This window comes from Actinoplanes awajinensis subsp. mycoplanecinus, from assembly GCF_001509495.1.
Taxonomy (GTDB): Bacteria; Actinomycetota; Actinomycetes; order Mycobacteriales; family Micromonosporaceae; genus Actinoplanes; species Actinoplanes palleronii.
This window is the reverse complement of record NZ_LLZH01000322.1, coordinates 1-52,992: the sequence shown is the minus strand read 5'-3', so window position 1 is coordinate 52,992 and position 52,992 is coordinate 1. Positions and strand designations below refer to the sequence as shown.

39 protein-coding genes are annotated in these 52,992 nt (G+C 72.3%); 17 read left to right on the top strand and 22 right to left on the bottom strand.

What is annotated here, in order from left to right; translation table 11 throughout:
- Window positions 1-158: 158 nt before the first annotated feature.
- Window positions 159-2,114 carry a chorismate-binding protein gene (locus tag ADL15_RS43960; protein WP_067705366.1) on the bottom strand — a complete coding sequence of 652 codons (1,956 nt, stop codon included), beginning with the start codon at window positions 2,112-2,114 and terminating at the stop codon, window positions 159-161.
- A 445-nt stretch (window positions 2,115-2,559) separates the two neighbouring features.
- Window positions 2,560-2,793: a hypothetical protein gene (locus tag ADL15_RS43955; RefSeq protein WP_067705364.1), complete on the bottom strand. Its 234-nt coding sequence runs from the start codon at window positions 2,791-2,793 to the stop codon at window positions 2,560-2,562.
- 199 nt (window positions 2,794-2,992) lie between these two features.
- Between ADL15_RS43955 and ADL15_RS43950 the strand changes: the two genes are divergently transcribed.
- Entirely contained in the window at window positions 2,993-3,367 is a 375-nt protein-coding gene (locus tag ADL15_RS43950; protein WP_067705362.1) for a response regulator transcription factor, read from the top strand.
- A 51-nt stretch (window positions 3,368-3,418) separates the two neighbouring features.
- Here the strand turns inward: ADL15_RS43950 and ADL15_RS43945 are convergent, their stop codons facing one another.
- The 3 genes from ADL15_RS43945 to ADL15_RS43935 all read right to left on the bottom strand — a co-directional run bounded on the left by ADL15_RS43945 (window position 3,419) and on the right by ADL15_RS43935 (window position 7,021).
- Window positions 3,419-4,381 (bottom strand): permease prefix domain 1-containing protein, encoded by a 963-nt coding sequence (locus ADL15_RS43945; protein WP_067705360.1) that lies wholly within the window; start codon window positions 4,379-4,381, stop codon window positions 3,419-3,421.
- A complete protein-coding gene (locus tag ADL15_RS43940) occupies window positions 4,378-4,731 on the bottom strand; it encodes a PadR family transcriptional regulator (protein ID WP_067705358.1) in 354 nt (117 codons plus the stop codon). The genes ADL15_RS43945 and ADL15_RS43940 overlap by 4 nt, the downstream gene beginning before the upstream one ends.
- Before the next feature lie 94 nt (window positions 4,732-4,825).
- Window positions 4,826-7,021 carry a glycoside hydrolase family 3 C-terminal domain-containing protein gene (locus ADL15_RS43935; RefSeq protein ID WP_067705356.1) on the bottom strand — a complete coding sequence of 732 codons (2,196 nt, stop codon included), beginning with the start codon at window positions 7,019-7,021 and terminating at the stop codon, window positions 4,826-4,828.
- 100 nt (window positions 7,022-7,121) lie between these two features.
- On the opposite strand from ADL15_RS43935, the gene ADL15_RS43930 reads away from it, so the two are divergent.
- The 4 genes from ADL15_RS43930 to ADL15_RS43915 all read left to right on the top strand — a co-directional run bounded on the left by ADL15_RS43930 (window position 7,122) and on the right by ADL15_RS43915 (window position 9,769).
- Window positions 7,122-7,712 (top strand): TetR/AcrR family transcriptional regulator, encoded by a 591-nt coding sequence (locus tag ADL15_RS43930; RefSeq protein WP_067705354.1) that lies wholly within the window; start codon window positions 7,122-7,124, stop codon window positions 7,710-7,712.
- Window positions 7,713-7,754: 42 nt separating this feature from the next.
- Window positions 7,755-8,144 (top strand): YccF domain-containing protein, encoded by a 390-nt coding sequence (locus tag ADL15_RS43925; RefSeq protein ID WP_198171271.1) that lies wholly within the window; start codon window positions 7,755-7,757, stop codon window positions 8,142-8,144.
- Between the two features lie 52 nt (window positions 8,145-8,196).
- Window positions 8,197-8,466 carry a GlsB/YeaQ/YmgE family stress response membrane protein gene (locus ADL15_RS43920; RefSeq protein WP_067705352.1) on the top strand — a complete coding sequence of 90 codons (270 nt, stop codon included), beginning with the start codon at window positions 8,197-8,199 and terminating at the stop codon, window positions 8,464-8,466.
- Window positions 8,467-8,545: 79 nt separating this feature from the next.
- Entirely contained in the window at window positions 8,546-9,769 is a 1,224-nt protein-coding gene (locus tag ADL15_RS43915) for an NYN domain-containing protein (protein WP_067705350.1), read from the top strand.
- A gap of 196 nt (window positions 9,770-9,965) precedes the next feature.
- Here the strand turns inward: ADL15_RS43915 and ADL15_RS43910 are convergent, their stop codons facing one another.
- A complete protein-coding gene (locus tag ADL15_RS43910; protein ID WP_067705348.1) occupies window positions 9,966-12,044 on the bottom strand; it encodes a sigma-70 family RNA polymerase sigma factor in 2,079 nt (692 codons plus the stop codon).
- A gap of 223 nt (window positions 12,045-12,267) precedes the next feature.
- Here ADL15_RS43910 and ADL15_RS43905 point away from each other — a divergent pair, with 223 nt between their 5' ends.
- Entirely contained in the window at window positions 12,268-13,668 is a 1,401-nt protein-coding gene (locus ADL15_RS43905) for a pectinesterase family protein (protein WP_067705345.1), read from the top strand.
- Window positions 13,669-13,686: 18 nt separating this feature from the next.
- On the opposite strand, the gene ADL15_RS43900 is transcribed toward ADL15_RS43905, so the two are convergent.
- Window positions 13,687-14,985, bottom strand: coding sequence for an alpha-hydroxy-acid oxidizing protein (locus ADL15_RS43900; protein WP_067705343.1), 1,299 nt, complete (start codon window positions 14,983-14,985; stop codon window positions 13,687-13,689).
- A 74-nt stretch (window positions 14,986-15,059) separates the two neighbouring features.
- Here ADL15_RS43900 and ADL15_RS43895 point away from each other — a divergent pair, with 74 nt between their 5' ends.
- From ADL15_RS43895 to ADL15_RS43880, 4 genes are all read left to right on the top strand, one after another.
- A complete protein-coding gene (locus ADL15_RS43895; protein WP_232344925.1) occupies window positions 15,060-16,430 on the top strand; it encodes a DNA polymerase IV in 1,371 nt (456 codons plus the stop codon).
- A gap of 175 nt (window positions 16,431-16,605) precedes the next feature.
- The gene (ctaD, locus tag ADL15_RS43890) at window positions 16,606-18,378 is read left to right on the top strand and encodes an aa3-type cytochrome oxidase subunit I (RefSeq protein WP_067705338.1); all 1,773 of its coding nucleotides are present in this window, start codon (window positions 16,606-16,608) and stop codon (window positions 18,376-18,378) included.
- 249 nt (window positions 18,379-18,627) lie between these two features.
- Complete coding sequence (locus ADL15_RS43885; protein WP_157441973.1) at window positions 18,628-20,214, top strand: ICP22 family protein; 1,587 nt, start codon at window positions 18,628-18,630, stop codon at window positions 20,212-20,214.
- Between the two features lie 276 nt (window positions 20,215-20,490).
- Window positions 20,491-21,057: a TetR/AcrR family transcriptional regulator gene (locus ADL15_RS43880; protein ID WP_067705333.1), complete on the top strand. Its 567-nt coding sequence runs from the start codon at window positions 20,491-20,493 to the stop codon at window positions 21,055-21,057.
- 40 nt (window positions 21,058-21,097) lie between these two features.
- Here ADL15_RS43880 and ADL15_RS43875 read toward each other — a convergent pair whose 3' ends face one another.
- The 9 genes from ADL15_RS43875 to ADL15_RS43835 all read right to left on the bottom strand — a co-directional run bounded on the left by ADL15_RS43875 (window position 21,098) and on the right by ADL15_RS43835 (window position 30,651).
- Window positions 21,098-22,135 (bottom strand): GtrA domain-containing protein, encoded by a 1,038-nt coding sequence (locus tag ADL15_RS43875; protein WP_157441972.1) that lies wholly within the window; start codon window positions 22,133-22,135, stop codon window positions 21,098-21,100.
- 272 nt (window positions 22,136-22,407) lie between these two features.
- The gene (locus tag ADL15_RS43870) at window positions 22,408-23,025 is read right to left on the bottom strand and encodes a TetR/AcrR family transcriptional regulator (protein ID WP_067705329.1); all 618 of its coding nucleotides are present in this window, start codon (window positions 23,023-23,025) and stop codon (window positions 22,408-22,410) included.
- Window positions 23,026-23,181: 156 nt separating this feature from the next.
- Window positions 23,182-24,057 carry an NAD-dependent epimerase/dehydratase family protein gene (locus ADL15_RS43865; protein ID WP_067705327.1) on the bottom strand — a complete coding sequence of 292 codons (876 nt, stop codon included), beginning with the start codon at window positions 24,055-24,057 and terminating at the stop codon, window positions 23,182-23,184.
- Entirely contained in the window at window positions 24,054-25,145 is a 1,092-nt protein-coding gene (locus ADL15_RS43860) for a cytochrome P450 (RefSeq protein WP_232344924.1), read from the bottom strand. The genes ADL15_RS43865 and ADL15_RS43860 overlap by 4 nt, the downstream gene beginning before the upstream one ends.
- Entirely contained in the window at window positions 25,142-25,972 is an 831-nt protein-coding gene (locus ADL15_RS43855; RefSeq protein WP_067705325.1) for a glycosyltransferase family 2 protein, read from the bottom strand. The genes ADL15_RS43860 and ADL15_RS43855 overlap by 4 nt, the downstream gene beginning before the upstream one ends.
- Complete coding sequence (locus ADL15_RS43850; protein WP_067705323.1) at window positions 25,969-27,420, bottom strand: class I adenylate-forming enzyme family protein; 1,452 nt, start codon at window positions 27,418-27,420, stop codon at window positions 25,969-25,971. Before ADL15_RS43850 ends, ADL15_RS43855 begins: the two co-directional genes overlap by 4 nt.
- A gap of 78 nt (window positions 27,421-27,498) precedes the next feature.
- Entirely contained in the window at window positions 27,499-28,242 is a 744-nt protein-coding gene (locus ADL15_RS43845) for a glycosyltransferase family 2 protein (protein ID WP_198171270.1), read from the bottom strand.
- Window positions 28,239-29,234: a 3-oxoacyl-ACP synthase III family protein gene (locus ADL15_RS43840; protein WP_067705321.1), complete on the bottom strand. Its 996-nt coding sequence runs from the start codon at window positions 29,232-29,234 to the stop codon at window positions 28,239-28,241. The genes ADL15_RS43845 and ADL15_RS43840 overlap by 4 nt, the downstream gene beginning before the upstream one ends.
- A 16-nt stretch (window positions 29,235-29,250) precedes the next feature.
- Entirely contained in the window at window positions 29,251-30,651 is a 1,401-nt protein-coding gene (locus ADL15_RS43835; protein WP_269748438.1) for a serine/threonine-protein kinase, read from the bottom strand.
- Between the two features lie 160 nt (window positions 30,652-30,811).
- Between ADL15_RS43835 and ADL15_RS43830 the strand changes: the two genes are divergently transcribed.
- The 3 genes from ADL15_RS43830 to ADL15_RS43820 all read left to right on the top strand — a co-directional run bounded on the left by ADL15_RS43830 (window position 30,812) and on the right by ADL15_RS43820 (window position 34,167).
- The gene (locus tag ADL15_RS43830; protein WP_157441970.1) at window positions 30,812-32,158 is read left to right on the top strand and encodes a hypothetical protein; all 1,347 of its coding nucleotides are present in this window, start codon (window positions 30,812-30,814) and stop codon (window positions 32,156-32,158) included.
- A 1-nt stretch (window position 32,159) separates the two neighbouring features.
- Window positions 32,160-32,780, top strand: coding sequence for a class F sortase (locus ADL15_RS43825; protein WP_232344923.1), 621 nt, complete (start codon window positions 32,160-32,162; stop codon window positions 32,778-32,780).
- A 148-nt stretch (window positions 32,781-32,928) separates the two neighbouring features.
- On the top strand, window positions 32,929-34,167 hold the full coding sequence (locus ADL15_RS43820) for a hypothetical protein (RefSeq protein WP_232344922.1): 1,239 nt from the start codon (window positions 32,929-32,931) through the stop codon (window positions 34,165-34,167).
- A 412-nt stretch (window positions 34,168-34,579) separates the two neighbouring features.
- Here ADL15_RS43820 and ADL15_RS43815 read toward each other — a convergent pair whose 3' ends face one another.
- From ADL15_RS43815 to ADL15_RS43795, 5 genes are all read right to left on the bottom strand, one after another.
- Entirely contained in the window at window positions 34,580-36,427 is a 1,848-nt protein-coding gene (locus ADL15_RS43815) for a hypothetical protein (RefSeq protein WP_067705315.1), read from the bottom strand.
- 73 nt (window positions 36,428-36,500) lie between these two features.
- The gene (locus tag ADL15_RS43810) at window positions 36,501-37,907 is read right to left on the bottom strand and encodes a glycosyltransferase (protein ID WP_067705313.1); all 1,407 of its coding nucleotides are present in this window, start codon (window positions 37,905-37,907) and stop codon (window positions 36,501-36,503) included.
- A complete protein-coding gene (locus ADL15_RS43805; RefSeq protein ID WP_067705311.1) occupies window positions 37,904-40,093 on the bottom strand; it encodes a glycosyltransferase in 2,190 nt (729 codons plus the stop codon). Before ADL15_RS43805 ends, ADL15_RS43810 begins: the two co-directional genes overlap by 4 nt.
- A 30-nt stretch (window positions 40,094-40,123) precedes the next feature.
- On the bottom strand, window positions 40,124-43,570 hold the full coding sequence (locus tag ADL15_RS43800; RefSeq protein ID WP_083972489.1) for a PA14 domain-containing protein: 3,447 nt from the start codon (window positions 43,568-43,570) through the stop codon (window positions 40,124-40,126).
- Between the two features lie 196 nt (window positions 43,571-43,766).
- On the bottom strand, window positions 43,767-45,296 hold the full coding sequence (locus tag ADL15_RS43795; RefSeq protein WP_232344921.1) for a CocE/NonD family hydrolase: 1,530 nt from the start codon (window positions 45,294-45,296) through the stop codon (window positions 43,767-43,769).
- A gap of 174 nt (window positions 45,297-45,470) precedes the next feature.
- Between ADL15_RS43795 and ADL15_RS43790 the strand changes: the two genes are divergently transcribed.
- From ADL15_RS43790 to ADL15_RS43775, 4 genes are all read left to right on the top strand, one after another.
- The gene (locus ADL15_RS43790) at window positions 45,471-46,043 is read left to right on the top strand and encodes a TetR/AcrR family transcriptional regulator (protein ID WP_067705300.1); all 573 of its coding nucleotides are present in this window, start codon (window positions 45,471-45,473) and stop codon (window positions 46,041-46,043) included.
- 43 nt (window positions 46,044-46,086) lie between these two features.
- A complete protein-coding gene (locus tag ADL15_RS43785; protein ID WP_067705298.1) occupies window positions 46,087-48,576 on the top strand; it encodes a PAS domain S-box protein in 2,490 nt (829 codons plus the stop codon).
- A gap of 452 nt (window positions 48,577-49,028) precedes the next feature.
- A complete protein-coding gene (locus ADL15_RS43780) occupies window positions 49,029-50,327 on the top strand; it encodes a hemolysin family protein (RefSeq protein ID WP_067705297.1) in 1,299 nt (432 codons plus the stop codon).
- A 42-nt stretch (window positions 50,328-50,369) separates the two neighbouring features.
- Window positions 50,370-51,605 (top strand): SLC13 family permease, encoded by a 1,236-nt coding sequence (locus ADL15_RS43775; RefSeq protein ID WP_067705294.1) that lies wholly within the window; start codon window positions 50,370-50,372, stop codon window positions 51,603-51,605.
- Between the two features lie 38 nt (window positions 51,606-51,643).
- Here the strand turns inward: ADL15_RS43775 and ADL15_RS43770 are convergent.
- Window positions 51,644-52,992: outer membrane protein assembly factor BamB family protein (locus ADL15_RS43770; RefSeq protein ID WP_067705292.1), on the bottom strand; the 1,349-nt coding region annotated here is incomplete at its 5' end.

The following is a 52,992-nucleotide window of genomic DNA, read 5'->3' as shown; positions in this document are numbered from 1 at the left end:
GGTGCGCCTCGGGGCAGCGGCGGGTGCGTCCATGGGGCGGCGCCCGTGGGAACGGCAGCCGCTCGGGGCCCGGCTGGTTGTTCACCCAGGGTGGCGGGGAGTGGGTCGGTGGCCCAAGGTGAGGCTCTCGATCGCCTTGGACCACCGACGTGTAATCGCTACCCGTTCGGGAGCGGGCTAATCACTTCGGCGAGGAGTGTGGGGAGAAGTTCACGAAGAACGTCGATGCCGTCGCGGCTCAGGACCGACTCGGGGTGGAACTGGACGCCGGCGAAGAACGGGCCGCGTAGTGCGTGGACGGTGCGGTCCGCGGGGTCGCAGGCGATCTCCACGGGACCGTAGGCGGAGTCGATCAAGGCGGCCGGAGAGAGAGCCGCGCCCGGGGAGAGAGCCGCGGTCGGGGAGAGAGCTGCGGCGGGGGAGAGGGCGGCGAAGCTGGAGTAGAAGCCGACCCGGCGGACCGTGCCGAACAGGTCGACGTCGCGGGCCAGCCCCTGGTAGGGGGAGTCCCGGCGGATCAGGGACAGCCCTAGGTGCTGGGCCAGCATCTGCTGTCCCAGGCAGACCGCGAAGAGCGGGCGCCCGGACGCGAGCCGGGCCGCGACCACACCGCGCATCGTGACCATCTTCGGGTCGTCCGGATCCGCCGGGTCCCCCGGCCCCGGCCCGACCACCAGCAGATCCGCCGCCAAGGCCGCGCCGGCCACATCGGCACCAGACGAGGCCGCGCCAGACGGGGTTGCACCAGACGAGGTTGCGCCGGGCGAGGGTGCGGCGGGTGAGGCCACACCGGTGAGGGTGGACCAGGGCTGGACGGAGACGGTGAGGCCGAGGGCTTTCAGCTGGTGGGCGAGCATGGCGGTGAACGTGTCCTCGCCGTCGACGATCACGGCGGTGCGGCCGGTCAGGGACGGGACCGCGAGGGCGCCCTCCTCCCGGGAATCCAGCCAGAAGCGGGCCAGGTCGACGTTGCGGGCGGCCAGCGAGGCCAGCTCTCGTTCACCCGCGGCCGGCGGGGCGGTCACCCGCGCCGGGATGGTGGACGCGCCCAGGGCGGCCAGGATGCCGGCCGCCTTCGTGTGGGTCTCGGCCACCTCGCCCGCCGCCGTGGAGTGCCGGACCAGGGTGGCGCCGACCGGGACCCGCAGCGTGCCGTCGGGGGTGATCTCCGCGGTGCGGATCAGGATCGGGGCGTCCAGGGACTGCTCCCCGGTGTCGGAGACCGAGAGCAGGGCCAGCACCCCGGCGTAGTACCGGCGGCCGCGCTTCTCGTGCCGGGCGATCACCCGGCAGGCGTTCTCGATCGGACTGCCGGTGACGGTCGGCGCGAACATGGTCTCCCGCAGCACCTCGCGGACGTCCAGCGACCCGCGCCCGGCCAGCAGGTACTCGGTGTGGGTGAGGTGCGCCATCTGCTTCAGGTACGGCCCGGCCACCTGGCCGCCGTGTTCCGCGACGGTGGCCATCATCTTCAGTTCCTCGTCGAGGACCATGTAGAGCTCCTCGACCTCCTTGGGGTCCTCCAAGAAGTCGATCAGCGGGCCGGAGCCGTGCCGGAACGTGCCGCTGATCGGGTTCATCATCACGATGCCGTCGTTGACGCTGACGTGCCGTTCCGGGGTGGCGCCGACGAGCGTCCGGGTGCCGGTGTGCACCAGGAACGTCCAGTAGGTGCCCTGCTCGTTCGCGAGCAGCCGGCCGAACGCCGCGCGGGCCGCCGCCACCGGGTCACCCTCGACGGACGCCTCGAACACCCGGTGGATGACGAAGTTGGCGCCCTCGCCGTGGCCGATCTCGTCGCGGAGCACGTCCTCGACGATCCGGCCGTACTCGTCGTCGCCGAGGTCGAAGCGGCCGCCGGAGACCCGCAGGTCACCGGCGGGGAAGTCGCTCAGCGGCTGGGTGGTGACCGACGAGACCAGCAGGCATTCCAGTGGCGCGCCGTCGTCGACGCAGTCGAAGCCGCGTTCGGTGATCTGCCGGTAGGGGATCGTGGCCAGCACCGGGCGGCCGGGTTCGAGCGGGATGTCGGCGAGCGTGTCCACGGTGATCACGTCGCCGGTGAGCACCTCGACATGGTCGGCGCCGTCGCGGTGCAGGAGGGCGAAGGGCATGGTTCCTCGTTCCGGTCGGGCGGACGCCCCTGCCGAAGCCGGACCATGCAGAACGGCCGCCTCGACAGAGGCGGCCGCGTGATGTTTACGCGCGGGGAGTGTGGCCGCCGGTCAGGCGGGCCACCACATGCTCAATCGCGCGGTCATGCCGGGAGCGTAACGGCGCGGGCCGGGGCGGGGCCAGCGCGGCGCGCGCCTTTCCCGCGATGAGAGACGACGGGTTTTCCTCCGTGCCCACCCACGGACGTCGCCCCGGAGGGCTTCGCGTTCTGGCCGCGCCAGCGGCCTGCGAAGCCCGCAGGGGTCCCGGCGGGAGCGACGATCTGTACCCCGGCGGACGCACGACATCATGATTTTGATCTTCCGGCCGAGCGGCGCCGAGACGGCCGAGCGGCGCCGAGACGGCCGAGCGGCGCAGAAACGGCCGAGCGGCGCCGAGAACGCCTCAGGCGGCGAACGCGGAGCGGACCGCGGTCCGGGCCCAGCGCATCCGGCCGGGCGCGCAGTCCGGGTGCTCGCCGAACTCCTGAGCCACCAGCTCCGCGCAGCCGTCCTCGCCGAGCCGGTCCACCGTCGCGGTGACGGCCGCGCGGATCAACTCGGGGGTCGGTCGCTGGGAACGCTGCAGGTCCGAGACGAAGAGCGCCTCGGTGCGGATGTCGTAGATCAGTGCAGTCATGCGATTCCTCTCGGTGCGGTCCGTGCGGTGTCCGGCAATCAGGAGACCGCTGCGGGGATGCAGACCGGTCGCACCACGGTTGCGGCTGGGTTGCGAGGTTCGCCGGGGCTGTCGGCTCGGCATTCCGGGACTGCCCGCCAAAGGGGTAAATAACCGGATATGGTCATTCAGGTAGTGATGCTGATCGAGGGGAGCTGCCGTGACCACGGTCCTGGTGGCCGACGACGACGCCGACATTCGTGACCTGGTGGCGTTCAAGCTGGAGCAGGCCGGACTCGAGGTGCTCACGGTCGGCGACGGGCAGGCCGCGGTGGAGATGGCCCGGTCGCACCATCCGACCCTCGCCGTGCTGGACGTCTCGATGCCGCTGCTGTCCGGCATCGAGGTGTGCCGGATGCTGCGGGCCGACCCGTCCACCGCCGGCATGCTGATCATCATGCTCACCGCCCGGGTGCAGGAGCAGGACGTCGAGGGCGGGTTCAGTGCCGGCGCGGACGACTACGTGACGAAGCCGTTCAGCCCGCGTGAGCTGGTGTCCCGGATTCAGGCACTGCTCACACGGGCTCGGGCCTAGCGGAACACGGGCTGGGGCTCAGCGGAACACGGGCTCGGGCTCAGCGGAACGCTAGAGGCCGGTTCCGGGCACCTGCGTGGGCAGGCCGCGGCGCTCCTGCACGGCCCGCTTCGTGGTCTCGAAGATGTCCCACAGCCCGCCGAGCACCACCACCGCGATCACCGTGGTGGTCAACCAGGTCTTCACGTCGCCACCCTCCAGCTCGAGGAAGCCGTGGAACGCCGGGTTGAAGAACCTGTCGGTGGCGAGCAGCCAGACCATCGGCGCGGTGGTGGCCACGGTCAGTGCCGCGTTGACCGCCGCGACCGTCATGGTCCACCTGCCGACCCGGTGCAGCCAGACGTGGTAGAGACCGCGGAGCACGAACAGCGCGATCAGCACCGGCCACCAGAACGCCCAGTTCGCCGGGTCGAGCACTGGCACGTCGGTGAACGTGAACTGCTGCAGCACCAGCGCCGTGATCAGCAGCGCCACCCAGACCAGGCCGCTGATCAGCTGGGGTGTGGTGGCCCGCCCGGGCTCATATCTCGGCAGGTCCTTGAGCGTCCAGTCCCGCTTCAGGTCGGTGCTGCCGACGCCGGTGCGCTCGACGACGGCGAAGCTCAGCGTGGTCCAGAACGCCATGTGCGCGCCGACCGTGATCAGCGAGGAGACGGCGGTGCCGATCACCGTGCCGATGCTCGGGTCGTCGAACAGCTGGATGACGACGATCACCGCGATGACGACCGGCAGCGCCATCGTGAACAGGGTCTTCATCACGCTGCGCCAGATCGGGAACATCTCCGGCCCGATCAGGTAGCCGGGCCGTCCCGAGTAGCTGTCGGCGAGCCGGTCGGGATCGCCGAGCTCGGTCAGCGCGGCCTCGACGGCGGCCTCCCGGCTCTCGCCGGCGTCGAGACGGGACTCGACCGCATCCTCGATCGAGGCGCGCAGCTCCCGGTCGATGTCGGAGCGCTGCTGCTCGGGGATCCGGCGCAGCGCGGTGAACACGTAACGGTCGACGAGGTTGGTCATTCCGCACTCCCTGGGGTGGTCGCAACAGCGAGGTCGCCGATCGCGCGGTCGACCCGCGCCCATTCGCCGCGCAGGGTTTCGGCGAGGGATTCGCCCTGCTCGGTGGTCCGGTAGAACTTCCGAGGGCGGGCCTCGTCGGTGTTCCACTCACTGGTCAGCAGCCCCTGCGCCTCGAGCCGGCGCAGCAGCGGATAGAGCGTGTTGGCCTCCACCTCGAAGCCGGCCCGGCTCAGCGTCTCGAGCAGCGAATAGCCATAACCGGGCGATCGCAGGACGGTGAGGCTGGCGACGACGACGGTGCCGCGCCGCAGCTCCTGCAGATGTCCGGCTAGCGTCGCATCCATTGTCATGCTCAACACGATAGTGTGTGTCGCACACTATGGCAACCGGATACAGCAAAGTAGCCCGACACCATATGGCGCCGGGCTACTACATGCGGAGATCTCAGTCGTTGGCGGCCAGGACCAGCTTCTCCACCTCGGCGGCGGTGAACGGGCTGCCCGGGAACATCGCCATCCGGCTCAGCGGCAGGCTGCCCAGCATCATCAGCATGCTCGGGTCGGCGGTGAGCGCGGCCGTCGCGGAGCCGGCTGCCGAGGCGAACACCTCGCCCAGCAGCTCCGCCCCGCGCGGGTCGGCGAACCACTCGCCGACGCTGGACTCCGCGGTCAGCGGCACCCGGGCGTCGTCCCCGGTGACCCGCTGGGTGACGGTGGCCCGGATGTCCCGGGACGACGCGCCGACCTCGATCACGTAGTCGCCGTCCTCGACCACCCAGCGGTTCAGCCGGGTGTCCCAGTAGGCCAGGTCGGCGCGCTCGACGTGCAGGGTGACCTCGGCGGTGGCGCCGGCCGCGATCGGCACGTTGGCGAACGCCTTCAGCTCGCGGGGCGCCCGGCGGACCGCCGAGCCGGGCAGGCCGACGTAGACCTGGACCACCTCGCGGCCGTCCCGGTCACCGGTGTTGGTCACCGGCACCCGGATCTCGACGCCCGCCTCGCTCGCCGTCGCCTCGGCCGTCCCGTAGGCGAACGTGGTGTAGGACAGCCCGAACCCGAACGGGTACGACACCGCCTGCCCGCGCGCGTCGAAACCGCGGTAGCCGACGTGCACACCCTCGCCGTACCGGACGTGGCCGTGCTCACCCGGGAAGTCCAGGAACGACGGGTGGTCGGCGAGCGCCACCGGGATCGTCTCGGCCAGCCGCCCGGACGGGTTGACCCGCCCGAACAGCACGTCGGCGAGCGCGCTGCCGCCGGCCTGGCCGAGCAGCCAGCCCTCCACGATCGCCGGCACCCGGGCCTCCCACGGGCTGGTCAGCAGCACCGCGCCGTTGGAGAGCACCACGACGGTCCGCGGGTTGGCCGCGGACACCCGCTCGATCAGCGCCAGTTGCGCGGCCGGCAGGTCGAGCGAGTCCCGGTCGGCGCCCTCGGTCTCGTGCACGCTGCCGACGAAGACCAGGGCCACGTCACTGGCCGCCGCGGCCTCGGCCGCCTCGGCGAGCAGCGCCTCGTCGCCGGTGTCGCCGTCGGCGGAATATCCGGCGGCGAACCGCACCGTCGCGCTCGTCGAGTTGGTGATCTCGGTGAGCGCGTCGTCCAGCCGGGTCGGCGTGATCTGCGAGCTGCCGCCGCCCTGGTAGCGCGGCGTCCGCGCGAACTCGCCGAGCACCGCGAGACTCTGCCCGCCCAGCGGAAGCAGATCGCCGTCGTTCTTCAGGAGCACGATCGCCCTTCCGGCGATCTCCCGGGCCAGGGCGTGGTGCGCGGCCGCGTCATAGCTTCCGGATTCGCGCGTCCCGGCCTTCAGGACCAGATTGTGTACGCGCTGAGCCGCCGTCCCCAGCACCCCGCCGTCCAGTGTCCCCGCTGCGACGGCGTCCACGAGCGCCCGGTCACCGGCGGCGTCCGGCCCCGGCATGGTCAGGTCGAGCCCGGCCCGGACCGCGGCGACCCGGTCCACCACGGCGCCCCAGTCCGAGACGACCAGGCCCTCGAAGCCCCACTCGTCCCGGAGCACCTCGGTGAGCAGCCAGTGGTGCTCGCTGGCGTACGTGCCGTTGACCTTGTTGTAGGCGCACATCACCGTCCACGGCTGGGCGCGGGTGACCACCCGGTGGAAGGCCCGCAGATACATCTCCCGCAGCGGGCGCTCGTCGAGGTCGGCGCTCACCCGCATCCGGTCGGTCTCCTGGCTGTTCACCGCGAAGTGCTTGAGCGACGCGCCGACACCCTTGCTCTGCAGGCCGAGCACCCACTCGGTGGCCAGCACGCCGGTCAGGATCGGGTCCTCGGAGAAGTACTCGAAGTTGCGGCCGCCGAGCGGGCTGCGCTTGAGGTTGACACCCGGGCCGAGCAGCACCGCCACGTCCATCGCCCGGCACTCGTCGCCGAGCGCCTCGCCCATCCGGCGCAGCAGCTCGGGATCCCAGGTCGAGGCGCTGGCCACGGCCGGCGGGAAGCAGGTGGCCGGGACGCCGGCCAGCAGGTCTCCGCCGTCGGCCTGCATCCGCACCCCGTGCGGTCCGTCGGTCACGGTGATTGCCGGCAGGTCCGCGGACTCCACGGCGGTGGTGCGCCAGAAGTCGCTGCCGCTGGTGAGCGCGGCCTGGTCGGCGGTGCTGAGCTCGGGTTTCATCGGGCCGGACTCCCTTACTGAGTACCTACTAGGTATTAACTGCTAGGAAACATATCCACGCTCCGACCCGGGAGCAAGAGCCTGCTGATAGGAAGATGCCGTGAATCCCGCCCCACCCCGCCGCCGCGACCGGCCCCGCCTGCCCGCCGCCGTTCGCCGCCGGCAGATCCTCGACGTCACCACCCGGCTGATCGCCGAACGCGGCTTCTGGGGCCTGTCGATGCAGGACGTGGCGGACGACTGCGGGCTCACCGTGCCCGGTCTGCTGCACCACGTCGGCACCAAGGACAAGCTGCTGGTCGCCGTGCTGGAACACCGCGACGACCAGGACCACCAGTCCCTCGCCGAGGCGCTCGGCCGACCGGCCGGTGAGGTGCCGCTGCCGGAGATCTGCGACGCGCTGGTCCGGCGCAACGCCGCCCAGCCGGAGATCGTCCGGCTCTTCGCGGTGCTGGAGGCGGAGTCGCTGGCGCCCGGGCACCCGGCACACGACTACTTCGCCCGCCGTCAGCAGACCACCATCACGACGATGACCGGGCTGGCCCGGGCGTACGGCGTACCGGACCCGGAAACCCTGGCCCGGCAGGTCATGGCGCTGATGGACGGCCTGCAGATCCAGTGGCTCCGCGACCCCGGCGGGATCGACCTGGTCGCGACGTGGACCGCGGCCGCCGGCACCCTCTTCCGCTGATCGGGGGTCGGGGCGTTCCCCTACGGGTGGCAACCGAGGTTCATGCTGATCGGTGTGCGCTTCCTCCTCAATGTTCTCTGGTTCATCTTCGGCGGCGGGTTCTTCCTCGCGATCGGCTACGGTTTCGCGGCCCTGATCTGCTTCGCCCTGGTCGTCACGATCCCGTTCGGCGTGGCCGCCGGGCGTCTGGCGCTCTACTCGCTCTGGCCGTTCGGCCGTACCGTGGTCTCCGATCCCGGCATCGGGGTCGGCTCCGGCCTGGGGAACATCCTCTGGATGGTCCTCTTCGGCTGGTGGATCGCGCTCGGTCACCTGCTGGCCGGCATCGCCCAGTGCGTGACGATCATCGGCATCCCGTTCGGGATCGCGAACTTCAAGCTGGTCCCGGTGGCGTTCTGGCCGCTCGGCCGGACCGTCGTGGATCTGGACTGACCCGGGGGTCGAGGAGCACGGTAAGAGCCGCAACCCTTTCCGAGGAGCTGACATGGAGATCAACGGCATCTTCACCGGAATCGTCTTCGGCCTGATCATCGGGGCCCTGGGGCGCCTGGTCGTGCCCGGCAAGCAGAGCATTCCGATCTGGGTGACGCTGCTCGTCGGCGTCGTCGCGGGGATTCTCGGCACGTTCATCGCGGCGGCCTTCGGTGTCGACGACACCCCCGGCATCGACTGGATCGAGCTGGGCCTGCAGGTCGGTCTGGCCGCCGTCGGCGTGGCGGCGGTCTCCGGCGCGAGCAGCCGGCGCCGGCTGTAACGAGTGTTTCGAGGCCGGGCCGCGGCCCGGCCTCGGCGCTCACCGGCGCGGACGAGGCGGGCACGGTAGGTTTTCGGTCATGGCCCGCGTACGCGCTGCACTGTATCTGGACTTCGACAACGTGTTCAGCGGACTGATCAAGCAGGACCCGGATGTGGCGATCCAGTTCGCCAAGGACCCGGCCGCCTGGTTGGTCCGCTTGACCACGGCCCTGACCGTCGACGGCCCGCGCCGCTGGCTGATCCTCCGCTGCTACATGAACCCGGGCGGCTGGGTGCCCAACCCGGACCCGGACGCCTCCCCGCCCCGGCTGTACTACTCCCAGTTCCGGCCGTTCTTCGTGAACGCCGGCTTCGAGGTGATCGACTGCCCGCGGCTGACGCACACCAAGAACGCCGCGGACATCCGGATGGTGGTCGACGCGGTCGACACGCTCGCCGACCCGGTGCGGTACGAGGAGTTCGTCATCGCCTCCGGCGACTCGGACATGACCCCGCTGCTGGTCCGCCTGCGCCGCGCCGACCGCCGCACCACGATCGTCTCGCCGTCCGACGCGGCCGAGGCGTTCATCGCGGTCGCCGACCGCCTGATCACCAGCCAGGAGCTGCTCGAACTGGTCCAGGGCGAGCCGGTGGAGAGCGACGAGGAGCCGGCCCCCGCGGTCGACCCGGAGACCCCGGTCTCCTACGAGCAGTTCCGCGACCTGGTCGGCTGGCGTTACACCGCGGCGACCGGCCCGCTCAACCTGGCCTCGCTCGCCCACGACCTGCGCCGCCAGCTCGGTCCGAGCGTCGACGAGACGAGCTGGTTCGGCAACGGCGGGTTCGTCCGCGCGCTGGAGAGCCTCACCCTGCCGAACGCGAAGTTCTCCAACCACTTCGTCTGGGACGCGCTGCGCCACGAGCCGCCCGAGTCCGGCGCCGGTCCCGGGCCCGCGCCGGAACCGGTCGCCCGGCTGTCCGCCCTGCTCAGCCTGCCCCGGCTGCCCCGGGAGATGTGGCCGGCGGTCTACCAGTCGCTCGCCGACTACGCCGCCGTCCACCACTTCAACCTGACCGAGGCCACCCGCTGGGCCCGTGACCAGATGGCCGCGCAGGGCGTCGACGTGAGCCGCAGCGCGATCGCGTTCGTCACCCGGGGCACCGCGTTCGGCGGCGCGCCGCTGTACCGCCAGCCGCCGCCGCAGGCCACCGAGATCGCCTCGGCGTTCGCCGACAACGTGCTGAACCGGGCCGAGGCCGCCGCGATCGCCCTCAGCGACGACGAGATCGCCGAGGTCCGCAGCTGGCTGGGCGCCGCTTGACCCCCATCTGGTACGGATACCGGGCGCCCGCCCGCAGGCTACGAGCCGAGTCCCGCCCGTGAGGCGACGCGCGACCGTGCCCACTCCCGGCCGTCACGCGTCCCCCGACTCCGGCTGGTTTCCCGGGGTGTCTCCGCGCCGCGGAGACACCCCGGAGAACCAGCCGGCTTCCCGGCGCAGGCGGGCGGCCGACGGGTCAGCCGCCCTGCATTGACGCTCCGGCCCCGTTCGTGGTGGCCAGGAAGGTGGTCGGCGGCAGTCCGCCGTCCGTCGTACGAGAGCCCTCAGCGGTCGTGGGGTCGGTCGACCGGAAGCTGATCGCCTTCTCCTGCCAGGAGTTGTTCGCCGCCTTGGCGGTGGCCGACAGGCCCTGCTCACCCTGGGTGTTGCCGACCGCGACGTCGGAGCGCAGGGTGGCCGGCGCCGTGGTGATCGCGAAGCCCAGGCCGGTGTTGCGGAACGCGGTGTCGTTGCTGAGCACGAGCGCCGCGGTGTTGCCCTCGTCGACGAAACCGTGCCCGGTGTTGTTCCACGCCGCGTTGTGCCGGACGGTGTGCGCGGCGCCGGTCGACGGGGTGCCGCCGCCGACCGCGAAACCGTTCCCGCCGTTGCGGAACGACCAGTTGTACTCCACGCTGACCGGCCCGGCGAAGCCACCGAGGTTGATCCCGTCGCCGTCGTTGCGGTACGCCCGGTTGCCGCGCAGCAGGTTGCCGCCGCCGTCGCCGAACTGCACGGCCAGCCCGGAGCCGCGGTTGTCGGCGAAGTCGCTGTCCAGGACCTGGTTCTTCGCGGTGCCGGCGTCGCGAAGCATCAGGCCGGCGCTGCCGTTGCCGTGCACCGAGAGCCGCCGGAAGACCGAGTTCGTGCAGGACCGGCAGACATATGCCTGACCGGGTGCCCCGGTGATCTCCAAGCCCTCCACACGCCACCAGGACGCCTGCTGGGTGATCGCCCACTGGTCGGCCGGGATCCCGGACATGTCCAGCACCGGCCGCTCGCCGGCGTAGGCGACCAGGGAGACGGGCTTGGCAGCGGTCCCGCTCGTGGTAATCGAAATCGGACTGGTAGGGCGGTAGGTGCCGCCGCGCATCGTGATCGTCCACCCCGGCCTGACCGCCGCGACGGCCTTGCCGAGGGAGCCGTAGGGGCGCTTCAGGCTGCCGTCGCCGTCGTCCGAGCCGCCCGGGGCGACGTAGATCTTCGTGGCAGCGATCCGCGCCGGGGTGGAAGGCGACGACGAAGGCGGGGACAGCGACGGTGCGGCCGGGGCCGGGGCCGGGACCGCTGCCGAGGGGGCGATCGCGACCGGCGGCGGAGCGGGGGAGTTGTGCACCGCGTAGGCGAACCCGCCGGCCACCGCCACGGTCGTCGCCGTCGCCGCGACCAGGGCCTTGTTCTGCAGCAGTGCCACCAGCGTGGTCCCGTGCCCGGCCGCCGCGACCACCGCCGGCGCGGCCGACCCGCCGTGGATCGCCGCCTGCAGCGCCGCGGTCAGGGCCAGGGGCACCGGCAGCGCGACCAGCCCGAGCAGCAGCTGCTCCGGCGGGACGAGGCCGCCCTGCCGCACCCGGCAGCGCGGGCAGTCCCGGACGTGCCGGGCCAGCCGTTTGCGCCAGACCGAGTCGGTGGCGCCGTCCCAGAACCGGATCAGGTGCGCCAGGTCCGGGCAGGGCGGCTTGGCACGCAGCGCCCGGACCACCCCGCGGGCCAGGTCGAGGCGTTCCTTCATCCGCTGCACCCGGACCGCGGCGTGCTTCGGCGTGACGCCCAGCGTGGCGGCCAGGTCGGCGCGGGTCAGGTCGCCGGACGACTCCTGCCACCAGAGCGCGAGCAACTCCCGGTCGATGTCCTCCAGCCAGCGGCCGGCCTCGGCCAGCTCCCGGCGCTGCTCGGTGACGACCAGCTCGGCGGTGGTCCGCTCGGCGAAGTCACCGGCCGGGTCGGCCACGTCGACCGGTTCCGGGTGGCGGCGCAGCAGGGTCATCTTGCGGGACCGCAGGTGCATCTGGACCTGGCGGTACGCGATCGCGACAAGCCATGAACGGAATCGGTCAGGCTGGCGCAGGGAGCTGAGGCCGTGGATGGCCCGCAGCATGGTGTCCTGGACGATGTCGTCGACGTCCGGGTGGCCGTTCAGGGCGCGCCCGACGACGTTGTAGACGAGCGAGAGGTGCCCGGTGATCAGGCGGTCCAGGGCATCAAGGTTCCCTGACTGTGCGTCACGTACCAGGCCGGTGACGTCCCACCCGACCGCCGTCCGAGTCTCGCTCACCGTCCGTTCACTCCTGACCGTCGCCGTCCCGGTTCCACGCCTGCCAGCTGCAGCGCGCCGTATCGTGGCACGCGCCTCGGAGACCAGTCAAAAAAAGTTCTCGAGATTTCCGTTGTCGTGGGAACGCTCGCGCATCTACTGATTCGCCGTCCACCCCCAGGTCGGTGATAACACAGCGTGATGACATTCCCCGGTCGTCGCGCGCTTGCGAGAGGACCCTGTCTTGTCGGTTTCACCTCGCCGGATCGCCGTGGCGGCACTGCTCGCCGCGGTGCCGGCGGCCGCCATCGGGTACGCCGTGCTCCCCTCCGACGCGGCCACCGTGCCGGCCGCCGGAACGACGTACCAGCTCGCGGTCACCAAGAGCGGGCTGTGCCTGGACGCCTCCGGTGTGCTGCTGCAGCAGAACACCTGCACGGCCAGCGACGCGTACACGCTGGTCTCCGCGGGTTCGGCGGTCTACCAGCTGAAGAACACCGCGAGCGGGCTCTGTGTGGACGTGCCGAACGGCTCGACCACCTCGGGCAAGCCGCTGCAGGAGACCACCTGCGACGCCAAGGCCAGCCACGACCTGTGGAAGCTGACCGCGAGCGGCTCGGGAACGTACCAGGTGATCAACGTCAACAGCGGGCTCTGCGTCACGGACCAGGCCGCGTCGACCGCGACCGGTGCGTCGATCATCCAGGAGACGTGCAGCGCGAATACCAACAAACAATTCGCCTTCGTGGTGAAAAACGCGAACTACACGGTGGCCGCCGACGGGACCGGGAAGTACAAGACCGTCCAGGCCGCGATCGACGCGGTGGCCACCGGCAACAAGTCCCGGGTGACGATCACCATCAAGCCCGGCACCTACCGGGAGATCGTCACCGTCCCGGCCACCAAGCCGTTCGTCACCCTGCAGGGCGGCGGTGACTCCGCCGACGACGTGGTGATCGTCAACAACCGCGGCGCGGCCACCTACGGCACGTTCTACACCCCGACCGTGTACGTCTACGGCGCCGACTTCACGGCCGCCAACCTGACCGTCTCGAACGACTTCGACGAGACCGGCCTGACCACCGGCACCCAGGCGGTCGCACTGCGGGTCGACGGGGTGCGCGCGCAGTTCACCTCGGTCCGGCTGCTCGGCGACCAGGACACCCTGCTCGTCAACGACGGCGCCCGGGCGTATTTCGCGGGCGCCTACATCGAGGGCACCGTCGACTTCATCTTCGGCGGCGGCACCGCGGTCTTCAACGCCTGCAAGATCTATGAGAAGCGCACCGCCGGCGGCCCGATCACCGCGGCGAGCACGCCGGCCGCGCAGACCTACGGCTTCCTCTTCTACAAGTCCACGGTCACCGGCAAGACGAACAGCACCACCCAGCTGGGCCGGCCGTGGCGGGCCGACGGCCAGGTGGTGTTCCGCGAGACCAGCCTGAGCGCGACCCTCGCGACCGCGCAGCCGTGGATCGACATGTCCGGCAACACCTGGCAGAAGGCCCGGTTCTTCGAGTACGCCAACACCGGCGCGGGCGCGACCACCAACGGCAACCGCCCGCAGCTCAGCGCGGCGCAGGCGGCGTCCTACACCCCGCAGAAGTACCTGGCCGGCACGGACGGCTGGAACCCGGTCGGTTAGGCCCGCTGCGTGGGGAGTTCAGGCGCGCTCCGCACCCGAACTCCCCACGCTGAGCGGCTGCTCGCGCAGCAGGTCCGAGGTGATCTCCGCGATGCTCCGGACGCCGGTCAGGGCCATGGTCAGGTCCAGTTCGGCGACCACGTTGCGGATCACCTCGGCCACGCCGTGCGCGCCGGCCAGGGCGAAGCCGTACAGGTGCGGCCGGCCCAGCAGGACCGCGTCGGCGCCCAGCGCGATTGCCGTGAAGACGTCCGCGCCGGTCCGGATCCCGCTGTCGAAGATCAGCGTCGGCTCCGGCCCGAGCGCGGCCCGGATCTCCACCAGGGCGTCCAGCGACGCCACCGCGTTGTCCACCTGCCGCCCGCCGTGATTCGACACCACCACGGCGTCCACGCCGATCTCGAAGGCTCGCCGGGCGTCTTTTTCGGTCAAAATCCCTTTGAGTACGACGGGGAGCCGCGTCCGCTGCTTCAACGTGGCCAGGTGTTCCCAGCTCAGCCCGGGGTTGGAGTAGATGTCCAGGAACGTCTCGACACTGGCCCTGGGGATCGGCGACCGCAGGTTGGCCCAGAACGACCCGGGGTGGTTGCGGGACATCGCCAGCAGCGCCCGGATCGCACCGAGCGTCACCGCCGGCCGGTCCCGGGGCAGCCCGGCGCGCTCCGCCACGATCTGCTGGAAGACCGGGTCGGAGGTGTACTGGGCGATCCCCAGCCCGGTGGCGAACGGCAGCGAGCCCAGGTTCAGGTCCTGCGGCCGCCAGCCCAGCACCGTGGTGTCCAGGGTGACCACCAGCGCACCGGCCCCGATCCGCTCGGCCCGCGCGATCAGGCTGTCCACCAGCCGCTCGTCGGAGCTCCAGTAGAGCTGGAACCACCGCGGCGTGTCACCCATCACCGCCGCGGCCTCCTCCATCGGGTTGCACCCCTGATTGGAGAAGACGTACGGCGTGCCGGTCGCGGCCGCGCCCCGGGCGATCGCCAGGTCGCTGTCCCTGCCCATCAGCGCGCCCGCGCCGACCGGGGCGAGCAGCAGCGGACTGGGCAGCCGGGTGCCGAGCAGGTCGACGGAGAGATCCCGGCCGACGGTGCCGGCGGCCATCCGTGGTTCGATCGCCCACCGGTCGAACGCCGCCCGGTTGCGCCGCATGGTGCGTCCCTCACCCGCCCCGCCGGCGACGTACGCCCAGGCCTTCGCGCTGCTGACCCGCCGCGCGCGGCGTTCCAGCTCGGCGAAGTCGGCCGGCACCACGGGGCGGCGGCCCAGCGTGCCCGCCCGGTAGATGGTCGACTGGCGGGCCAATCCGGCGTCCGGCATCTCCACGCTCCCTGATTCTGTCGTACCCCGTGCGTAGGCTGCGGGTCGTGAGGGCGGCTCCGAGCATTCTGCATGTGGATCTGGATGCGATGTTCGCCGCTGTCGAGCAGCGCGACAAGGTCTCCCTGCGCGGCCGGCCGGTGGTGGTCGGCGGCGTGGCCGGTCGCGGCGTGGTGTCGACCGCGTCGTATGAGGCCCGCGTCTTCGGCGTGCACTCGGCGATGCCGATGGCCCAGGCGCGCCGGCTCTCCCCGTTCAACACGGCGTTCCTGTCACCGCGCTTCGCGGCGTACAAACGCACCAGCGAGGCGGTGATGCAGCTGCTGGCCGGGGTGTCCCCGCTGATCGAGCAGGTCAGCATCGACGAGGCCTACATCGACCTCGCCGTCACCGATGCCGACCTCAGCACCCGCGGCGTCACCGAGCTGGCCCACCGGCTGAAGGCCGAGATCGCCGTCGCCACCGGCGGGGTCACCGGCTCGATCGGCGCCGCCTCCTCCAAGCTGCTCGCCAAGATCGGCTCAGATCTGAACAAGCCCGACGGCCTGACCGTGATCCCGGCCGGCCAGGAGCTCGCGGTGCTGCACCCGCTGCCGGTGAAACGGCTCGGCGGGGTCGGCCCGGCCACCGAGCAGCGGCTGCACCGCTCCGGCGTGCGCACCGTCGGCGACCTGGCCGCGGTCTCGCTCGAGCTGCTCGTCGACTGGTTCGGCACCGCGCACGGCACCGGGCTGTTCCGGCTGGCCCGGGCGCAGGACGACCGGCCGGTGGTGAGCGACCGGGAGACCAAGTCGGTCTCCGCCGAGGAGACGTTCGACGTCGACCTGACCGACCCGGTGCGGCTCAGCCGCGAGCTCGACCTGCTCTCCGCGCGGGTGGCCGGCCGGCTGCGGGCGAACGGGATGACCGGCCGCACCGTCAACATCAAGGTCCGGCACCACGACTTCACCACGCTGACCCGCGCGGTGACCCGTGACCAGCCGACCGACGACGGGCGGCTGGTCGGTCAGCTGGCCCGGCGGCTGCTCGCCGAGATCGACGTCTCCGGCGGCATCCGGCTGCTCGGGGTGGGTGTGTCGACGCTCGCCGACTTCGCCCAGGACGACCTGTTCGCCGGCACGTTCCCGGAGTTCTCGATCACGGCGGCCGAGGACGACGACGATTCCGGGCCGGGTGAGGCCGGTGTCGCCGCTCCGCGGCCGCCGGTTGCCGAGGTGGTCGCGGCCGGTGCCGCCGAGCCGGAGGAGCCGGCGCCGGTGGTGTGGCGGCCCGGCCAGGACGTGGAGCACGACGTGCACGGCGCGGGCTGGGTGTGCGGCAGCGGGCTGGGCCGGGTGACGGTGCGTTTCGAAGGGCCGCGCACCCCGCGCGGGCCGTCGCACACGTTCGCGGTCACCGACCCCGCTCTGCGCGCGGCGGAGCCTCCGGAGTGGAGGGACTCGTGACGGGGCTCTCCCTGCGTACCAAAAATGGGTCTTGATGTGGAAAGGGGGAGAGATGCCGGATGTGCGGATGACGCGACGCAGCGGGGTTGATTGAGAACGCCGCGTGTGGCGCGGCTTGGCAAGGCGTGACGGGGGGAGTACGAACGGATCGAGAGCGCCCTCGCAGGAGGTCCGAATGACGACCGTCACTCCGCGTCCCGTGCAGACCGGGTCCTGGCCGGTCCGGCGCCAGGTGCGCGGATCGTGGCTGACGCGCACCATCCGGATCACCGACGCCAAGCAGATCGGCGTCATGTACATGGTGACCGCCTTCGGGTTCTTCCTGGTCGGCGGCGTGATGGCGCTGATGATGCGCGTCGAGCTGGCCCGGCCGGGGATGCAGTTCCTCTCCCCGGAGCAGTACAACCAGCTGTTCACCATGCACGGCACGATCATGCTGCTGCTGTTCGCCACCCCGATCCTGTTCGCGTTCGCGAACTTCGTGGTGCCGATCCAGATCGGCGCGCCGGACGTGGCGTTCCCCCGGCTGAACGCGATGGCCTATTGGCTCTATCTGTTCGGCGGGTCGATCGCGCTCGCCGGTTTCGCGCTGCCCGGCGGTGCGGCCGACTTCGGCTGGACCGCCTACCTGCCGCTCAGCGGCGGTGTGAACTCGCCCGGCACCGGCGGCAACATGTGGGTGGTCGGCCTGGCCCTCTCCGGCGTCGGCACCATCCTCGGCGGGGTCAACATGATCACCACGATCCTGTGCCTGCGCGCGCCCGGCATGACCATGTTCCGGATGCCGATCCTGACCTGGAACATCCTGCTCACCAGCCTGCTGGTGATCCTGGTCTTCCCGTTCCTGGCGGCCGCCCTGTTCGCGCTGGCCGCCGACCGGATCCTGAACGCCCAGGTGTTCAACGTGGACACCGGTGGCCCGATGCTCTGGCAGCATTTGTTCTGGTTCTTCGGCCACCCCGAGGTGTATGTGGTGGCGCTGCCGTTCTTCGGGATCATCACCGAGGTCGTCCCGGTGTTCAGCCGCAAGCCGGTGTTCGGCTACAAGCCGCTCGTCGCGGCCACGCTGCTGATCTCCGGGCTGTCGATGAGCGTCTGGGCGCACCACATGTTCGCCACCGGCCAGGTGCTGCTGCCGTTCTTCAGCCTGCTCAGCTACCTGATCGCGGTGCCCACCGGGATGAAGTTCTTCGTCTGGATCGGCACCATGTGGCGCGGCCAGCTCAGCTTCGAGACGCCGATGCTGTTCGCCATCGGGTTCCTGGTGACGTTCCTGCTCGGCGGGCTGACCGGGGTGCTGCTGGCGTCGCCGCCTGTCGACTTCCACGTGCACGACAGCTATTTCGTGGTGGCGCACTTCCACTACGTGCTGTTCGGGACGATCGTGTTCGCGGTGTTCTCCGGGATCTACTTCTGGTTCCCGAAGATGTTCGGCCGGATGCTCGACGACCGGCTCGGCAAGGTGCATTTCTGGCTGACCTTCATCGGCTTCCACCTGACCTTCCTGGTGCAGCACTGGCTGGGCAACCAGGGCATGGCCCGGCGGTACGCGGACTACCTGCCCGGCGACGGTTTCACCACGCTGAACACCGTCTCGACGATCGGCTCGTTCATCCTCGGGGCGGCGACACTGCCGTTCCTGTACAACGTGTGGAAGTCGTATCGGTCCGGCGAGCCGGTGACGGTCGACGACCCGTGGGGGCACGGCAATTCGCTGGAGTGGGCGACGTCCTGCCCGCCTCCGCTGCGGAACTTCGACAGGATGCCGCGGATCCGGTCCGAGCGGCCGGCTTTCGACCTGCACTTCCCGGAGCTGGCGGCGGGGTCGCAGAGCGTGGCCGGGCCACCGGAGGGCGGCGCGCGCCCGTTGACCTCCGAGTCGGACGGAGGGGCGAGTTATGCGGCCGAGGAGTCCGGCGACGGGCGGCCCGGCGGCGGCGCGGTCTGACGGTGTCGCGCGGTCCGGCCGCGGCGCGGTTTGGCGTTGTCGCGCGGTCCGGCGGCGGCACGGTCCGGCGGTGTCGCGCGGTCCGGCCGCGGCGCGGCCCGGCGGTTGTGCGACTTATCCGGAAAATGGGAAATAGCGGTATTTGCCGGTATGCCCGAATCGTGAGTCAGTGCCGGGGTGGCCGTAGCCGGATTTGAGGGTGTTCCGATGAAACGTCGGATACTTCCTCCTATATCCGGAAGGCTGCCCATGCCGTTCGCTCGCCACCCTGTTCCCCGGCCACGCCGTCACCGCGGCGCCGGTCCCGCCGCTGCCGCCGCTGTCGCCGTCGCGACGCTGGCCATGCCGGTGGCACCCGCCGGCGCGGCCGCACCAGGGTCGCTCGCCTCGGTCAGCGCGGCCGTGCCGGCGGCGTTCGCCCGGCCTGGCGGTGCGGCCTGCACGCTCGGGCGCTTCACCGCCAGCGCCCAGGCCGACGTCGCCCGGATCGCGGTGCTCGACCCCGGACCGCTCGCCCCGGGTCTGCCCGCTCTCGCTGACGTCCGGCTCGCTCCCGCCTACGGCAGGGTCGACACCGGCAACCGGGCCGGTAAGAGCGCCGCCCGCGCGAGCTACGCCGACGCCAAGCTGCTCGGTATGAAGCTGCCCGGCTTGCCGCTGGAGAACGCGGTCGCCGACCATCAGGCGCCCGGCCGCAAGCCCGGCCCGGTGAGCGTCGAGCTGGCAGCCCTGAACACCGGCGGCCTGGCCAACGCGCAGGCCGGCAAGGCCACCGCGCAGGCGACCTGGGACGACAGGTACCACTGCGGCCGGGTCGGCCCGCTCACCCGGGCGAGCACGATGCTCGAGGGCCTGAGCCTGCTGAGCTCCTCGAAGTCCGTGCTGTCCGGCCTCGGGTCGTCGTCCTATGGCGGCGGGCCGGCTTCTGCCGGCGGCGGTAAGACCACCCTGCTCAAGGTCGGTCCGACCGGGTCGGCGCAGAGCGCCACCGACCTGGTCACACTCGGCCGCGGCCGGATCGGCGTGCGGTCCGGGGCCGGCGTCGCCCTCGGCGATCTGACCCTGTTCGGCGGAACCCCGCAGGAGATCACCGTCAAGGTGATCAACCAGCCGACGCTGGAGGTGGTGGCCGGCGGCGACCGGGCGCACTCCGCGATGACCTACCGGCCCGCCACGCTCGCGGTGACCTCGGCGGGCAAGCCGTTGACCGGCCTGGACAGCGAGCACAGCAGCGTCTCGGTCAAACTGCTGGGCCCGCTCACCGCGGAACGCCCGGCGTCGCTGCTGTCCGTGCGCCTGTCCCTCGGTGAACCGGCCGAGGAGATCACCGCGGATGCGGCGAAGGCCGAGGCGGCGGCGCTGCGGGTGGAGGTCAAGCTCGGGCCCACGCACCTGCTGGACGTCGCGCTCGGCTACCTCTCGGTGGCCGCGACCGCCCCGTGCTTGGTGACCTCACCCTCCGACGGCTACCAGCGCACCCCGGACCAGCCCTCGGACGCGGAGTCACCCGCCGACGACGAGCCTGCCACCGACGAGCCTGCCACCGACGAGCCTGCCACCGACCAGCCGGACACCGACCAGCCGGACACCGGCCAACCGCCCACCGACGAGCCGGGCTCGGATCAGCCGGTGGACGCGACCGACACCCCCGCCACGCCAGGCACGAACGGCACGTCCGGTCCGCCGGCCGCGCCCGGTCACCCCGGCTCCGATACGCCGTCAGCCGGCGGCCTGGCCCTGACCGGCGCGAACGTAGCGGCGGTGGGAATCGGCGGCGTGACGATGATCGCGGTCGGCCTGGTAGCGATGGTCCTGACCCGCCGCCGACGCAGCTGATCCCACGCTCGTCCTCCCGAAGCCGGTGGGCCTGCCCACCGGCTTGCCCCGAACCAGCGGTCTCTCCGGGCCGCCGTTCGCCTGCGGCAGCCGGCCCTCTCGGCCGCGTTTTCTCCGGACCGTTGTTTTCTCCCGGTGGTCGGCCTCTCCGCGCGGCGGCTTTTCCCGTACGGGTGGAGCACCCCGCCCCGGCGGCCGCCCCGCCGGGCCGGAGGGCCGGGCAGGAGTGACTGTGGGCCCGGTGGCCAACTTGGCGAATCGCCATAAGATGATCGCGTGCCACCGCAAAACCTCCCGCCCCGGGACGCGATCCGCCATGCGGCCGGAGAGTTGTTCGTCCGGGACGGATACGGCGCCACCACGGTGCGGGCCATCGCGGCGGCTGCCGGGTGTGATCCGGCGCTGGTGATCCGGCATTTCGGGTCCAAGGAAGGTCTCTTCCTCGCCACCGTCTCGATCTCCGGCGACCTGAGCGCGATCCTGGCCGGCCCGCTCGCCTCGATCGGCCGGGAGCTGGTCCGCTACGTCCTGGACGCCGCGGAGAGCCCGGTGGCCGGCGTGTACCGCGCGCTGCTCAGCGCCTCGGACCGCCCGGAGATCAAGGAACGCCTGCGCGCGTCGATGCACGACGTCTTCGTCGGCCCGCTGGCCGAGCGGGTCGGCGGCACCTACCCGGAGTTGCGGGCGCGCCTGGCCGCCGCCCAGTTCGCCGGCCTGATCAACGCCTTCTGGCTGGTCGGAGACCAGGTCCTCGCCTGCGCCGACCGCGAAGCCGTGATAGCCCTCTACGGCGACGCCATCCAGCGCCTCCTGACCTGCGAGGACCCCCAGCCCACCTGCTGACCGCGCGTCGTCTCGCCGACGTTGCGGAACGCAGCAGGGGTCAGCTGCGGGCGGTCAGGTGCTGGCGGCGGTTGCGGTGCCAGGCGCGGATGCGGCCCGGCGGGCGCTGGTTCAGGACGCCGTTGCCGGCGTGGCCGAGGCAGAGGCGGCCGGTCGGGATCGGCGCCATCGTGCCGAGGCAGGCCAGCGCCGCGAGCGGCAGACCGTCGGTGATGCCACGGCCGGTGGAGCGAGCGGCGGCCGATGCGGCCGTCGCCGGCGCGCCGGACGCGGCGGTGTCACCGGCGAGAGCGCCGGGAGCGACGGTTCCCGGGCTGAGCACATCCGGGGCGGCGGCCGGGGAGCCCGCCGCGAGCGGGGCGGCGTTGGGGCGGAACCGGCCGGGGCCGCGGCGCAGGGTGTTCCGCCGCGCGCGGCGATCCGTGACCGTGCCGGAAGTGGCGTCGACGCCGGAAGTGGCGGCAAGACCGGAAGTGGCGGCAAGACCGGAAGCGACGGCAGGACCGGAAGTGGCAGCGAGGCCTGGAGTGGCAAGAATGCCGGGAGCTCCCGGCCGCAGCCTGGTGCCGGCTCCGGCCGTACCGATGCGGGGTTTGCCGGTTTTGATGGTGACCGGATCCCCGGGGGCGTCGGAGGTGTGCCGGCGGGCGGCGAAGACCCAGGTGCGCAGGACGAGGTAGCGGACGCCACCGACCAGGCTGCCGGTGAGCGCCAGGATCATCGACTCGGTCAGCGCGGACGGGTTCGGGCCGGCGATCGTGGCGAAGTACGGCGCGACCTCGAGGTTCGCCAGGTAGACGACGACCGAGGTGAGCCCGGCCTCGACGTGCAGGCGGCCGATCGCGTTGGTGGTCACGTTGAAGGTGATCCGGCGGTGCGCCTCGGTGTTGACCGGGGTGACCACGAGCAGGGCCAGCCAGCTCGCCCAGGTCGCGGCGACGACGTCGCGCACCGAGACGTACACGATCGTCTGGAGGACCGTGCTCAGCGCGCCGACCAGCATGAACCAGAACAACTGGCGGGGCATGGTGGCGTTCCACGAGGTGGAGCGGCCGGGCCGTACTGAGGCACTTGACATGACTGAACGCTTTCGGACAGCGATGGTTACCGCAGTAGTGTCAACACCGTTGACGGCCGGTGTCAACGGCGTTGACACCGTGATGCGGGTTACCCTGTGCCATCGCGTGGTGGCGGTGTGAGGTGCCTTCTGTCCGATTTCGTGGACGGATTCAGGGTAGAAGATGCCGTTTTGTCGCGCCGGTCCGACGGGCGCGACGCGCGGGCGAGCCGAGGATCTGCAACCTTGCCGTTACCGCGCGGGGGTTCTCGGCACCCCCGCGCGGCCACCGGTCAGGACTGCGGGAGCCGGGGGATGTGCCCGGTCATGGTGAGCTCGACCAGCTGGTCGATGGTGTGCCGGTGCAGGGCCGCCGGCCGCCCGCTGAGCCGGTACGCCACCAGCCCGTTCCACAGGTCGAGCACCGCGTCGATGTCCACGTCGGCGGGCAGGTCCCCGCGGGCGATGCCGCGTTGCAGGACCCGGCGCCCGATGTCCCGGCGCGGGGTGACCACCTGGTCGCGCAGGCGGTTCAGCGTGCCGGGGTCGTCGTGGGTGGCGGCGACCAGCAGGGTCAGGGTCCGGCCGTGTCCGGCGGTGAGGTATTCGACGATCAGGCCGAAGAGGGTGGCCAGCTCGGCGCGGGTGTCACCGGTGTCGGGCACCGGCAGCACCGTGGAACGTTCCACGATCAGGTCGCTGATCAGCGCGGGCTTGTGCGGCCAGAAGCGATAGACGGTCTTCTTCGAGACGCCGGCCCGGTTGGCCACCTCGTCGATCGTCACGCCGAGATATCCGGCGTCGTTGAGCAGCGACTCGGCGGCGGTGAGGATGCGGGTGCGGGCGTGCGGGTCGGGCGGGCGGCCACGGCGGCGGGCGATGGGGGCGCTCGCGGCGTTCGGGGAGATCATGAAGTTCCTCAGGGTGGAAGGGCCGGAGAACATCATGCCGATGTGGTTGCCGGTGTCAAAAACGGAACTGGATGTTTCCGTGTGTTGTCTCAAGCCTTGGAAACTCCCGAAGGTTTTCGAAACACGTGGTTTCCGAAAGCAGCGTCCGATGTGGACTCAAGACGGTGCGAGGAAGTCGGCGAACGAACGCCGGGGACTCCATCCCTGCGCCCGCGCCCGGGAGATGTCCAGGACGACCGGCACGGTCAGCTGCTCCAGGCCGTACCGGGAAAGGGTTTGCGGACGACGAGTGAGTCGCGCGACGGCCGTGCCCACCGTGACGACCGCGTGCGCCAGCGGCATCGGCAGGTGCCGGACCGGCACGCCGCAGACCGCCGCGGCCGTGGCATCCCGGCTGTAGGGCGTGGCGTCGGCGATGTTGTAGGCGCCCGGCGGCCAGCCCGGCGCGGCGAGGCAGGCGTCGGCGAGGTTCTCCACCGCGGTCAGGCTGAGCTGGATGTCCGGGCCGGGCAGCAAGACCCGGCCGCCGCGCACCGCCCGGCGCAGACGCGGGAGCAGGTGCGGATCACCCGGCCCGTAGACGGCCCTCGGTCGCAGGATCACGGCTCCGGCGGCCAGGGCGAGTCGTTCGCCGGCGGCTTTGGTCTTCCCGTACGCGGTGAGCCCACCCACCGCCTGCTCCTCCCGGATCGGCCCCGGCCCGGGGGTGTAGACGCTGGCGCTGCTCACCCAGACGAGCGGCCGCCCGCCGGTGGACTCCAGCAGGCGCGCGGTGCCGTCCACATTGACCGCCCGGAACGTGGCCGCGGCGGCGCGCCCGGGCAGCGGGTCACCCACCGCGGCCGCCAGGTGCAGCACCACGTCGGCGCCGGTGAGGTCGGGTGCGCCACGCGTGGCATCCCAGAACCGGTGCTCGCCGAGCGGGCCGGGACGCCGGCCCACGCAGATGACGTCGGCGCCGGCCGCGGCGGCCGCGCGGGCCACGGCTGAGCCGCAGAAGCCGCTCGACCCGGTGATCGCGATCGTGGTCATCGCGTCGCGGCCACGATCAGCCGGGACCAGCCGGGCAGGGCGCTGCGCCGGTCGACCCGGGCGCTGACCACCCGGGGCCGGTGCCGGGCCAGCGCCCGCAGGGTGTCGGTGAGCTGGAGCCGGGCCAGCCGGGCGCCCGGGCAGGCGTGTGCGCCGAGGCCGAAGACCAGCTGGGCCACCGATGCCGGTGCCGGGTCGGCCGGGCAGGGGCCGGTGCGGTGCGCGTCGGCGGCGTGCCGGGCGACCAGGACCAGGCGGTCGCCGGCGCGTACCGGGCAGCCGCCGGCCGTGCCGGGACCGGCCGCGACCCGGGGGAGCAGCGGGGTGGGCGCGGTGACGCGGAACAGTTCCGAGGTCAGGGCGTCCGGGTCGGAGTCCGCGTAGGACCACAGGTCGGCATCGGCGCACCAGGCCACGGCCCGGGGCAGGGCGGCGACCGTGGTGTTGATCGCGGCGACGGCGAGCATCGCGGCGAGCGCCCGGTCCTCGGCGGGCACGTCCAGCAGGGCGGTCAGCGCGGCGGTGGCGGTTCGCGCGGCGGTTTGTCCGGCGCGGCGGCGGGGCCGGCCGGGCAGGTGCTCACGTGCCGCCGCGGCCGCCGCCGTCCGAGCCGCTGCCGCCAGGGTGTGCGGGTCGGTGCTGAGGCCGAGCAGCGCGGCGGTGGTGGCGCCGGCCAGCTCGGCGGCCACGTCGACCAGGTCGATCGGTGCGCCTGCGGCGAGCGGGGCGAGGCGGTGGTCCAGGACCGCGGTCCACACCGGGCGCAGGCGGTGCACGCCTTCGGCGCCAAGAGCTTCCATGATGGTACGACGGGAGCCCCGATGCCCCGCGCCGTCCTGATTGAACAGCAGCTCACCGCCGGTCAGCTCACCGGCCGCGCCCCCGGTCGTACCGGCCGCGGACCGGTCCAGCGGGATCCGGGTCAGCCCGTCGCGGAACGCGTCCCGGGAGTGGACCAGCACGGTGCCGCCGAGTCGTTGTACCGGCCACCGGCGGGTCGCGGTGAGCAGCGCGAACAGCAGCGGATGGCTGAACAGGTACACCCGCCGGTCCCGTCGCCGGGCCCGGCGCATCAGTTCCGGTGTCATCGCACGTGCACCTCGGCCGGGGTGGCCGGCCGCCAGCGCCGGTCCCAGTACCAGAGCAGGGTACGGCGGGCGCCCCACGCGCGCAGCCGTCGCAGGCTGGCCTCGACCACCAGGTCCTCGGCGCGGACGATCCGGGCGCTGTGGCGGCGGGCGCGGTTGAGCAGGGTGACGTCCTCCGAGCCGGCCTCCAGGGGTTCCCGGGCGGTGCCGCCGCAGCGCTGGTAGAGGTCCGCGGTCAGGGCCAGGTTGTGCCCGTGGACCAGGACGTACGGGGTGCGGAACTCCGGTGTGCGGTGCGCCTTGCGGTAGCGGCCGTAGAGCGCGGCCAGCCGGACGGCGGCGGGGAAGACGTGGCGTTCGGCGAGGGACGGGCGCTCGTCGCGACGGGGCACGCTGCGGCCGCAGGCCAGGTCGGCGCCGGAGGTGAGGTAGCGGCGGGCGGTCGCCACCCAGTCGGTGCGGGGCAGGCAGTCGGCGTCGGTGCGGGCGAGGAGGGTGGCTCCGTTGCTGATGGCGTACCGGAAACCGGTGTCCGCGGCGGTCCCGGCGCCGCGCTCGGTCTCGGTGACCACCTCGATCGGGAACGGCGCACGGTGCTGGCTGGTGCTCAGGGGTGTCTCAGCAGCGTGGAGACACCCCTGAGCACCAGCTGGACACCCGGACGGCGCGGCGAAGCCGCGGACCACGGCCGCGGTGTCGTCGGTGGAGGCGTTGTCGACGATGACCAGGGTGAAGTCGGTGTCGGTCTGCGCGGCGAGCGCGGCGAGGGTGGCGCCGATCGAGGCGGCCTCGTTGTAGGCCGGCACGATCACCGCGAACGTCCTCATCGGCGTGCCTCGGAGCGGGCGAGCGCGGTGGCGGCCGCGCGATCCGGCTTGCGGGAGCGGCCGGTCAGCGGGACCGGTGCGAAGAGCACCCGGTCCGGGCGGGCCGCGCCCATCCGGCGCAGTGGTTCGCGCAGGGCGGCCCGGACTCGTGCCCGGTCCGCGCCGGGAGTGGTCTCGACGATCGCGACCACCTCTTCGTCGCCGTCGGCGGCCGGGACGCCGACCAGGACAGCCAGGGAAACGCCGGGAACGTGCAGGGACGGCTCGTAGAGGCCGGGATAGATGTTCTCGGCCCTCCGCAAGATCATGTCCTTGGCCCGGCCGGCGAGGGTGACGCGGCGGCCGTCGAGCCGGGCGATGTCGCCGGTGGCGACCCACTCGTGCGGTTCGGCGCCGAGATAGCGGTCGCACACCCCGGCGCCGGCCAGGAACAACTCACCCGTCGCACCAGCGGTCCCGGCGGCGAGGCGGGCGTGGACGCCGGGCAGGAGTTCGCCGACCAGGTCGCCGTCGCCGGTGTGCGCGGCCTTCGCGGTCGCCTCGACGGCAGCGGCCGGGAAGACCTCGGTCAGCGCGTAGACGCACCAGGCCTCGTCGGCCCCGGCCGCCCTGACCCGGTCGAGCAGCGCGGCCGTCACCGGCGCGGATCCGCTGAAGACCCGGCCACGGAACGGGACACCCGCGTCCAGCGCGGCCCGCAGCTGTGGCGGGGTCAGATAGGTGGCCTGCGGCCGCAACGCGGTCATCTGCCGGGCCAGGGCCCGCGGCCGCCGGGACGGCATGGCCACCGGTGCGCCCGAGGCCAGCGCCGGCACCAGCACGAAGAACATCCCGCCGAGGATCGGCTCACCCCGCACCGGGCGCACCAGCTCGGCGACGGACCGCAGCCCGGCGCCGAGCCCGGCCCGGGTGTGCACCACGGCGCGCGGGCTGGTCGTGGTGCCGGAGGTGAAGATGACCACCGCGTCGCCGTCGCCGTCGTGGACCGGTGGCGGCGCGCCACCCGGGGTGAGGGCGGGCGCCGATCCGGGCAGGCGCCGGCCGACGGTCACCGTCGGGGCGAGCCGGGACAGGTCGGGCAGGGCCAGACCGGCGCGCCGGGCCAGCGGCGCGGCCCAGCCGGCGACCGCTTGCGCGGCCGCGTCCGCGACGATCAGGGCCGGCTTCGCCAGGCCGAGCCGGGCCAGCAGGACGTCCGGGCCGGCGGAGGGGTCGAGGACGGCGATCCGCACACCCATGCGGTACGCGGCGAGCAGCACGGCCAGGGCTCGCGCGCCCGGCCGGACGGCCACCCCGACGGTGTCGCCGGGGCGCAGGCCGCGGGCGTGCAGCGCGCCGGCGTACACATCACGCAGTTCGGCCAGGTCTCCCCGGGTGACCGTGCGGCGGCCCAGCAACGCCGGGGTGTCATCGCCCGGGCGCAGCCCGGCGGTCAGCTCATCGAGCACAGCGACCTCCGGCCCGCCGGGGCGCCGATCGGACCGTCCCCGGCACGGCCACCTCGGGCGCGGCCGTCTCTGGTGCGGTCATCTCGGGTCCGGGGTGAGTGGGCCGCTGCCCTGGTCGAGGTACCACTTGGCGGTGCGCAGCACACCGTAGGCGCGGAGTCGCCGCGTCGAGTTCTCCACGACCATCGTCCGGCTGTATGTGATCGACGCGGTGGTGCGGCGGACCCGGTTGAGAAACGTCCGGTCGGTCGGCGAGGGGCGCCGGGGCATCCCGCCGCAGGCCTCGTAGAGCGCCGCGGTGATCGCCATGTTGTTCCCGGCGTGCATCCGGTACGGAGCCAGATAACCGCTGCCCCGGTGCGCCGGGCGGACCCGTCCGAACGCGGCCGCGACCGTGACCAGCCCGGCGAAGACCGCTCGCCCGGCCGGCCCGTGCTCGTCGTGCCGGGCGGTGATCCGGCCGCAGACCATCCCGGCGCCGTCATCGAACGCCGCGCGGGCCGCGGCCACCCAGCCCGGCCGGGGCAGGCAGTCGGCGTCGGTGCGGACGATCCGCCCAGCTCCGGCCGCGATGGCATGCCGGAAGCCGGTGTCGACCGCGCAGCCCACGCCCTTCTCCGGTTCGGTGCGGACGTGCACCGGGAACGGCGCGCACCCGGCGAACGCGCGGACCGCGTCGGCGGTGGTGTCGGTCGAGCCGTTGTCGACCACGAGCAGGGTGAACGCGGTGTCGGTCTGCGCGGCCAGGGCATAGAGGGTGGCGCTGATCCGGGCCGCCTCGTTGTAGGCCGGAACCACCACCCACAGGTCGGTGCCGGTCACGAGTGTTCCCAGACCATCGTCATCAGGCTGACGCCGCCGCCCAGGCCGATGAACAGCACCCGGTCGCCGGGCTTCAGCTCCGGTGCGACCCGGGCCAGTTGGACGCCGAGGGCGGCGCTGGCGACGTTGCCGAGGTCGGTCACGGTGATCTCGAGCCGGTCCCGGGGCACCCCGGTCACCTCGATGAACCGGTCCAGGTAGGGGAGGGTCACCTGGTGCACCAAAATCTTGGTGTAGTCGGTGTGCTCCAGGCCGGTGCGGGCCCGGACCCGGTCCAGGATGCTGGCGCCGACCTTCTCGAAGACGCCGCGCAGCCGGTGCCCGTCGCCGGCGAAGTAGGAGTGCTCGTCGCCGCGCGGGTGCCGGGATCCGCCGCCCGGGATGCCGCCGACCGACCAGTGCTGGGACTGCGTCTCGGTGTCGATGTCCAGGATGCCGCCCCGGGCGACCGGTTCGACGACGACCGCGGCCCCGGCGTCGCCGAAGGTGAATCCGGCGAACGCGCGGCGGGCCTGCTCGATGCTGTCGACCCGGCTGCGCATCACCCGGGTCGGTGTCTCGCCGGTGACCACCAGGGCGCGCCGGGCGCGTCCGGCAATGATCATCGAGCGGGCCAGGTCGATGCCGTTGAGGAAGCTGTTGCAGGCGTTCGTGACGTCCAGGGCGTGCGCGCGGCTGCCGAGCTCGGTCTGCACGATGTGCGCGGTGGCGGGTTCGACCATGTCGCGGGAGGCCGAGGCGAACAGCAGCAGGTCGATGTCGAGCGGGTCGAGCTCGGCGTGGGCCAGGGCGGCGCGGGCGGCGTGCACGGCGAGGGTGGAGGCGTATTCGCCGGGCCCGGCGATGCGGCGGCGTTCGATGCCGGTGAGCCGGGCGAACAGCCCGCGGGGCAGGCGGATGCCGCCGGCCCGGGCCACCCCGTCCTGCACCTCGGCGGTGGTGACCTCGCGCTCCGGAAGGTGCGCGCCCACCCCGGTTATCCCGACATACATGGGTGCACATTCTGCCCTAGTCGAAGGTCGCCAGGATCACGGCGAGTTTTGGCAGGTCAGCGGCCCATTCCTGGCGATGGGCGCGCCATTCGAGCACGTACGTCCCGCCGTCGGTGGGTACCACCCGACGCAGTCCGCGCATCGGGCCGGCGACCGGGTCGGTGAACGTGTACTCCCACACCGCGTCGGGTGATTCGGTGAGCGCCTCGATCCGGAGCCGCCGGTAGCCGGGCAGCCGTGCCGAGCGTTCCTCGGCGACGAGTGCGGCGACCAGGTCGGCGGGTGGGTGCGGCCAGCGGCTGACCCGCAGGGTGGTTCCGCCGCCCGGCCCGCTCTCCGATCCGCTTTCCGACCCGTTCTTCGGTCCGTTCTTCGGTCCGCTTTCCGGCTCGCTGAAGGTGATCGCGCCGGACGACCGGCTGGGCGTCCAGCCCGCCGGCACCGCCACCTCGAACCCGGCCGGGTCGTGCCACCGGGTGTAGCCGGCGGGCACGGTGGCCGGGCCGGTGCGTTCGCCGCCCTGTGCACTGCCGCCGACGATCAGGGTGGCGATCAGGGTGAGCGCGGCGGCCATGGCCGGCACCCGGCGCCGGATCCGGGACCGGGGCGGCTGGGCGACGCGGTGCAGCAGCTCGGCGGTGCCGGCCGGGTCGAGGCGGCCGGCCGGGTCGTACCGCAGCAGGCCGGCCAGCACCGGGGTGAGCGGGCCGGCCCGGCGGGGCGGGTCGGGCGGCCCGTCGGCCAGCGCGCGCAGGGTGGCGGCGGTGCTGCTGCGGGCGTAGGGCGGGCGGCCCTCGACGACGTGGTAGATCGTCGCGCCCAGCGACCACATGTCGGACCGGGCGGTGGACACCCGGTCGAAGAGGCGTTCCGGCGCGATGTATTTCGGGGAGCCGAGCACCACCCGGGCGCCGGACAGTGCCGCGACGCCGGCCTCGGTCACCGCCAGGCCGAAATCGATCAGCACGATCCGGCCGTCGTCGCCGATCAGCACGTTGCCGGGCTTCACGTCGAGGTGCACCAGGCCGGCCCGGCCGACGGCGGTCAGCGCGTCCAGCACGGCCAGCCCGATCTCCGCGGCCCGGGCCGGTGGCATCGGCCCGGTCTGCTCGATGACCTGCTGCAGCGAGCGGCCCTCGACGTACTCCATGATCAGCCAGGGGCCGTCCGGGTCGGGCAGCACGTCCAGGGTGCGGATCACGTGCGGGTGCCGGACCCGGGCCGCGGCCTGCGCCTCGCTGACCGCCCAGGTGCGCACCACGTGCTGCTGCTCGGGAGTGAGTCCGAACGGGACGGTGCACTGTTTGATCGCGACGTCGATGTGCCGGACCTCGTCATGGGCGAGCCAGACATGACTCATCCCCCCGGAGCCGAGTGGCCGGATGATCCGGTAGCGCCCGGCGATGACCGCTTCCACCGTGACCAAAGCCGCCCCCGCAGTTGTAGGCCAAGAGTAGTCAAGACGCTACTGCACGTATGCATCCGGGGACTGTCGGATTTCGGGCGGTGCGGCGAATTCCGATCGGCGTATCGTCGGTTCCGGCCTCCTAGGTGGACTTTCTTCGGTGGTGAGTCGGATGCGGCTGCTTGGGCCCCGGCGAGCGCTGCCCGCCCTGATCTGCCTCGGCGCGCTGCTCGCCGCCCCGGCGTCACCCCCACCGGCCGGCGCGGCGCCACCGCCGCTCCGTGTGCCGGCGGTTGCCGGTGTCGCGCCGCTCCGTGTGCCGGCGGTTGCCGGTGCTGCGGCGGTCCGTGCGCCCGGGTTCGCCGGGGTCGCGGCGGTCCGTGCGCCGGCGAGTGCGGCCGACTCCGCGGTGCGCCTGCAGGCGCTGCTCGCTCAGCACTCCGTGCTCGCGGCCGACCTGATGCGCAGCCGGATCCGGGGTGACGCCGACTTCGTGCAGGCCGCGAACTCCGCGCTGGGCCGCAATACCGAGGCGATGACCGCGCTGATGCGCGAGCTGTTCGGTGCCGCCATGGTGCGCCGCTTCGGTCCGATGTGGTCGGAGCACGTGGTCGAGCTGGTGGCGTATGCGAGCGCGGTCGCCGCCCAGGACGAGCCGGCGCGCGACCACGCGCGGGAGGAGCTCTCCGAGTACGAGGAGGAGCTCAGCGCCTTCTTCGCCGGCGCGTCACACGGCCGGCTCAGCACGGCCACCGCGCACCACGCCCTCGACCGGCACGTGCGCCACCTGACCGGCCAGGCCGACGCGTACGCGGCCGGCGACTACGTCACCGCCGACCGGATGTCCCGCGAGGGCTACGAGCACATGTACGACGTGGGCCGCACCCTGGCCGACGCGCTGCTGGCGCCCCGCGACCGGGCCGCCCTGCGGGAGCCGGTCTGGCGGCTGCGCTCCCGGCTGGGCGAGCTGCTCGCCGAGCACGTCGTGCTGGTCGAGGACGCCACCCGGGCCGCGGTTACCAACACCCCGGACTTCGCCGCCGCCGGCCAGATGATCAACGCGAACACCCGGGACCTGACCGCCGCGATGGACACCCTGTTCGGTGGGCCGGCCGCCCGGCGGTTCCAGCAGGTCTGGGGCTATCACGTCGAGCAGCTGGTCGGCTACGCGGCGGCGACCGCGGGCGGCGACCAGGCCGGCCGCGAGCAGGCGACAGGGCACCTGGGCGACTACGAGCAGCGGATGGGTGCGCTGCTCAGCGACATCACCGGGAAACGGATGACGGCGGCGGAGCTGTCCGCGGCGTTCCGGACGCACGACGAGATGCTGCTGCGGCACGCCGACGCGTACGCGGCCCGGGACTATGCGACGGCGCATCAGGTCGCGCTCGCGACGTACGAGCACGGCTTCGCCATGGCCCGGGACCTGGCGGACGCGTTCGGTGCCACGGTTGCGGCGCGGCTGCCGGTGGGCGGGGCACAGACCGGGTACGGCGGGCTGGCCCGGCCGGGGGGTTGACGTGCGCGGGGTGCTCATGTCGTACGGGAAAGGGTTGCTCGTCGCTCTTGTCTCCGGCGCCGTGCTGGCGGGGGCGGAGCCGCCGCAGACGGCCGTGACGCGCGGCAGTCCGCTCCCGCCGGCGGGCGTCGCGGGCCCGATCGTGGCGCGCGGATTCCGGTCCGAGCAGACGTTCCCCGAGGTCGCCGAGCCGGTCCGGGTGCGGATCCCGGCGCTCGGGGTGGACAGCCGGCTGCAGCGGCTCGGCCGGGAGCGGGACGGGACGATCGCGGTGCCCGGGCGGGTCGACGTGGCCGGCTGGTACCACCTCGGCGCGCGGCCCGGGCAACCCGGCCCGGCCGTCATCCTCGGGCACGTCGACTCGACGACCGGACCCGGTGTCTTCGCCGGGCTCGCCGGGGTCCGGCCCGGCTCGCCGGTGCTCGTGGAACGCGCCGACGGGAGCGAGGTGACGTTCCGGATCACCGGGGTGTCGCGGGTGCCGAAGGCGCGCTTTCCGACCGGCCTGGTGTACGCGCCGACCCTCGAACCGACGCTGCGGCTGGTGACGTGCGGGGGCGGCTTCGACCGTGCCCGGGGAAGCTATCGGGACAATGTCATCGCGTTCGCCGACCTGGCGTGAGCGGGCCGCGGCACTGGTGGCCGCGGTGCTCCTCATGCCGCCGGTGCCCGGGGCGCTTCTTGTGCCGCCGGTGTCCTCGGTCCTCCTTGTGCCGCCGGTGCCCGGGGGGCTTCTTGTGCCGCCGGTGCCCGGGGGTGAGGTGGCGCCGTTGCCGATCGACGCGGTGCTCGGCGGGGCGGGGGAGACCACGCTCGTGGTCGACGTGGGCGCGGCGGCGTCCGGTGCGCGAACCGTCACGGTGACCAGCGACGACGTGCCGCAGAAAGCGCGGCTGCTGCCGGTCGTCTCGCCGGAACTGACGGTGTCCATGGTGGTCGACGCGTCGGCGGAGGGCGCGGACGCGCTGCCGGGCTGGCTCAGCGCCGGGGCCAGGTTCAGCCTCGCCGCGCCGGCCCGGACCCGGAGCGTGGTGATCACCGACCGCCGTCCGGCCGCGGTGATCGCCGGGCCGGTGCGCGGGCCGAGCGGGGTGGTCCGGGCACTGGGCACGGTCAGCGCCGGCGGCGAGCGGGACACCGAGGCGGCGCTGACACTGGCCACGCGACAGTTCCCGGGTGCGACGGCGGGGCGGCGGGTGGTCCTGCTCTACACCACCGCCGCCGGGATCGCCGGGCTGAGCGCTCCGCGGCTGGCTGATCGGTTCCGGGCAGCCGGGATCCTGCTCGTCGTGGTCGGCACCACCGACCCGGACCGTTACTGGTCATCCGCCGCGGCCGCGACCGGCGGGTTCTTCGCGCCGGCCGAGGAGCCCGCGGTGGTGTCCGCTCTCGATCAGGTGGAGACGACGCTGAGCGGTCGCTGTCTGGTGCGGTTCGCCACACCGGCGCGGCTGCCCGCTCGGATCGTGGTCAGGGTGACGGCCGGGGGGTTGGTGCTGTCGGGCGAGACCACGCTCGGGCAACCCGTCCCGGAGGCGGGGGTGCGGCGGTATCGGCTGCTGGGCGGTGCCGTGGCGGTGCTGCTCGTCCTGCCGTTGATCTTGGTGGTGCTGCGCCGGCGTCGTTCCCGGAGGCGGCCTGTCGCGCCGGACACTCCGTATGCGGTGCTGCTCGGCGGCCCCGCACTCCCGGCCGTGCGGGCGCCGCTGGAGTCGGGGTCTCTGCCGGGATCGGATCCTGACCCGGAACCGGCGCGGTCTTCCGGTCCGGACTCGGCGTCTCTGTCTGGAGTGGCGCGGTCTTCCGGTCCGGACTCGGCGTCTCCGTCTGGGGCGGCGCGGTCTTCTGATCCGGACTCGGCGTCTCCGCCTGGGCCGGAGGGGGTGGATTCCGAGGCCGGTGCGCGGTCTGCGGCAGCGGGGCGGTCGCCGGATCCGCGTGCGGCCGGGACGATGCGTCCCCTGGCGCACGGTCGCGCCGCGGTGCCGGACTCCACATCGGATGGATGATCGCGTCCTCGGGCCGGCTTTTGCGGCATTCCACTTCCGGCTGCGGCGCAGGTCCCGGCCCCGGCTGGGTCCTGGGGGTGTGTGAGGGGTGGTGAGGCACCCCTGGGGGCCAGCTCGTGGGGGCCGGCTGGGTCCCAGGGGTGCCTTGTGGGTCGGGAGACACCCCTGGGACCCAGCCGGGGAGGTGTTGTGGTGGAGGTCTTGGTGCGGGTTGGGGTGTGGGGCCAGTTCGTGGGGGGTGGCTGGGTCCCAGGGGTGCCTTGTGGGTGGGGAGACACCCCTGGGGGCCAGCCGGGAGCCTGTTGCGGGTTCGCGGTTTTGAGGGTTGCGGGCTGCGCTGCGCGCCCCGGGCTGTCGCACGCCGGGCTGGGCTGCGCGCCCCGCGATGAGGCATGCCGGGTCGAGCTGGTGGTCAGGGGACGGGGACGAGAGTCCATTGGAGGCCGCCGTTGGCGTCGCGCCAGGTGCGGACTCCGGTTTCGGGGACGGCGGTGGGGTCGGGGCCGTAGCGGGCTATGCGGACGGCGTCGGCGGAACCGTCGGCGGAGAGCAACAAGTACTGCACGTGGTGGGTGGCGGGGTCGGTCAGGGCGGGGGTGAAGTCGCGGTCCGGGGTGATGACGAACTGCCGGGGGCGGTCGCTGGAGAGGACGACGCCGAACGCGTAGGCGGCGTCGGTGATCACGGCGCCGTCCGGGAGGTCGAGGGCGTCGAGGTCGGCGGCTACCCGGGCGTCGATCTGGGTCAGTTCGCGGCGGCGTTCCGAGCCGGAATCGGTCACCCATTCGGCTTCCTCGCGGGCCAGGGTCGACCGGCTGAGCACGGCGAGAGTGCCCGGGACCGCGGCGAACACGGCAACGATCACGGCCACCGCGAGCGCCCGTCGCACCACGCCGGAACCAGACCCGGCAAAACCTCCGAAATCGGCACCGGGCCGGCCCGGAGACCCAGCTCCCGGCAGCCTCGGGGAGGCACCGCCAGGCACGTTCGGGGAAGCGCTGCCCGGCAGGCCCGAAGGCCCGCCACCAGGCACGCTCGGGGAGGGACCTCCGGGCAGGCCCGAGGGGTCGGCTCCGGGCAGGCCGGGGGATGGCGAGGCCGGGGTGCCGGGCGCTGCGATGGCCGGGGCGCCGGCCGGGAGTGGGGCCGGCGGGAGGGCCCAGGCGATCAGGTGGCCGGCTACCAGGACGCCCAGCGGGATGACCGTGATGTTGAAGCGGAGCCAGCCGAAGGACGTTCCGGAGAGGAAGGCCAGGGCGTCGAAGGCCAGGACCGAGCCGAGCACGGTGATCGGTGCCATGACCCGGAGGTCACGGCGGCGCCATGCGATCACCAGGGCGATCGCGGTCAGGAGCAGGGCCACCGGGGACAGGCCGATCAGTTGCTGCAGCCAGTAGACCGTGCGGCTGGGGAGGTCGGCGCCGGTCACCGAGGAGATGTCCGAGGCTGCGGTGTCGACCTGGGTGGAGTTGCCGTACTGCGAGGAGAACGTGGCGAACCACTGGTCCACGATGATCTTGCTGGCTGCGGCCCAGAGCACGAAGGCCAGGAACGGCGGAAGGCCGACGATCACGGCATCCGCACGAGCCAGCGACCACCGTCGAGCCCGGCTCGCCCCCGGCGCCCCGGAGTCCGGGCCGCGCGCTGGGGAGTCCGGGCCGCGGGAGATGCGGTGGATGGTGGTGCCCAGGTAGGTGACCAGGGTGACGACGACCGTGACCGCCGCGGCCGGGGCCAAGGCCTCATACCGGGCGCCGTAGCCCAACGCCAACGCCAACCCCAGCGGCACCAGCAGCTCCACCCTGCCCTCCGCCAGCCACATGTGGAAGGAGCGGACCGCCAGCAGCAGGCACAGCAGGAAGCACGCCTCGCTCATCCCGTTGCCGGCATACAACAGCGTCATCGGATGTGCGGCAAAAGCGACGGTGAGCAGCAGGCGCGGCACCCGCCGCAGGCCGGTGCGCCGCAGGACGTCGTGGGCGACCGCGACGGTCGCGGTCATCAGGACCGCCGAGACCAGCGGGGCCAGCAGGGCCTGCTGGGTCAGGGCCGGGAACAGGTGGGTCAGCGGCAGGAACGGCAACAGGATCAGCGACGGCAGCGGGTTCCACACGAAACCGATCGCGGCCAGGTGCGGGTCGCGGCTGTAGAACACGTAGTAGCCGTTGGCCAGGCGGCTCATCGCGTCGCCGGGCAGCAGTTGGTGGTGCCAGAACCAGAGGGCCAGGCCGAGGTAGACCACGGCGCAGCTGAGGATCACGGCGCGACGCTCGCTCCAGAGAGGAGCACGACGGCGCCGCACCGCAGGAGACACCACCGGGCGGGACAGGAGATCAGACATCGGCCACCTCCGGAGCAGCGGCGGTCTTGGGCAGGTGCAGCCCGTGCGTGGTCTTCTCCCAGTACGACGGCTTGAACACCAGCTGCCAGGCCGCCTTCGCGCCGGCCAGGCTCATCATCACCCAGTACCCCGGTGACAGCAGGGCGGTGCCGAGCAGATCGGGGCGGTCCATCGTGCGTACCGACAGGACGTTCAGGTAGATCACCGTGGCGTTGCCGAAGACCAGGCAGAACAGGCCGAGGTAGTAGTACGGCGCGATGAAGATCTCCTGAAGGACGGCCGGGCGGTCCAGGAACCACAGCAGCGTGGTGGCCCACAGCACCGCATTGAGCAGTGCCGCCAGGGGTGTCCCGCCGACGAACAGGTTGAGGCAGAGCAGGCCGCGCCACCCGAGCTGGCGGAACGTGGCCCGCGGCGAGCGCAGGTGCACCAGCCAGGTCATCAGGTAGCCCTTGTACCAGCGGCTGCGCTGCTTGATCCAGTTGATGAAGTCGGAGTTCGCCTCCTCCAGGGTCACCGACCAGAGCACGCCGACCCGGTACCCGGAGCGGGCCAGCCGGATCCCGAGGTCGGCGTCCTCGGTCACGTTGTACGGGTCCCAGGCGCCCAGGTCCCGCAGTTCCCGCGTACGGAAATGGTTGCTCGTGCCGCCGAGCGGGATCGGCATCCGCAGCGCGACCAGGCCGGGCAGCAGCGACCGGAACCAGGTGGCGTACTCCAGCGCGAACCACTTGGTGATCCGGTTCTGGTCGACGTTGAAGTAGCTCAGCTCGGCCTGCAGGCACACATAGGACGGTCCGAGCCGGCGCAGCGCCACCACGGCCCGGCGCAGCTGCAACGGGTCCGGGATGTCCTCGGCGTCGTAGATCGTGACGAGCTCGCCGGTGGCCCGTTCCAGGCCGACGTTGCAGGCTTTCGGCTTGGTCTTCGGCTGCGACTCGGGCACCACCAGGATCTGCGCCCACGAGCCGGCCAGCGCCGCCTGCGCCACCGCGATCGTCTCCCGGTCATCCTCCTCCAACAGCAGGATGACCTCGAGCTTGTCGCGCGGGTATTCGATCGCGCCGAGATGCTGCATGAGCAGCCCGATCACGTCCGGTTCCCGGTAGGCCGGCACCAGCACGGTGTACACCGGAAGGTCCGCGTCCGGCACCGCGCGGGCCTCCTCGTCGCTGACCCGCACCTGGTGCTGGCCGCGGCCGGCGGCGTAGACGAGCACCACCCGGAACGCCAGCGCCGCGGTGTAGGCGATGGTCACGAACGCCACCACGGTCTGCAGCACCAGCATCGGCCGCAGCACCGCGACCACCCCGATCAGGACGATCGCCACGATCAGCCCGAGCCGCTGCGGCTTGGTCAGCACCATGTGCGCGGAGTGCGCACCGAACTTCTCGTTCATCGGACGGCCTCGGTGAGGGAAGGAGCAACCTCGGCGGGGGAAGGAGCCGGGCCGGCGAGGGCGAGGGCGGCGGGCAGCGACTGCAGGCCGAGCAGCACCGCGACCGCGACCAGGGCGACGAGCGCGAACCGGGCCCGCGGCAGGTAGGGCCGCACGGCCATCGGCGCGGGTTGTGGCGCGCGCCGCGACCACCGGGCCACGAAGATCACCACGATCGCGGTGAGCAGCAGGTCGACGGTGACCGGCAACGCCGCGACGCGGAACGCCGCCGGGCCGAGCAGGCGTCCGGTGAGCAGCACCGCGAGCAGCGCGCCGACGGTCACCGCGGCCAGCACGACCGACGCGAGGACCGCGCGCCCCAGCGCCACCGGCCGCGCCCCGGAGATCACCAGGGCACAGATCAGAAGACAGGCCGCGCCGCCGAGGAGGGCGGTTCCCGGCAGATCCGCCGAGGGCAGGGTGAGTGAGGCTTTTTCGTACGTCGTGACGAGCGCCCCACCGGAGTCCACCGGTCCGGCGGGCCGCCCGAGCACGGCGACCGCGGCCCGCAGCCCGCCGTTCACGGCGTCCACCGTGGACGCCGGGAGCAGGCCGCCGATCGCGACCACGGGCAGCAGCAGCGCCCACCGCAGCCGCGCCGCCGTCCGCGTGCCGACCAGCAGGACCGCCGCGCCGGCCAGGTACGCGCACGCGGCCGGCACCAGCCACCCGGTCCGGTCCGGCGCGGGCATCACCAGCAGCAGGGTGGCCGCCGCGGCCAGGAAGCCGGTGGCCAGCAGCCCGTCGGTCTGCCGGTCGTGCACGTCCGGCTCGTCCGGTGCGGGCCGTACCCGTCCGGCGATCAGCGCCGCCGCGGCCGCGAGGGGGATCAGCAGCGACACACCCGGCCCGCGGCTCCACAGCCCGTTCCAGGTGATCGAGAGCAGCGCCGGGCAGGCCACCGCGGTGAGCACCACGGCGAGGGTGATCCGGGTCTGCACCGCCCGGCGGACCGCGCCGAACAAGCGTCTCGCGTCCGCGCCGCCACCGGTCGGGATGCCGTAGACCCAGGCGCTGGTCACCGCGTAGCGCAGTGCGAAGACCACCACGATCGCGACCAGGTTGGCGCTCAGGTAGTGCAGGCCGCCGAGCTGCACTAGGGCGTAGAGCAGGCCCAGGTGGATCGGCGTGAGCGTGTTGTTGAGCAGCAGGAACCGGCCGAACCGGCGGCTGGTGGTCCGTTCGCCGGGGTGCATGACGAGCCGGTCCACGATCGCGAAGTTGCCGACGATCGCGACCTGCACGGCCAGGAACGCGGCGAGCAGGTACGGCAGCCCGGCGGCCTCCCCGAACGCCCACAGCGCGGCCGAGTTGACCGCGGTGCCGAGCGCACCGGCGGCCGCGAACCCGGCCAGCCGGCCGAGCGCGGAGTCCGGCCGGCGCATCGCGGCGAGCCGCAGCACCGCGAGTTGCCGCAGGTAGCGCAGCCCTTCCCGGAACGACGCCTTGCTCTCGCCGGCGTGCCGGGGCTGGAACGTGTACGGCACCTCGGCGACCTGCCGGATCCGGCTGCGGACCAGCACCTCGAGCAGGATCTTGTACCCCTGCGGGCGCAGCTCGGCGGTGCGGACCCGGTCCCGGCGGACCGCGAAGAACCCGCTCATCGGGTCGGTGACCGCGCGCAGCCGGACCGGGAAGACCAGCCGGGCCAGGGTGCCGGTGGCCCGCGAGACACTCCGGCGGAACGCGCCGCTGAGCCCGTCGACCCGGCCGCGGGTGCGGTAGCGGCTGGCCACCACCGCCTCGGCCTGGTCGACCTGGCCGGCGGCGAGCAGCTCCGGGACGGTCTCCGGCGGGTGCTGCAGGTCGCCGTCCATCACCACCACCCACTCGGCGCGGGCGGTGGCCAGCCCGGCCGCGACCGCGCCACCGAGCCCACCGGGGCGAGCTCCCGCCGGACGGTGCACCAGTCGTACCAAAGCCGGGTTTTGATCATGAATTTCGGTGATCACGCGGGGCGTCTCGTCGTCGCTGTCGTCGACGAAGACGATCTCGGCGGGGATCGCACCGAGCGCGGCCCGCAACCGCTCGACCAGCGGGCCGACGTTCTCCGCCTCGTTGCGGGTCGGCACCACCACGCTGACTATCGGCGGCGCGGCGACGGATTCCGGGATGGTTTTGAGCCGGGTTGGCGACAGATCCGCCATCGAAGATCTCCTCTTGGCCGGGGCTGTTGGCTACAGGGCGGTCTGTGTGAAGCGGGCGAGCGCGCCGCCGCCGTTCTCGTAGTACTCGACGGTCACGACGTGCTCGCCGGTCAGGGCGAGGTCGGCGGTGAAGGTGGCCGGCCCGTGGTCGGACCAGCCGTCGACGACGATCGCGCCGTCCAGCCGGACCCGGACGCCGTCGTCACCGGTGACGGCGAAGCGGTAGGTGCCGGCCGGATACGTGATCGTCTTGGTCCAGCGGGCCGAGAACCCGTCGGCCGGCAGCGCCGGATCGGGACTGCCACCGCCCCAGTCGAAGGCGACCGCATCGTCCTGCCGGGTCACCGCGGGCGGGCCGGTCAGCGCCGGGTCGGCGAAGTACTCGCCGGTCCACGCGTCGACCGGGCCGACGTCGCCGATCCGCTGGTAACCGAACCGGGCGAGCGCGCCGCCGTCGTTCTCGTAGTACTCGACGCGGATCGTGTGCGTGCCGGAGAGCACCAGGCGGTCGGTGCTGAACGTGTCGTTCTGGTTCACCCACCTGTCGACGATCGGTGCGCCGTCCAGGTAGACCCGGATGCCGTCGTCGCTGGCGCCGGCGAACCGGTAGACGCCGGCCGGCAGGGTGTCGGTGCGGGTCCAGCGGGCCACGAAGTGGTCGTTCGTGATCGCCGGGTCGGGGGAGCCGCCGCCCCAGTCGTTGCTGATCACCGAGTCGGTGCGGGTCAGGTCCGGCGCGCGGGCCGGGACGGCCGGGGCCGCGGTGTTCCAGAACTCGGCCGTCCAGTCGACCGGGTCGGCGGCGTCGGCGGTCTGCGCGAACGTCAGCCGCGCCACCGCGTCGCCGAAGTTCTCGTAGTACTCCATGGTCACCGTGTGCGGGCCGCCGCCGAGCAGGGTGGTCGCGGTCCGGGTGCGGCTCGCGCCGTCCTGCCAGGCGTCGATCAGGCGCAGGCCGTCGACGGTGAGCCGGACGCCGTCGTCCGCGGTGGTGGTGAACGTGTACTCGCCGGGTGCCAGGCTGAGGGTCCTGGTCCAGCGGGCCGCGAAGTGATCCGGTCGTATCGACGGGTCGGGCGAGCCGGTGCCCCAGTCGTGATCGATCGCGGTCTCGGCGCTGGTCAGGTCCGGTGTCCTGGACGGCATGGTCGGGCTCGACCCGGCGCCGGTGACATCCCAGTACGAGGCTTTCCAGGTGTCGTCGGGCTGGTCGATCGCGCCGGCCCAGTCCAGTTTGGCCAGTGCGTCGCCGCCCTGGTCGTAGTACTCGTAGGTGATCGTGTGGATGCCCGCGCCCAGGTCGCCGATCCAGTCGTAGGCGGTGCCGGACTGGCCCTGCCACTGGTCCAGGACCAGGGTGCGGTCGATGTAGAGGCGCACGCCGTCGTCCGAGACGCTGGTGAACCGGTACCGGCCGGCGGCGAGGTACTGCTTCTTGGTCCACCGGGCCGAGAAGCCGTCGGCCGGCACCGCCGGGTCCGGGGCCGCGCCGCCCCAGAGGAAGTCGATGCTCGGATCGCTGCGGGTCAGGACCGGGGCTCCGGCCAGGTTCGGGTTCGCATAGAAGGTCGCGGTCCAGGCCGGGGATTTCGCGTACGACGCGGTGTACGTGACCGGCTGCTCCGGGGTCACGATCGGGTGCCGCATGCCTTTGCCGTCGGACCAGCCGGTGAAGTGGTAGACGGTGCCGTCGGCGGCCGTGGCGGTCGGCGGGGCGTAGACCTCACGCTGGAAACCGACCACGCCGAGCCGTTCGTGCGGCGTCTCCTCCGGGATGCCGTCCAGGTGCAGCGGCAGCCCGGGCGGATCGGAGGTGATGGTGAACGTGCTGGTAACCGGCCGGATGGTGATCGACGCGGCGGCGCTCAGGCCGTTCGCGTCGGTGGCCGTGGTGGTGATCCCGTACCAGGTGTCGGCGGAGGACTCGCCGGTGGCCGGGACCGTGAACCGGCCGGCCCGGCCGGTCAGCGGGCCGACGAACGGGTGGATGTGGGTGCCGTGGTGCAGCACCACTGTGGTCTTGATGTCCGCGTCGTCGAGGTCGAAGCCGGCCGCGTCGGTGGCGAACGCGTTGTAGGTGACCGTGTCGCCGGCGCGGTAGGTGGCGCCGTCGGCCGGGACCGCGATCCGGACGGTCGGCGGGATGCCGACCTGGATGACGATCGGGATCGCCGTACTGGCGTGTCCCTCGCTGTCGGTGACGGTCAGTGCGACTTCGAAGACCCCGGTGGCCGGATAGGTCTTCGCCGGATTCTTCGTTCCGGACGTGGTGCCGTCGCCGAAGTCCCAGGCGTAGGTCAGCGCGTCGCCGTCCGGGTCGGTGCTGCCGTCGGCGGAGAAGTGCACGGTCAGCGGCCCCTGCCCGCCGGACACGTCGGCACTCGCGACGGCGGTCGGCGCGTGGTTGCCCAGGCTCCAGGTGACCTTGTAGAGCCGCCCGGGGATGTAGGTGACGTAGTACAGCGCGCCGTCCGGGCCGACCTTCATGTCGACCACCGAGCCGGCCGCCGCGTCGAAGTCGCTGACCGCGACGGCGTTGCCGTTCGCGTCCAGCTGTGCGCGGCGGATGAAACCCTTGGCGTAGTCGCCGAAGAAGAGATTGCCCTGATATTCCGCGGGGAACTGGTCGCCGCGGTAGATCGGGCCGCCGACCGACGCGGCGCTCACCCCGTCGTGCGGGTACGTGTAGATCGGGTCGATGAAGCCGGCGCAACCCGCCGTGCACTTGCCCTCTTTGAGCGGCCACCCGTAGTTGCCGCCCTTGACGATGTGGTTGACCTCCTCCCAGGTGTAGTCGCCGACGTCGCCGCCGTAGAGCTCACCGGTCAGCGGGTCGAACTGGAAACGCCAGGGGTTGCGGAAGCCGTACGCCCAGATCTCCTGCTGCTTGCCGGCCTGGCCGTAGAACGGGTTGTCGGCGGGGATCGACCCGTCCTTGTCGATCCGCAGGATCTTGCCGTGCGGGTTCGTCAGCACCTGGGCGTTGCTGGAGTAGCCGTTGTCGCCGACCGCGAAATACATCTTGCCGTCCGGGCCGAACCGGATGCTGCCGCCCACGTGCAGCTGCTGGGAGAGCGACTCGGTGCGGAAGATGGTGAACGGCCCGTCGGTGCCGACGTCGCCGGACGCGTCGAAGCGGACCAGGCGATTGTGCAGGTCGAGACCGGTGTAATAAAAGTAGACATAATGGTTGGCAACCCCGAAATCGGGATCGAATGCGATACCGATCAGTCCGCGGTCGCCGGTCGGCTCGGACGGCAACTCGGCGAACGGCGTGGCCAGCAGATGACCGTTCTTGAAGATCTTGATGGTGCCGGAACGCTCCAGGATGAAGATCCGCCCGTCCGGCGCGAACTCGAAACCCGACGGTTCGTCAAGGTCGCCGCCGATCACCAGCGAGGTCTGGAAATCCGCAGGTGGAGCCGCCTGAGCCGGTGTCACCAGAAGTGTTGTCGCCAGGATTGTCAGAATGGCCATGATCGATCGTGCGCGCACGGGACCCCCCACATCGGACCGCACCTGAAGAACTTAGAGGTGCGGTATTTCCGGGGTGGTGCGAGCAATGGAAAGAGCAATGACGTGAATGCTTCGGTCGTGTTTCCCGCGGTTCCGTAATGGAGATGGGCCACCGCGCGACGCGGTGACCCATTTCTCATGTCTATTTATGGCGATGCTATTGCAATGGCACGTCCACGTAGGACCCGCCGGTCACGGTGACCGAGCCGCCCGCGGCGTTCTCGTCGTAGTAGAGCGGGTCGACGGTGTCCACCACCAGGGTCAGCGAGTGCCCGGCCGGCAGGTCGTACGCGGTGGCGAACAGGTCCACGTCGACGCTCGTGGTGCCCGGCGCGTCCAGCCAGGAGACCGGGGCGTGGGTGATCAGCTTGGCGGTGCCCAGGGTGTCCAGGTCGTAGAGGTAGGCGACCACGGTGCCGGTCGCGGCGGTGCCGGTCAGCTCCAGGTGCACCTTCGGCACCCCGCGGATGTGCTGGGCGCTCGACGGGCGGTCGGCCGCCCAGACGCCGGCCCGGGTGCGGTCGACGAACGGCAGCCAGACCGACGGCTGCTCGCCAGTGATCGCCGCGGCGCCGTTGGTCAGCAGCACCACGCCACCACTGGCGAGGGTGTCCTTGTCGGTGGGCAGCTTCTTGGTCCACCCGGTGGAGGTCGCGCCGCCGAGCAGCCCGGTGCCGTCCAGCAGCCGGATCTTGCCGAGGCCGTACCGGCGGGCGGTGCCGGAGAGCGCGGACCAGGAGGCGTAGCCCTCGGCCGACGCGTTCAGCGGTTTGACCTGCACGGCGGGCTCGGTCTCGGCGCCGTTGGGCTGGCCGCCGAGGTAGTGGTCGAACCACTCGTACAGGCTCTGCCAGGCGTCGTTCGGCAGGCCCAGCACGCCGGTCAGCTCGGCGATGGCGTGGTCACCGGGGCGCAGCTCGAGGCGCTTCGGGGTGGTCAGCTTGCCGAAGAAGCCGGTCAGCTGGTTGGGCGGGAAGAACGAGTCGCCCCAGCCGTTGGCGAGTAGCACGGCCGGCTGGTTCGCGTTGATCGCGTCCAGGTAGGTGGCCGCCGAGCGGGCCTTCGCCCAGGCCTGCACCTGGCCGACGTTCTTGTTCGCGTTGAAGTCGGCGAGCGCGGTGCTCAGCTCGGGGCTGGGCTTGCCGACCAGCTGGGCGGCCAGCTGCAGCAGCCCGGACGACTGCCGGTGCCGGGTCGAGCCGGAGTAGAGCGAGTAGACCAGGTCGGACCAGCCGCTGAGCGCCGCGACCGCGCGGATCCGCTTGTCGGTGCCGGAGCCGAGCAGGCTGATCCCGGCGCCGTAGGAGATACCGGCCGCCCCGATCCGGGCCGGGTCGGTGGGCGTGTTCGCGATCGTCCAGTCCAGGACCTTGGACAGGTCGGCCATGTCCTGCGGCCCGGCCGTGTCGATCGTCCCGCCGGAGAGCCACCAGCCGCGCGGGGTGTACGACACCACCACGAAGCCGCGCCCGGCCAGGATCTTGGCCTGGGCGATGTACTCCACGTCGTTGAGTCCCCAGCTGGACGGGAACACGATCGCCGGGTGCTGCCCGGCGGCGGCTGGCGCGATCCAGTTGGCCTTCAGCGCCACGCCGCCGGCGCCGGATATCTCGACGGCCTGCAGAGCGGTGGTGGGTGCTGCGGAAGCGGACGTCGCGGTGCCGGTGAGGACGGCAAGAACGAGCAATAAACCACTGAAAACCGAAAAAAGGCGGTGTGGTGCCATAGCGCACTCCTGGGGCAACTCGGGTGGGTATGGCGACGTCGTGGCGGCAGCGTAGGAAGTGGTACCGAGAAAGTGAAGGTGATGACATTCTCGTTACCGGCCGGTAACGTAACCCGTCGGTAAGGGGGGTGGAAGTTGCTCTACGGAACCCCGACTGCGCGTCGCCGCGACGCTCAGCGCAACCGCGCGGCCATCGTCCTGGCCGCGAGCGAGGTGCTGACCGAGGGCGACCCGGTCTCCCTGATGCCGGAGATCGCCCGGCGGGCCGGCGTCGGCCAGGCCACGCTCTACCGGCACTTCCCGGACCGGCACGCGCTCACCGCCGCGGTGATCGAGCACCAGCTCGAACGCCTGGAGCAGGCCGCCGCCAGCCTGGGCCCGCACCCGGAGCACTTCCGGCAACTGCTGCGCTCGGTGCTGCACACCCAGATCGCCATGCGCGGCCTCGTGGTGCTGATCCGCCGGCTCGACCCGGCCACCCAGAACCGGTTCCGGCAGCGCGCCCTGACCGCCTTCGACGCGCCGATGCGGCAGGCCCGCGAGCACGGCCACGTCCGCGCCGACCTGGTCCCGGACGACCTCGCCCTGCTGTTCACCATGGTCCAGGGGGTCGCCGAGGCCACCGCCGACGCGGCCGCCGCCCGCGCCGCCGCCGACCGCTCGGTCGACCTGATGCTCGACGGCATCTGCCGGGTCGTGCCCGGCTGAGGCCCGGCCTCAGGTTCCGCGGCCGCGCGTCGATAACACCGAGGTGCAGACTGCCGAGATGCAGGCGCTCGACGCCGCGGAGCGGGCGGAACTGGAACGACTCCGCCAGGTGGTCGCCGAGGACCCCGCGGCCGTCGCGCGCGCCGAGCGGTACACCCGCGCGCTGCTGGCCGCGGTCGAGACCCAGCGGGCCGTCTCCTCGGTGGCACAGGACCGCGACCTGGTGCTGCGGGTGGTCGCCGAGCAGGCGGTGGCCGCGTTCCCGGCCGCCGACGGCGCGATGGTCGAGCTGATCGAGGGCGACCTGCTGCGGTACGTGGCCGGCGCCGGGATGCTGGCCGAGCACGTCGGCAAGTACCAGGGCATCGCGGACTCGGTGAGCGGCTCGGCGCTGGCCGACGGCCGGCCCACGCACTGCGCCGACGTGGAGAGCGACGAGCGGGCCAACCGGGGGATCTGCCGGAGCACCGGGGTGCGCTCGATGTGCGTGACACCGCTGTTCAACCGGGACCGGGCGATCGGCGTCCTCAAGATCGCCAGCAGCGAGCGGAACGCGTTCGACGCCGACGACGCCTGCCACCTGGAGCTGGTCGCCGGCACGGTGGGCGCCGCGCTGCGGCACGCCGAGGACTACGAGGCCAGCGTCGCGCTGCTGGCCGAGCGGACCAAGACCCTGGCCGCGCTCGAGTCGAGCGAGACCCGGTTCCGGCAGACCTTCGAGAACTCGCCGCTCGGCCTGCTGCTGTGCAGCACGGAGGAGGCGACGTTCGGCCGCTACCTGAACGCCAACCCGGCGATGACGGCGATCACCGGGTACTCGGCGGACGAGCTGACCACGATGTCGTTCGGGGACCTGCACCACCCCGACGAGCTCGAAGCGACCGCCGACGTGCTGCGCCGGCTCGCCTCGGGAGCGCTGGACTCGGTCAAGGTGGAGAAGCGGTACGTGCACAAGAACGGGCACACCGTCTGGATCCAGGCGCGGGTGGCGATGGGCGAGACCGGTCCGGGGACCCATCCGTACGCCGTGGTCCAGGTGGAGGACGTGACCGCGAGCCGTGCCGCGAACGCCGAGCTGCACCGCCAGGCGCGGCTGCTCGACCTGATCCCGGCCGGGGTGATCGTCCGTGACCTGGCCGGCGAGATCCTCTGGTGGAACACCGGCGCCGAGCGTCTCTACGGCTGGCCGGCCGACGCCGCGCAGGGCCGGGTCACCCACCGGTTGTTCAGCACCAACTACCTCGGTGGCGGCACGTTCGAGGAGCAGGCCGCGGCGCTGGAGCGGGACGGCTGCTGGGACGGCGAGCTGCAGCACCTCACCGCCACCGGGCAGCTGGTCACCGTGCTCAGCCGCCAGGTCGTCCACCGGCCGGCGGACGGACCGGTCCAGGTCCTGGAGATCAACACCGATGTCAGCGTGGCGCGGGCCGCGCAGCAGGCGGTCGCGCTCAACGAGCAGCGCTTCCGGGCGCAGTTCACCCAGTCCGCGGTCGGCCAGCTGGTGCGCGGGCTGGACGGCACGCTGGTCGCGGTGAACCAGGCGTTCGCCGACATGGTCGGCCGCAGCCCGCAGGACCTGATCGGCCGGACCGCCGAGGAGCTGATGCACCCGGAGGACATGGGCGCGGCACACCGCAAGATCGCTCGGCTGTTCACCGGGGAGACCGACGCGTACGCGCACGAGGCGCGGCTGCGGCACTCCGACGGGCACTGGGTGGACACCGAGGCGACCGTGTCGGTGGTGCGCGGCGCGGAGGGGCGGCCCAAGCACCTGATCGTGGTGGCCACCGACATCTCCACCCGCCGCGCCGCGGAGCGCGCCCGTGACCAGGCGGCCGCCGCGCTGTCCGAGCGCAACCTCGAGCTGGAGGCCGCCGACCAGCTCAAACTCGACATGATCGGGATGCTCGGCCACGAGATCAACAACCCGTTGTCGGCGATCCTCGGCTACAGCCAGATGCTCGCCGAGGAGGTGGACCCGGCGAGCCCGCACCACCGGGCCATCAAGATAATCAGCCGGCAGGCCGATCGGCTCGACGAGATCGTCGGCGAGGTGCTCGCCATGGTCAGCCTGGACGCCGGGAACATCCACGCGGTCCGCGAGCGGGTGTCGCTGCGCGCCGAGGTGCGGCGGGCGCTGGACTCCAGTGGCAACCGGGACATCCCGCTGCTCGGCCCGGACGCCACCGTGCTGTTCAACCCGTCGCACCTGCAGCAGATGGTGGTCAACCTGCTCTCCAATGCGGCGAAGTACGCGGGCGGGGCGAGCGCGCTGCGGATCGAGCCGGCCGGGGACCGGATCGGGCTCCGGATCGAGGACACCGGGCCGGGTGTGCCGGACGAGTTCCTGCCCCGGCTGTTCGAGCGGCTGGCCCGGGCGGATCAGACGGCCGACACGATCCGGGGGACCGGGCTGGGGCTCTACATCGTGCGCAGCCTGGCCCGGGCCAACAACGGCGACGTCCGCTACGAGCCCCACCCGGCGGGCGGCTCCGTCTTCATCATCGAAGCCGAACCCGCCCCGAGCGTGTGAAGTTGTGGTGCGGAGCGCGCCGCAACTCCCCACGCAGCGGGGGTTTGCCCCGAGCGTGGGGACTTCGGGTGCGGAGCGCGCCGCAACTCCCCACGCAGCGGGGGGTTTGCCCCGAGCGTGGGGACTTTCGGTGCGGAGCGCGCCGCAACTTCACACGCCGAGGGGTGACCGTGACCACCCGCGGACGTCGCCCCGGAGGGCTTCGCGGTCTGGACGCGTAGCGGCCAGCGAAGCCCGCAGGGGTCCCGGCGGGAGCGACGATCTGTACCCCAGCGGACGCACGACATCGATCTTCTGAATTTGATCTTGATCTTCGCGTGACTGAGCTTCACCCCGCCGCGCTCCCGTTTCATACGACCGGGTTTCCTGGGAATGGCATTCAGCTTTGCTGGGTACCTTCACGGAACTCAGCGCCGGGGTCCGGCGCTGAGTCTCAGTCAGCGAAGGAGTTGATGTCCGCCGTGGGCGGATACGGGTGGCAAGTAGTCCTCGTCGTGGTTCTCGTGCTGCTCAACGCAGCTTTCTCCGGCAGTGAGATGGCACTGATCTCGCTCCGCGAGAGCCAGCTCCAGCGCCTGGAGCGGCAGAGCCGAACCGGTCGCACCCTGGCGAAACTCGCCCGGGACCCGAACCGGTTCCTCGCCACCATCCAGATCGGCATCACCCTGGCCGGGTTCCTGGCCTCGGCGGCCGCCGCGGTCTCGCTCGCCCAGCCGCTGATCAAGCCGCTCGGCTTCCTCGGCACCGCTGCCGAGCCCGCCTCGATCGTGGTCGTCACCCTGGTCCTGACGTTCTTCACGCTGGTCATCGGCGAGCTCGCGCCCAAGCGCATCGCGATGCAGCGGGCCGAGGGCTGGGCCATGCTGGTGGCCCGGCCGCTCGACATCCTGGCCACCCTGTCCCGCCCGGCGAACTGGCTGCTCGGCAAGAGCACCGACCTGGTGGTGCGGATGGCCGGTGTCGACCCGGACGCGGGCCGCGAGGAGGTCAGCACCGAGGAGATCCGCGACATGGTCGCCCAGCAGCAGGACTTCACCGCGGAGCAGCGCACCATCATCAGCGGCGCGTTCGAGATCGCCGACCGGATCCTGCGGGAGATCCTGGTGCCGCGCCGCGACGTGCTGGTGCTGCCGGCCCAGCTGCCCGCGCCCGAGGCGCTGCAGCTGCTCGTCGACGGCGGCCACTCGCGCGCCCCGGTGACCGGCCCGATGGGCCTCGACGACGTGCTCGGCGTGGTGCACCTGCGTGACCTGGTCGGCGCCGAGGGCCCGGTCCGTGAGCACATGTTCACCCCGCTCTTCCTGCCCGAGACGCTGAAGATCGCCGACGCGATGCGCCAGCTGCGCACCCAGCGCCAGCAGTTCGCGCTGGTGGTCGACGAGCGCGGCGCGATCGACGGGATCGTCACGATGGAGGACCTGGTCGAGGAGGTGGTCGGTGAGATCTACGACGAGACCGACCGCGACGTCCAGTCGGTGATCCACGAGGACGACGGCTCGATGCTGCTGCCCGGCACGTTCCCGATCCACGACCTGCCGGACATCGGCGTCGAGATCGAGGAGGAGGACGAGGGCGACTACACCACGGTGGCCGGCCTGGTGCTGGCCCGGCTCGGGCACATCCCGACCGCGCCCGGCGAGACGGTGGCGATCGACGGCCACACCGCCGAAGTGGTCGAGGTCACCGGCCGGGCGATCACCAAGCTCCGGCTGCGGCCGGTGGAGAGCGAAGAGCCCGCGTCGGTCGCCTGACCCCGTGGTTTGCATCCTGCCCGGACCGGGCAGGATGCGGCGGTGTCCACGATCATCGCGCTCGTGCTGCTGGCCGCGGTGCTCGGTTTCGCCGTCGCCCGGCCGCGCGGCCTGCCCGAAGCGGTAGCCGCCGTCCCGGCCGCGCTCCTCTGCATCGCCCTCGGGCTGGTCTCGTTCACCGAGGCCGTCCACGAGGTGCGGGAACTGCTCCCGACCGTGCTCTTCCTCGCCGCCGTGCTGGTCCTGGCGTACCTGGCGGAGAAGCACGGTGTCTTCGAATACGCCGGCGCGGCCGTGGCCCGGTTCGGCCGGGGCCGCCCGAAAAGGCTGCTCACCGCGGTCTTCGCGGCGGCCGCGCTGACCACCGCGGTGCTCAGCCTGGACGCCACGGTCGTGCTGCTCACCCCGGTGGTGCTGACCGTCGCGGCCCGCGCCGGGGTGCGGCCCCGCCCGCACGTCTACGCCTGCACCCACCTGGCCAACTCCGCGTCGCTGCTGCTGCCGGTGTCGAACCTGACCAACCTGCTGGCGTTCGCGGCCAGCGGGCTGAGCTTCGCCGGGTTCGCCGCGCTGATGGCCGTGCCGTGGCTCGCCGTGGTCGCCGTCGAATACGTGATCTTCCGGTTCTTCTTCGCCCGTGACCTGGTCGGCCAGGCCGAGGCGCCGCCACCGCCCGGACCGGCCCCGAAATACGCCCTCGCGGTGCTCGCCGTGACCCTGGCCGGGTTCGCCGCGTTGCAGCCGTTCGGGGTCGACCCGGCCTGGGTGGCGGCGGCCGGGGCGATCGGACTGGCGATCCCGCTGCTGCGCCGGCGCGCGGTCGGGGCGGGAACCCTGCTCGCCGAGGCGAACCCGGCGTTCTGCGCGTTCGTGCTGGCGCTCGGGGTGGTGGTGCTCGCGGTCCGCAGCAACGGGCTCGGTGACTGGATCGACGGGCTGGTGCCGCGGCACGCCGACCTGCTCGGGCTGCTCGCGGTGGCCGGGCTCGCGGCGATCCTGGCCAACCTGCTGAACAACCTGCCCGCGACGCTGGTGCTGCTGCCGGCCGCGGCGCACTCGCCCGGGCTGCTGATGGCGGTGCTGATCGGGGTGAACGTCGGGCCGAACCTGACCTACGTGGGATCGCTGGCGACCCTGCTGTGGCGGCGGATCCTGCACGCGCGGGACGCGGCGCCGCGGACGTCGGAGTTCCTGCTGCTGGGGCTCGCGACCGTACCGGTCTGTCTGGTGGCGGCGGTGGTGGCGCTCTGGGCGGGCCTGCGGGTCGGCGGGATCTGACCCGCCGGGGCGGTTTTCTGCCGCCCCGGAGAGTCAGCTCAGCGCAGGACGACGACTGAGGGAAGCACCGTGGTCCGGTAGGTGGGGGTCAGCACCAGCTGACCCCGATGCTCGACGATCGCGGTGGACCGGACGCTCACCCACTCCCGGGTCACCTTGCCCTCGCGGAGCGCCGTGACCTGGCCGGACCTCGGGTCGAGCCGGACCAGACTGGCCTCGAGCAGCTTCGACTCCAGGACCAGCAGACCGTCGTCGTCGGCTCGGATGAGCGCCGGGTCGCCCAGGTTGCCCTGCTCGTCCCAGAGCTTGTGACCGTCCTTCAGGTCGAAGGCGATCACCTGGTTGCCGGTCCGGTTGCCGGCGTACAGGACACCGCCGTGCGCCACCATCGCGGGCTGGTCGATGCCACCCCGGATGCTCGGGCGGCTGGTGCCGATCAGGTCCAGATCCCAGCCGGTGGCCTTGGCCGGCACCGTGGCGACCTTCTTGCCGGCCGCGTCGGTGATCAGCACCGAACCGCCGCCCTTGCTGAGCGCGACAACCACGACCGGGTCGGCCGAGACCACGTTCAGCACCGAGAACAGGTCCTCGCCCATCGGGGTGGCGGACACCTGCTTCCCGGTGACCGGGTCGAGGATCACGATGTCGTGCTTACGGTCGAGGAAGCATTCGCTCTCCATCACGATGCGCTTGTCGGTCATCGCGAAGACCTCGTCGGTGCAGTACTTGGCGGTGGGCAGGCGCCACAGCCGCCGGCCGCTCGCCAGGTCGACGGCGGTCACGGCGCTCTGGTCGTCGTAGACCGCGACACTCCCGCCGGCGATCACCCGGACGCCGGCGAGGATGCTGCGGGTGCCGGCGGTCTTCTGCACCGGGACGGTGTGCGTCATCGTGCCGGTGGCCAGGTCGATCACGCCGATCTGGGCGCAGCCCGTACCGTTCTTGACCTGGTCCTCGGCGGTGCCGAAGGCGATCACGCCGAAGCCGGCTGCCGGGTCGTGGGAGGCCGTGCACACCGGTGAGCCGGCCGGGACCTCGGTGGCCCAGGCCCGGGTGCCGTCGGCCAGCCGGTAGGCGGCCACGCCACCCAGGGACACGCGGACGACCAGGTCGTCGGTGACCCAGGTGGCGAACGAGGTGGCCTCCTCGGCGGCGCCGTCCTGAGGAAGCCGGTCCTCGGCGGTGGTCTTGGACCAGGCGACCGTCAGGGGTCCGTCAGTGGCGACGGCGGCGGTGGGTTTCGGGTCGACCCCGCCGGACCTGTTGCGCCAGATGAAGGCGGCGCCGGCCACCAGGACGAGCAGCACGATGAGGCCGGCCAGCAGGGGGCCGCGGCCGGCGGAGCGGGCGGGGGGCTGGGGTTGTACCGGCCACTGCTGGTGGGGCG

Bases quoted from the DNA above. Each gene is read 5' to 3' on its own strand.
- ADL15_RS43960 (WP_067705366.1), bottom strand. From the start codon at position 2,114: ATGCCCTTCGCCCTCCTGCACCGCGACGGCGCCGACCATGTCGAGGTG.
- ADL15_RS43955 (WP_067705364.1), bottom strand. From the start codon at position 2,793: ATGACTGCACTGATCTACGACATCCGCACCGAGGCGCTCTTCGTCTCG.
- ADL15_RS43945 (WP_067705360.1), bottom strand. From the start codon at position 4,381: ATGACCAACCTCGTCGACCGTTACGTGTTCACCGCGCTGCGCCGGATC.
- ADL15_RS43940 (WP_067705358.1), bottom strand. From the start codon at position 4,731: ATGACAATGGATGCGACGCTAGCCGGACATCTGCAGGAGCTGCGGCGC.
- ADL15_RS43935 (WP_067705356.1), bottom strand. From the start codon at position 7,021: ATGAAACCCGAGCTCAGCACCGCCGACCAGGCCGCGCTCACCAGCGGC.
- ADL15_RS43925 (WP_198171271.1), top strand. From the start codon at position 7,755: ATGCTGATCGGTGTGCGCTTCCTCCTCAATGTTCTCTGGTTCATCTTC.
- ADL15_RS43920 (WP_067705352.1), top strand. From the start codon at position 8,197: ATGGAGATCAACGGCATCTTCACCGGAATCGTCTTCGGCCTGATCATC.
- ADL15_RS43915 (WP_067705350.1), top strand. From the start codon at position 8,546: ATGGCCCGCGTACGCGCTGCACTGTATCTGGACTTCGACAACGTGTTC.
- ADL15_RS43900 (WP_067705343.1), bottom strand. From the start codon at position 14,985: ATGCCGGACGCCGGATTGGCCCGCCAGTCGACCATCTACCGGGCGGGC.
- ctaD (WP_067705338.1), top strand. From the start codon at position 16,606: ATGACGACCGTCACTCCGCGTCCCGTGCAGACCGGGTCCTGGCCGGTC.
- ADL15_RS43885 (WP_157441973.1), top strand. From the start codon at position 18,628: ATGCCGTTCGCTCGCCACCCTGTTCCCCGGCCACGCCGTCACCGCGGC.
- ADL15_RS43875 (WP_157441972.1), bottom strand. From the start codon at position 22,135: ATGTCAAGTGCCTCAGTACGGCCCGGCCGCTCCACCTCGTGGAACGCC.
- ADL15_RS43870 (WP_067705329.1), bottom strand. From the start codon at position 23,025: ATGATCTCCCCGAACGCCGCGAGCGCCCCCATCGCCCGCCGCCGTGGC.
- ADL15_RS43865 (WP_067705327.1), bottom strand. From the start codon at position 24,057: ATGACCACGATCGCGATCACCGGGTCGAGCGGCTTCTGCGGCTCAGCC.
- ADL15_RS43860 (WP_232344924.1), bottom strand. From the start codon at position 25,145: ATGACACCGGAACTGATGCGCCGGGCCCGGCGACGGGACCGGCGGGTG.
- ADL15_RS43855 (WP_067705325.1), bottom strand. From the start codon at position 25,972: ATGAGGACGTTCGCGGTGATCGTGCCGGCCTACAACGAGGCCGCCTCG.
- ADL15_RS43840 (WP_067705321.1), bottom strand. From the start codon at position 29,234: ATGTATGTCGGGATAACCGGGGTGGGCGCGCACCTTCCGGAGCGCGAG.
- ADL15_RS43830 (WP_157441970.1), top strand. From the start codon at position 30,812: ATGCGGCTGCTTGGGCCCCGGCGAGCGCTGCCCGCCCTGATCTGCCTC.
- ADL15_RS43810 (WP_067705313.1), bottom strand. From the start codon at position 37,907: ATGAACGAGAAGTTCGGTGCGCACTCCGCGCACATGGTGCTGACCAAG.
- ADL15_RS43805 (WP_067705311.1), bottom strand. From the start codon at position 40,093: ATGGCGGATCTGTCGCCAACCCGGCTCAAAACCATCCCGGAATCCGTC.
- ADL15_RS43800 (WP_083972489.1), bottom strand. From the start codon at position 43,570: ATGGCCATTCTGACAATCCTGGCGACAACACTTCTGGTGACACCGGCT.
- ADL15_RS43780 (WP_067705297.1), top strand. From the start codon at position 49,029: ATGTCCGCCGTGGGCGGATACGGGTGGCAAGTAGTCCTCGTCGTGGTT.